Genomic DNA, 56,092 nt, shown 5'->3' on the forward strand with positions numbered 1-56,092 from the left:
TCGGCTTTGCGGTCACCGCCCTGATTGCCTGTATCATCATGGACCTGCTGGAGATTGAAAGCTTCGAACACTACTGACAGGGGCCCCGCACGGGCTTTGTCAGGCCGGGGATTTTGGAGTATCTTGGAACGCCCTCTCACCATCATCACGCTGCGATAAGGAGTCGTTAATGGCTGAACTCAGTACCCTCTGGATCACCGGTATCGGCGCGCTGCTGATCGGTGGGCTCATCGGGATGTGGATCGGGCGGCGCAGCCCGGCGGCCAAGCGCAGCGAGACCCTGCATCAGGAACTCAGCGAGACCCGTCGCGAACTCGAGAGTTACAAAGCGGAGGTGAACAGCCATTTCTCAGAGACAGCAGCGCTGGTGAACAAGCTCACGGAGAGCTACCGGGATGTGCACCAGCATCTGGCCCAGAGCGCCAACCGCCTCTGCGAGGAGGAGGGCCTGCTCAAGAGCCTGCAGGCCCCCGAGGTAAGCGCGGTGGAACGCCAGCCCGAGGTGCCGCAAAAACCCGAAGAAGACGCTTTCAACCCACCGCGGGATTACGCCCCCCCGCGTGATCCTGAACAGGCCGGCACCCTGTCAGAAAGCTACGGCCTGGACCGCAAGGCCGCGAACGCAGAACAACCGCCTCACGACCCCTCACGTACCGCGGATCACGCGCCCCGCTGATCGGTTATGGGCGCGCACCGCGCGCCTTCCCTTCGACCTCTTCTGCTGCTCACGCGCCCCTCGCCGGGCGCACCGGGCCGTGCAATCTTGACGTCAGCTACACTTCGGGCATCTTGGTCTCGCCCGGAGAGATGCCATGCCATCGCGCCCCCTGCCCTTCCTCCTGCTCGGCGGGCTGTTTAGCGGGCTGTTTAGCGCCCTGGCAAGCGCCCAGCCCTTGACCCTGCCCACCCAGAAAGTGCTGCCGCTGGAGGTGGCGACCGCGCTGGCCCAGCACGCCATCGCGGCCTGCGCCGAGGCAGGCTACGCTGTCAGCGCCACGGTGGTGGATACCTCCGGCGTCGTGCGGGCCCAACTGCGCGGTGACGGCGCAGGTCCCCACACCCTCGAGAGCAGCCGCAAAAAAGCCTACACCGCCGTCAGCCTCGGGGAGTCCACCGAGAACCTGAGCCAACTGGTGACCCGCATGCCCGCCGCGGCGGGGCTGCGGGACATGGGGACTGATATCCTGGTGCTCGGCGGCGGCCTGCCGCTGCGCGTCGCGCAAGACAAGGTGGGGGGCATCGGCGTCGGCGGCGCCCCCGGGGGCCACCTGGACCAGGGTTGCGCCCAGGCCGCCATCGACCAGGTATTAAGCGACTAAGCGGTTTTAAGGGATAAGACAGTGAAACATCAGCGCTGGGCCAGCAGCCCGGCCAGCAACTGGCGCACATCATCGGCGACGAACGGTTTGTCGCAGATGGCCGAAACCCCGGCCTGCTGTACCCCCGCCAGACGGCTCTGGTCCTCCTCGCTGGTCACCATCATGATCGGCACCGTGGGCTGAGCGCTGTGCTGGCGGATCTGCTCGGTCAGCCCCTGGCCGTCCAGGTGGGGCATGTTGAAGTCGGTCACCACCAGGTCGAAATACTCATCCTGCATGCGCTCCAGCGCCTCTGTGCCGTCTCCGGCCTCAACAAAGTGCTCTATGCCGAGCCCTGCCAGCACTTTGCAGATGAAGCGCCGCGCCAGCGGGCTGTCATCCACCACCAGCACCCGCAGCAACTCCGGGTCCCCGAGCGGAGTCGTACCTTCGGGCTCCAGGGTGTGCAGAGTTGTACGCAGGGCGGTCTCCAGCTGCCCGAGGCTGAAGGGCTTGGGAAGGATCGCAGTGGCGCCCGCCTGCTTCACCGGGTCCAGGTAGCGGAACTGGGTCTCGCTGGAGATCAGCACGAACGCGATATCCCGCAACTCAGTATCCGCGCGCATGCGGGCCAGGAGCTCGGCACCGGAGATATCCGGCAGGTGCAGTGCCGACAGCACCAGGTCCGGCGGATCCCGGCGCATGGCATCAAGCGCCGCCTCGGCACCGCTACAGACCTCGATCGCCTCGATACCGGCGGCACGCAGGTGATTTTCAATCAGGTTACGCTGCATGCGGGAAGGCTCCACCAGCAGTACAAACAATTCGGACGGACGCATGCCCCTGCTCCTTGTAGGAATTTGCCGTGAGCCTAACGGAGCGGCGACCACCGATACAATGACTTGGATCGATAAAATTGACCGCATGCTTTGAAAACGTTGAACGCCCCGGTACATTACAGCCTCAAATTCCAGGATCCTTTAGCATGCCCCCTGACGCCCATTTCCAGCCGGCTGACAGCAGCCCCCGCCAGGCGGCCTGGGCAGGGGCCCGCGCCACCCTGCCGCTGATCGTCGGCGCCATCCCCTTTGGCATTCTGTTCGGCACCCTCGCCGTGCCCAGCGGTCTCTCGGTGGGCGCCACCCTGGCCATGTCCCTGTTCGTCTTCGCCGGCTCCGCACAGTTTATCGCCCTGGGCCTGCTGGCCAGCGGCGTGGGAGTCGGCGTCATCATCGCCACCACCTTCGTGGTCAACCTGCGTCACCTGCTTTACGCCGCCGCCCTGGTGGAGCGGGTCAAGGACCTGCCGCAACGCTGGCGCATCCCCATGGCCTTCTGGCTGACCGACGAAACCTTCGCCGCGGTCTCCAGCCGACTGCTGCAGGAGAAAGCCGACCCGTATGCCCACTGGTTCTACCTGGGATCGGCCCTGGCCATGTACGGCAACTGGCAGCTCTGCACCTGGCTGGGGCTGGGACTGGGGGAACTGTTTCCCGATATGACCGGCTGGGGGCTGGATTTTGCCATGTCGGTCACGTTTATCGGCATGGTCACCCCTTACCTGCGCTCGCGCCCCATGTGGCTCTGCGTGGTAACCGCCGGCGCCATGGCCCTGGCCACCTGGGACCTGCCCCATAAACTGGGCCTGATCGTGGCGGCGCTCAGCGGCATCGCCCTGGGCTACGCCAGCCACCGGCTGCTGCAATACAAGGAGGTGGCATGAAGGAGGTCCTGCTGATCGGCGGCATGTTCGCGGTCACCTTCGGCATTCGCTACGCGCTCTGGGGAACCGCCGGGCGGTTTCGCTTTCCCCCCTGGCTTTCCGACGCCCTGGGTTTCGTGCCGCCAGCGGTGTTGACCGCCATTATCGTGCCGGCGGTGCTGATCCCCGACGGCCGGGCCATTCACGCGGGGCTGGACAATCCCTACCTGATCGCGGCCGTGGCCAGCCTCGCTATCGCCCTCTGGCGGCGCAACCTGCTGGTCACCATCGTCTTCGGCATGACCCTGTTCATGGTGCTGAAGTGGGGGATCGGCCTTTAACCCTGCCACGGCCGCCCTTGGCAGCGCCGCAATCAACCGCTAGGATGCCAGCGCATCAACCGTATTCAGGACTCCTTATGTTCACGCCCCTGCGCGAGGCCGCCTTTTTCAGCCGCCACCAGTTTGTCCCCCTGTTCCAGATCGCCCTGCTCTACACCCTGCCCTCCCTGGCGTTGGAGCTGACCCTCGGCGCGGGTGAGGGACGACCGGACGCCACCACCGGGGCAATGGTCAACGGGCTCTTTCTCTGCCTGGGGGTACTGCAGTTCGGCGCCGCCATCCTCTACATCGACGCCAAGGTCCAGGGGCGGCCGCTGTCGCCGGCTGAGGCGATCGGCCAGGCCCTGCAGCGCCTGGGGGGGCTGCTGATCACCAACCTGCTGATGGGGGTCGCCATCGGCGGCGGCCTGATGCTACTGATCGTCCCCGGCCTCTTTTTCGCCTACAAGCTGGTGTTCGCCGAGCTATTTCTGCTGCTGCGCCGGGAAAACCCCGTCGAAGCGCTCAAGTCCAGCTACCGGGCAACCGAGGGCCTGGCCGGTGACGTGCTGCCGCCCCTGCTGGTCTGGGCCGGGCTGGTGGCAACGGTCTCCATCATGAGTCTGGCCGGCAGCACCGAGGCCGCCTCCGGCCCACTGGCGGTGATCATCCAGCACCTGCTGATGGCCGGCCTCAACATCTGGGGCTGGGCGCTGATCTACCGCCTTTACCAGCAGTACGTGGTCGAACCCGCGACCCTGCCCGGGGAACCCCGGGAGTAACCCTGGCAGGCTATGGCTCCGTCCCGCCAATCTGCTAAAATCGCCGCTCTGTCAAAGAGCCCCGCGACCGCTCCCCGGAGCGGCGCAATGCAACCGCCGATTCACCATACAGGACCGCGCGTCATGAGTGTTGCCGATAAAGTACTGGCCGTTAACAACGATCTGCCGATCCGCACCCAGCGGCCCGTGCACAGCGGCAAAGTCCGTTCCGTCTACTGGCTGACCGAAGCCGACAGTCGCCGCCTGATCCAGGAAAAGGGCTACAACGTGGCGCCGGAAGCGCCCCTGGCGATCATGGTGATCAGCGACCGCCTCTCCGCCTTTGACTGCATCTGGCACGGCGAAGGCGGGCTCAACGGCGTACCCGGCAAGGGGGCGGCGCTGAACGCCATCTCCAACCACTGGTTCCAGCTGTTCCGGGAGCAGGGGTTGGCCGACAGCCATATTCTCGACATCCCCCACCCCTTTGTCTGGATCGTACAGAAAGCCCGCCCGGTGATGATCGAGGCGATCTGCCGGCAGTACATCACCGGCTCCATGTGGCGCGCCTACAGCCAGGGCGAGCGCGAATTCTGCGGCATCCAGTTGCCCGATGGCCTGCACAAAGATCAGAAGCTGCCGGAGCTGCTGATCACCCCCTCCACCAAGGGCATTCTCAAGGGCCTGCCCGGGGTCCCCGAGGCGGACGACGTCAACATCACCCGCCGGAACATTGAAGACAATTACGCCGCCTTCAACTTCCGCAGCCCTGACGACATCGCCCAGTACGAAACCCTGTTGCGCGAAGGGTTTGAGCTGATCAGCGCGGCGCTGGCCAAGCTGGACCAGGTCTTCGTCGACACCAAGTTCGAGTTCGGCTACGTCACCGACGCCCAGGGCGAAGAGAAGCTGATCTACATGGACGAGGTGGGCACCCCCGACTCGTCACGTATCTGGGACGGTGCCCAGTACCGGGCCGGCCAGGTGGTGGAGAACTCCAAGGAGGGCTTCCGCCAGCAGCTGCTCAGCCACTTCCCGGACCCGGACATTCTGCTCAACAAGGCGCGCATGGCCGAGCGCGAGGCCCTGGCCCGCGACAATGCGCTGCCCGCCTCGATGCTGATGGAGGTGTCCCGCACCTACGCCGATATCGCCGAAAAGATCACCGGCCGCCCGCTCGACCTGTCGGAGAACCCCAAGGCCGAAATTATCAGCGTGCTGCGCGAGCAGTACGGGCTCATCGACGGATAGGGGCCGGCGCCACATGCCCTACCAGGTCGAGCACTGGGCTGAATCCCGCATCCTTTACGTTCGCAGCTGGGGAGAGATAACCCCGGAGGACCGCCGGGCGCTTCTGGCCGAAGCCCTGGCGCTGGCCCCCGGGGTGCGACGGCTGCTGGTCGACGGCCGCGAAGTCACCTCGTTTCTCAATGCCGCGCAGACGCAGGACCTGGCGCAGGCCTACCACGCCAATAGCCGCTCCATCAACCGCATCGCCCTGCTCCACCGCCCCAGCTTCAATCCTTACCCGCTGCTGAGCAGCCAGGCAGTGATCGATGGGGTGACTCTCGAGGAATTCACCGACCTGGACGCCGCCAAGGCCTGGCTGCTGGGCACCCAGCCCTGAGGCGCCCCGCCGCTTAATCCCAGCGGGACTCTGCCTCCCGCCGCTCGAACTCCACCCGCCGCCCGTCGGCCAGCAGCTCGCTGATCCGCCAGGGCCGGCCCGCCTCATCCAGCTCCACCAGCCCCAGCCCTGGCTCATTGAGCAGGCGCCGCCCGCGGGGCGTACCCCGGGGCTTTCGGGGAATCACCCGCATCCAGCGACGACGGGTAAACCAGTTCAGCGGCGAGCGCGGTGAATAGAGACGGCGGTTGAGGCGGTCCAGCACCTCCAGCAGCCGGGCGGGAAAACGGTTGCGCACCCCACTGGAGCAGATCTGCCAGATGTGAGGGCCGGTGCCCCGGCGGCCGCGCAGCTCCACATCGTAGACGAAGGAGTAGTGGACATCGCCGGAGAGCACCACGAAATTTTGCGGCGTCTTGGGGTGGCGGAACACATTGAGGATGCCATGGGCCGTCCCCCTGTGCGCCATCCAGTTCTCGGCATCGACCATCAACGGAAAGCCGCACCAGGTAAAGATGCGCTGAATCACCTCGATCAGCTTGACCCCGAAAATGGGCGCTGGCGCCACCAGGATCACCGCGTCTTGCCCTCGCAGTCGCTGCTGAAGGTCAGTAAGCGCTTCCCAATCAAGCAGTCCGGAGGGTTTGGCGGCGGCGGACTCCGAACGCCAGCGCCGGGTACGGGTGTCCATGACGATCAAAGGCGGTACCGTGTCCCACTGGTAGTCCCACTGTTCAAACCGCAACAGGTTGTCGATCAGTTCGTCGTGGGACGCGCTGCCCGGCCTCCTCAGACTCGTAGCCACGGCATCCAGCAGCTCGCCGGAGAAGGCCTCGGGCGCATTGCCCCAGCCCTGGTTGACCAGGTAGGCGATCAGCCCGTTGCCGACCATGCGCCGGGAGAAGGGGTTGCCGTAAACCGCCTCCTCCCACTCGCGACTCAGGTTCCAGTCATCCGAGATGTCGTGGTCGTCGAACACCATGGCCACCGGCAGGTGGGCCATCAAGCGTCGGACGGCCTCCAGCTCATGCTGAAACCCCTGAAGAACCTGCCATTCATGCTCGTAGCGGGCACGCGCTTGCGGCTTAAGCCCGGACGGTGCGCGAAGGCTCACCAGCTTCCAGGGTTCGGGGGACCACACCAGCAGGTACATGGTCATGTACTCAGCCAGGGTGATGAGGTGGTTATGGGCGCTGTCGGAGGTGAACACCGGCTTTCTGACCCCGCCGAAGAGGATGTCGGTCAGCGCCCGCGCCCGGTCCACCTCCGGCAGCAGCTCTTCGCGGGCATAGTAGCTGGCATGGTGACGGTAGAGCGCTTCGGAGTTGGGCAGCTGGGTCAGGCCCAGCCCCTTCAGGTCCTCCGACGGCCACTGCAGGCGCTGAATCACCTGGTGAATGGCCTGCAGCATTGGCCCGGCGACGTCGTCGGCGTAGATCTGATCCCCCGACATCACCACCAGGTCCGGCCAAGCAGACTCAGGCTCCCCGCTCAAAGCCCGGGCCAGCAGCCGGTCGCCCTCTGCCAGGCCGTCGCCGCTGTCGTGGTGCGGCTTGCGACAGGACCCGTGCAGCACGCGGCTGAGCCTGCCGGGGATGCGAAACCCCGGGTGCTGGCGCCCGGGATAGACCAGCCCGGGCAACAGCGCGCTCAGGCTTTGCCAGCCGGCCGCCGGATCATCCTCCAGGCGCAACTCCAGCTGATAGTCGACCCAGGTGCCGGGGGACAGCGGCGGCTCCAGATCCAGCGCCAACAGCAGGTAATGCAGTCCGGGAGCGGCCTGGAGCTGGCGATACTGGGGTGTGCCGAACTCCGGCGAAAGACGGCGCTGCGGCCCGTTCTCGGGGGCCAGCAGAACACGCGGTTGCGCCGGCGAACGCGTTGCGAGCCAGAGGACGACCTGGGTCGCGCTGACCCGGCGCAGGATGGGGCCGGCCAGTACCGGCGGTATCGGGGCCTGTGACGGTGTGGTAATCGCGCTGCTCCTTTGCCGCCCGGAAACGAGCGTATCCGGCATCCGTTGCTGAAGGCGGGGCGCGGCTCGCGGCTCGCGGCTGAAAAGGTCGCATTTTCGGCCCGCTCAGCAAAATTTCCCGCCGCTGGCGACGCCCCCTGCGCAACCCGGCGCAACAACGAGGCTGTAAACAGTTTTGACCACTTCTGCAGGAAACCGCAAGGGCGGCGGCTGACGCCTTCGCTCCCGGCCCTCAGGCCGGGCGTCTCACCTGGGTTCTGCGCTCCGGGAAGCGCCGGCAACGCGGTCTAGAAAGCGCCGGCCGGAGAAGGCCGAGCCCCTTATCCACTATGAGTCGAAGGCAAGTTCGGTCTGCTGCCCCAACGACAGCAAGGCGGCATGCGGGTCCCGCTGGGAAAGCACCCCTTCAATGCGCACCGGTTTGCTGAGCAAAAAGCCCTGTGCCACGTCGCAACCGAGCGCCCGAAGATAGGCAAACTGGGCTTTGGTCTCGACCCCTTCGGCGACCACCCTGAGCCCTAGGCGGTGGGCAAGGTGAGTCACCGCTTCAACAATGGCGCCGTCTTTCTCGTTGCCCGGCAGCTCCGACACAAAAGCACGATCGATTTTCAGCACGTTAACCGGCAGTTTTTTCAGGTAGTTCATGGAGGAAAAACCGGTGCCAAAATCATCGATGGCAATGCGAATCCCCGCCTGCTGCAGTTTTTCCAGGCGCAGGATGCTCAGTTCGATGTCTTCGAGCAGCAGACTTTCTGTAACTTCAATTTCCAGCTGCCCGGGCACCAGGCCCGCCTCATCGCGGATCGCTATAACGGTGTTCACCAGGTTTTCATCATTGAACTGCTTGGCCGACAGGTTGACCGCGATGGCCAACTCATTCCCCGGCCTGCTATGGCGGCGGGCATCTTTACAGGCCTGGCGCAACGCCCATTCACCGAGTTCACCGATCAGCCCGGTTTCCTCGGCAAGGGGCACGAACTGGTCCGGATTAACAACGCCCTTCTCGGGATGATTCCAGCGGATCAGCGCCTCGACCCCGCATAGCCGCAGGCTTCGAGTCTCGAACTGGGGTTGGTAGACCAGGAAAAACTCGCCGTGGGCCAAACCGTCACGGATCTCGTTCGCCAACACGATTTTCTGCTGCACCCGCTTCTGCAGTCTCGAGGAGTAGTACTGAAAGTTATTGCGCCCCTTCTCCTTGGCCAGATAAAGCGCCATGTCCGCCCCTTTCATCAAGGCAGTGGCACTGTCACCGTCGTCCCCCAGTACGGCAATTCCGATGCTGGCGCTGCAGCGCAACTGATGGCCGTCAAAGATGAAGGGCATGGCGATCGCCTGCAAAAGCCGCCGGGCCAGCTCAGCGCCGGCCTCACGGCTGTGACGGGCCAGGATGGCAAACTCATCCCCCCCCAGGCGGGCGATATGATCGTCATGCCGCACCGAGTCACGTAACGCCTGGGCCACATGAACCAGCAGTTTGTCGCCAGCTTCATGACCCAAGGCGTCATTCACGTGTTTGAAGTTGTCCAGATCAAGCAGAAGCAGGGTATGCATCTCTGCGTAGCGATCGACCGCGAGCAGCCCCTTTTCCAGGTTGTCATAGAAAAGACGTCGATTCTCCAGCCCGGTCAAGGTGTCGTAATAGGCCAGGTTTTCCGCTTCAGAACGGGCTTCTCGCGCCTCCTTGAGGCTGAAGCGTATTTTCCGGGACATCAGCCCCAGCTGCACGGCCAGACGGCCCAACGCATCCCTGCTCGAAAATGGCGGCAGGAGCACCGCCTCCCCTCCGATGGATTGCGCATACCGCTCCAGCCCCTCAATACGCCGCCGCAACTCTCCAAAAAAACCGCGAAGCATAAACAAGGCCACCAACGGTGTACCGACCAGGATCAGCAGCAAATCCTGTTGCAGGCGGGTCATCAGGCCTGCCTGTTCATCCATACGGGTCCGGGCTTCGGAGACCACCCGGTCGACACGCGCCCTCATCTTCTCATTATCCTGTTCAAGCCAGTCATCCACCTGCTTGATGGTCGAGATAATCGATTCGAGCGGGTCGATCGAGTCCCGGTAGAGCTGCAGCCTGTGGTTGCTGCTGGGCGTGTCCAGCAACTCTTCTCCGATATCCGTCAGCATCCAGACATTTTCCAGCAGGGGGGCAAGGGACGTCTCCAGTGGGGTGCCGGACGAGCGTTCCCGCTGCAAGTCAAGGGTGTTGAGCGCTTGATGAAGGGTGATGAGTTCGCCGGTCAGGTGCGATATTCGTGCGTCGGACCGATCCGGGTCCAACGTCAAAAGTTCAAACTCTAAATTGAATTCGACGGCCAGGCTATGAAGGCGGGAGGCGAGGTGATGCCACTTCAGGTGTTGTGTCAACCGCTCCTTGGCGGTGACCAGCTCTCGCTGGAGCTCGGCTTGCTGCTGCCGGGAAAGCTCGGAAGCCTGCCTCCCCTTGTCCACCGACCAGACCACCGCGCCGCCGATCAGGGCGAGCAGTAGCACCAGCCGCAAGGTCAGCAGGCGGTGAAGGGATTTGACCCGTCGGCGTCTTGGTCTGGCTTGGCTGATCAAGGGAAGCATTCGCAACTGTCCACTGCCCTAGAACTGGAAATCCAGCGTAGCGGAAACCTTGTGATCCTCATTTTCGGACCGGTCGAACACCGAGATCGCACCCTTTACCCGCTGGCCCGTCTGAAATACCACGTCATCAGTATGCCCCGTGTCCATCTTGCGCAGCATCTCCAGGTGCCAGCGACCATCACGCCAGACCCCCTTGGCGGCAATGTCGGCGATCGATCCCTCGGCCTCGGAAAGCAGCACATACTTGGGCATGACCGCCTCCTCCCTGCTGCTGTAGCGCGCGGTGCGATACAGATCACTGCCCGCGTCATTTTGACGCAGAACATAAACCGCCGAGCCATCGGCAGCGGTCATCCGCGCGCCGCGCAGCAGCTTGGAGGTGCTGACCGTGGTCATTTTGTCATGGGCGAGCCCGAGCGGGTTGCTGCGACTGGATTTCCAGTGCCACATATCGGCTTTAAACGCATTTCCGGAAAGCCAATTGGCATCGAAGGTGCCACTGATGCCAAATTGAAGCGCCAGTCGATCTTCCCGCTGCGGCCCCTTCACATATTTTCCCCGCTGCTCACTCCAGACATAAGGTTTATGTAACAGGTCTGCCTCAGCGTCAGGCCACTCCATATAAAAAATCACCTGATCACCAAAATACCCGGCTTTGACTAATACCTCGGAGGCCTCGACCACCGATGAATCGACCAGGGGTTGAAGCGGCACGAGTTGCCCGGGATGGTCGGCCCATTCAGCTGGCTGAGCATCAAGTACCGGCGGGGCATGCAGCGGGATCACTTCGATGGTCTGGGCCTGCAGACCTGCGCTCCCGCAGAGAGAAAGGAGAGTTAAAGCGACACGGGAAACCGACTTCATCATAACGCCTCTTACAACCAGAATAGGAATCTGAATAGGCCGAAATGCAAAACGAAACGACGTCTAGCTATTATTTTTATGCGCGAACTTTTTAGCCGGGCGCACCTACATATACCCTATCAGGCCTGTTGAATCGACCGGTTTCGGCATAAATGAGGGGCGCGTGGCTAAATAGACGCCCCTGAAAGAGATACCGTGCCGCTATTTGTTTCTCGCTCGGCGCCCCCCATTGCAAGCAAGCGGAAGTGCGCCTTTCTAATTTCAGCCGCGCACTTTTTTGCCGTATGAGATTGACCGCACCCCTGTCGCTAGTCCCGCCCCTCCCCCGCGAGCAGCACCCGATCAACAAACTTTCTCAGCAAGTCATTGGATTCGGGGGTGTCCACCGCGCTATCAAGCACCTGCTGCAGATGTCCGTCCCCGTTGGTGTACTTGGCCTTGTAGAGGGTCAGGCGCTCCACCAGCACCCGCTTATCCACCTCCGGGTGGAACTGGGTGGTCCAGAACGGCGCGCCCTCGACTTTGAAGGCGTGGTTGCACGCTGCGGTATAGGCCAGCGATGTGCAGCCTTGCGGCGCCTCAAGCGCGCGCTCCCGATGCACCGCCACTGCATGAAACCCCGCCGGCGTATCGCGATACAGCGGGTCATTCTGCGCGGCCGCGGTCACCTGAATGGGCAGCGTCCCCATCTCGAAATCCTGCGCGTCATGCACGATCTCCCCCCCCAGGGCCATCACCGCCAACTGGTGGCCAAAACAGGAGGCAAATACCGGCTTTTTAATGGCGATGCAGTGGCGCAGCAACCCCTGGGCGTGAATGACAAAGGGGTAGGCGTCTGGCTCCAACACACTGGCTTCGCTGGAGCCCCCGACAAAAAGCGCGTCGTACCCCTCCACCACACGGTGGTCGAACCGGGGCGTATCAAACAGATTGAGAATATCGAACTGCCGCGCCTCCAGTTCACAGAACTGGGCGAAGCTCTGTAGCTCTTCTTGGCGGGTAAGGGGTTCATCGCGAATCTGCATCAGCAGAATACGCAGCTGCGAGCGGTGTTTATTCATGCAGGTTCCCTGTACAGCAAAGACCGAAAAGCCCCCGGCCCTGGTGCCTCCGGGTTTGCCTAGTTACTGCGGCGCGTGGCCCGGTAACGGCCGCCACTGAAAGCCTCGAAATATTGGCCAAGTTCGGGGTGATTGACGGGTTCGCCACCGGGATCGGCCTCCAGGTTACGCTCGGCCACGTAAGTTTCATGCACCGCGTTATGCACCAACACGCGGTACCAAGGGGCCTCCTTGGGGGGGCGACTCTTCGCCACCTGCTGGTACCAGGCCTCGCTCAGCATAAAGCGCGGATCCACGTCCACCACCACCCCACGGTAGTTGAAAAGCCGGTGCCGCACCAACTGGCCGATTCCGAAGCGGGCGTTGCGCATGTTATCGCAACCGGTTACCGGCCCGGCAGGATGCCGTGGGCCATCAGGACGTCGCGCACGGTGCCGCGCGCCTCCAGCTGCTGGTAGGCGCGGCTGAAAGCCAGGTTAAACTCCCGGCTCAGGGTCTGGCGGGAAAATCCGACGTAGTAGTCGAGCTTGCGCACCGGTCCTGCGTAGCGGATATCGGTCAGCCCCAGCCGACGCATCACCGCCAGCCCGACCTCCCGGTTGCTGAACACGGCATCCAAGCGTCCCACCGACAGTTGGCGGAACCCGGTCTCGTTATTCGGTGACATTTCAACGGTAAACAGCGGCTCCTCGCCCCGCAACAGGCTCAGCGTACGGGAGGTGTTGGAAGGGCCGTACACACCGACTTGGTAGCCCTGCAGATCCCCCGGCGCGGCGTAAAGCAGGTGATTGTCCCCCGCCACGAAGATTCCGTACTCGGTCTCCAGCAAGGGGGTACTGAAATACAGCCAGCGGCTGCGGGCCTCGCTGAAACCGATCACGTACATGCCGTCGAATTCACCACTGCGGGTCAGGGCCTGGGCGCGCCCCCAGGGCAACAGACTGTGCTCGCAGGTCACCTTGATCAACTCGCAGGCGCGGTCGATCAGAACCCGTGCAGGGCCGGCGACTTCGCCATCCTCCAGGTAAGAGAAGGGAGGAAACTCCTGGGTGACCAGTCTGATCCGCTCCGGCAGGGGTGCTTCGTCGCCGGCTGCACTGGCACGCGCCTGGGAGGACTCATCCGGGGGCGGCAGGGCCTGCGTCTGAGCGGTGGCAGCGACGCTGATGAGCGCGCCCAACAGAAAAGCCCCAAGCGAGAATAAACGATTTACAGCCATGGTATGTGCTCAATCACCCCGTTGATAACCGGTTAACTCGACAAACCCCTGCCCCCGATGAGAGCCCCGCACCCGCACCGCCCCTTCCCAGTAGCGCACCGAGAGCGCCATCTCCTGGTCCTGCAGGAGTGCCTCAACCTCAAGATCCAGCCCTGCCTCAGGTACTTTTAGCCGCCAACGCACCGGGTAGCGGATTCCCTCATCGCTGCGCCAATAAGCCAACGGCTCAATCAGCAGCTGCTGGGGATCCAGAGACGTTATGCGCCCGGCGCGATCGACCAGGCTCAGTTGGCGCCAGCCGGTCTCGCCCTCCCGGGTACGAAACCGAAACGCCATCAGCTCGCGGCCATCGTCCAGCTGCAGGCTGAACCAGTCCCAGCCGGCCTGGTCAGGGGCGAGAACATTGCTGCTCCATTCGTGATCATACCAGGCGGCTCCCTGCACCGGCGCCTGGCGCCCCGACCAGCTCAGGCTACCGCGGGCCTTGAGCCGAGTATAACTGTAATAGAAGGAGCCGCCACCCTCGCGGCTTTTGCGGCTGAAGCCCGCCTCACCCTGCAGCACTCGCGGCTTGAGGGGCTCAAGCACAAGGCTGAGGCCGATCTCCGCGCCCCGGTCTACCGCCTCCAGGTGCAGGGGAAACAGGGTGCCCGCCTCCCGGGCCTGCAACTGCCAGTCTCCCACCCAGATCCTGAGCGGTGTGCCCCCGGCGCCGGCAAGCCCTGCGCCGGGACGACCGAAACGCTCAACGGCGCGGTGGCTCCCCCCACCCAGGTCGCTGACGGCAAAATGCCCCATGTAGAGCTGTCGGTCGACCCAGGAGTTGGTCGATGCCAGCCCCCCCGGCGGGTCCAGCGCAAAGCGAAACAGGGTGAGCTGAAAGCCGTAGCGGTTACCACTGACCGGATCCTGAAGATGACCGGTGAGGTACCACCACTCGTTGCGAAAATCCGGGTGCGAACGGTGATCAGCAGGGAAACTCAACGCCACCTGTGAGGACGCCATGGCGTAGTCCCCCTCCGGGGCCTCACCCAGCAACTCGCCCAGAGCAAGGCGGGGCTCGGCGGGTGGCTGCGGCCACAGCAAGTGAACGCCGGACACCAGCAACACCAGCAGACAGGCCACCCACCCCAGTCGGCGCCCCACGCTCACGCCTCTGCCCGCATCAATCGGGCCCGGCTGTAACCGCCGCGCACCAGGCGCCAGGCCGGATACGCGAAGGCCAGCAGGCTCGCCAGCAACGCCAGCGCGGGTGCCTGCAACAGCAGCCCCGGCTGCACGCTCCAGGCCAGCGACCAGCCAAAGGCCCGTAGCTGAATCCAGTGAATCAGCCCCCAGGCCAGCACCAGCCCTGTCGGGATCGCCAGCAGCCCCGCGATCAGCCCGATCAGCAGCGCTTGGTAGAGAAGCAGCCGCAAGCGTTCACCCGGACTGAAGCCCAGGGCATGGTAGAGCCGCAGCTCGGCCTGGCGTTCCAGCTGCAACGCCAGAACCGCCGCCAGCATGCCGGCAAAGGCCACCATTACCGCCAACAGCCGCAATACGTCGGTAACGGCAAAGGTGCGCTCAAAGATCGCCATGGAGCGCTCCAGCGCCCCTTGAGTCGGGGTGATTCGCAGCGGCGGTTCGGGGTAGGCCAGCCGCAAGGCATCGATAAACGCGGTGATGTCGGCCCCGGCCTGCAGGTAGACACCGGCCACCCGCCCAGCCTGATCCGAACCTTCGCCCTCCCAGTGCCGTCGGTTGATCAGCACCCGCCCGTTGTCGCTGCCGTAGTCGTAATAGATGCCCGCGACTTCAAAGACCCGTGTCCCTCGAGGCGTCGTCAGCGTCACCGGCTCCCCCACGGCCAGCCCCTGGTGAATGGCCAAAGGTTCGCTGATCAGCACTTGACCGGGCCGGTCAAACCCCTCCCAGGCGGCTACCGCATCGCCGGCGACAAAGCGGTAGCCGGCCCGGGCGGGCGGGGGCAGCCGGGCACTGATCAGCTCCACGTGGCGCCCCGCAAGTCGGGTTTGAAAGCCGCGAAAGGAAGCGAGGGCCTGAACCCGGGGCTCGGCGGCCAGCCATTGCCAGAGTTCGGGAGGCAGAACCTTATCCGCCCCCGGCACCGCGCTCAGGGGGGCTACGTAAAGGTCGGCGTTGAGCCGCTGCTGCAACCAGCCTTCAAGGGTCAAGCGAAAACTGCCGATCATGGTGCCCATGCCCAAGGTGGTGGCGATCGCCAGCACCAATGCCGCCAGCGCTACCCCGCTGCGCCCGGTGCCGCGGTCGCCGTCTCGCAACGCCATCTGCAGCATCAACGCTGGCCGCTGGCGCTGGCCTAGGCTGCGCCCCAGGATCCGACAGCAGGCCGCGGTCAGCGGCGGCACCAAGGCGGCGCTGGCCAGCAGCACCAGAGTAACCGCCAGGTAGCCTCCGGCCAGGCCGCTGCCCGGCCAGCTTCCCAGCGCAACCGCGCCGGCCACCATCAACGCCGCCATCCAACCCCGCCGGGTCGCCTTGCGGTTGGTGTCACGGGCGAGACTGACCTGGCTACCCGCCTCCCGAACCGGCTGGCCCAACAACCAGCGAAGCGGCCCCCAGCCCACCAACAACAGGCCGCCAAGGGTAACCACGGCGCACTTAGTGATCACCGCCGCCCCCAGTTGCAGGCGTTCAATCGGGCTGGTGCCATAGAGATCATTCAGGGTACGGGTGACCAGCACCAACAATTTCTCGGCCAGCACACTGCCCAGCAGCCCCCCAAGCAGAGCCCCCAGGATACCCAGCAGCGTCAGCTCCAGCACGAGGTAGCCGGCCAGCTCACGGCGAGTCAGGCCGATGGTGCGCAGCTGGGCAAAGAGGCTTTGGCGTTGCAACAGGGAAAAGCTGAGGCAGTTGTAGGCGAGAAACAGCCCCACGACCATCGCCAGCAGGCTCAGGGCACTCAGGTTGAGGTGCAGGGCATCGCTCAATCCCTGGCTGGCCGCGCGTTGCTCGTCGGCAGTTTCCAGGCGGGTGCCGGCCGGCAGCCATGCCTGCACCCGCCGGGCCTCGGCCTTGCTCAGGTACAGTTCGATGGCATCCAGCCGACCGGGCAGGTCCAGCAGCACCTGGGCCTGCCCGATATCCATCAGCACCAGGCGCGCATAACGGGCATCTCCGCGCTCCCCCAGGGGCGCGATCACCCGCAACTGCCGCGCTCCGGACTCGCTTACGACCGGCAGAGGCGAACCCGCTTCTGTGCCGCTCTCGTCCAGGGTATCAACGCCCACCAGCGCCGCCCCCGGGGTGAGAATCAGGTCGCCCAGCCCCCATTCCCGGCGGTCGCCGGATACAGCATCGGGACGAAATCGCGAGGCCTGCAGGCTGTCGAACGCCAACAACTGCAGCACCGGGCCCTCGGCATCGCCAAGCCGCAGATACCGGTTGATCAGGGGCGCGGCGCTGACGCCAAGCTCGGTCACCAGACTCGTCAACAGGCTTTCCGGGATCGTCCCTTCTGCCTCGATGCGGTGGGTGGCGCTACCCAGCAAGCGCTCGTTGGCAAGGCGGAAGTTGTCACGGGCGCTCTGATTGGTCACCTCAACGCCCATCACCACGGCCACCCCCAGCACCATCCCCAGCAGCGCCAGGGCCGGCAGCCAGGGGTGACGGCGGAAATGGCGCCCGCTGGCACGCAAGACCAGGCTCAGCATCAGCTAAGCTTCCGCTCCGGGGCGCCCTTTAAGCGCCCCTCCTCCAAAATCAGGGTACGGTCGCCCAGAGCGGCCAGTTCGGCGTTGTGGGTCACCAGCAATAGACCATGTCCGCCTACGCGCACCTGTTCGATCAGCAGTTTGACAACCTGTTCGGCACTGCTGGCGTCCAGGCTGCCGGTGGGTTCGTCCGCCAGCAGCAGCGGCGGCGAATGAATCAGCGCCCGCCCGATGGCAACCCGCTGCTGTTCGCCCCCGGAGAGCTGCTCGGGAAAGCGCTGACCGAGCCCGACAAGGCCCAGCGCCTCAAGCATCGCATCCACCCGGCCGCCAAGGGGCTGCCGGTTGAGCTGCAGCGGCAGCTGCAGGTTTTCCGCCACGGTCAGAGTCGGCACCAGGTTGAAAAACTGAAAAATCACCCCGATCCGGCGCCGACGAATCAGGGTTCGCCCCCGATCATCGAGCTCAGCAAAGGGTTCACCCTGAAAACGGATGTCCCCCGAGTCAGGGGTCTCGATACCGGCCATCAGGTTGAGCAGGGTACTTTTGCCGCCACCGCTGCGCCCCAGCAGCACCACGACCTCCCCCGCCGCCAGGGTCATGTCGACGCCGCGAATGACGGGGACCTGCTGCTCAGCCTGGACAAAGCTTTTGTGCAGCGCGTTGACTTCAAGCAGCTCCACGGTCAGGGCTTCGCTGTCACGGCAGCACCAGGGGATCGGCGACCTGCCGAGCCTTCTCCGCGCCAAACAGAAGCTCGACCAGCACCAGGGCAAACTCCAGCGCCGTGCCCGGCCCCCGGCTGGTGACGCAGTGGCCATCCACCACCACCCGGTTTGCCGCCGCCGAGGGGTCGCTAAGGCGCTCGACAAAGGCGGGATGGGCCGTCGCCCGACAACCCTCCAGTAACCCATGCGGCTCTAACACCACCGCCGGTGCAGCGCACAGGGCGGCAAAATAACGTTGCTGCCTCTTCTGACGCTGCAGCAGGCTCAGCAGGGGGGCGCACTGAGCAAGCCGCTCGGCGCCGGGCATGCCCCCGGGCAAGGCAATAAGGTCGAACGACTGCCCCAGGCACGCCTCGATCAGGGAATCGGCCACCAGATTGACGCCTCGGGATGCCGTGATCTGCAGCCGTGGCTCCACCGAGGCCACCACCACCCGGGCCCCGGCCCGACGCAATATGTCGATGAGGCAGACAGTTTCAATCTCTTCGCTGCCATCCGCCACCGGCACCAATACCGCCCGTTCCATTGTTTTTTCCCTGGTTTCATTAACCTGCAACCTGCGTTAGGTACAGTAGAAGAGCCCTTTAGGGTTCGCCAACCGGGGCGGCTCCCGGAGCCCGTCAGGCTAATAAAACTTGATTTCTATCAAACGACATTAAACAGGCCGTTTGATATAGTGAACTGATGAGATTGAATGGACGCTATCGATGACGTTAACCCCCCGCCCCTGGATGAAGCCCGCGGACCTGGGCCTCTTCGACCTGCCGCAACTCCCTTGGCCCGTGTTTGTGCACTTGGTGGATCACTACTTTCGGGTGCAGAATTTTCGCACTGAGCTCAAGGCACTAGGCCCCAACGAAGCGGAAATTCTGCTGTACCGGGACGGTGCGAAAGACGCCTTCGCCCTGCTTAAATGCTACCCGGGCCAGCGCATGGTGGATGTGGATCAGGTGGTGCGACTGCAACGCCACATGAACGAGCAGTCGGTTAATCTGGGCTTTCTGGTAACCCCCGGAAAGCTGAGCGACCATGCCTACAGCCTCTCGGTGGGACGGCCCATTCAACTGTTCAGTGGTAATCGGCTGCGGGCGAAGATCGAGAACTTGCATCCCGAACTCCGCCGCCGCGTGCTCGACAGCATTGCCGGTGTCCAGAAGTGACCCGGCGGCCTCACCCCGTTTTTTGATGAGGGGCTGGGCAACCCTCCTCTGAGCGCCGCAGCCCACTCGGAAGCGAGCGCGGCCCAGTCCTCCTGCTGCACGCCCACCTGCGACGCGGCGTCAGCCGCTCACCGCTCCAGCGGCGCTTTCAAGCAGGCTCGTCGTAGTCGAACCAGTCATCCAAGCGATCCAAGGCCTTGCGCTCGAAGTAGTCTTCAATGCCGCGACGGATCTGGTGACGCTTGAGCTGGCGCCCCTCCTCGCCGGGACGCAAAGCCGGGTTGAACTCTTGGTCATCGTCAAACTGGGAATCGTCGTACTGCAGGGTCTCCATCACAACACTCCGTCTATCTGGGTGGTGCGATAGCATCGCGCCGGAGGCGAATCGAGAAAAGCGAATTATTTTTCTCGTGATCAACAAATTTCCTTTTAAATCCGCGGGGTCCGCAGCCCTGACCTGACCTTTGACTATGCTTACCTCCATTCCCTCAACCTGCGGAGAAGCGGCCCATGACCACCCCCGAAAACCTGCGCAATATCGCCCTGCTGGGGCAGGCTGGCGCCGGCAAGACCACCTTGGCTGAAGCCCTGCTCCACCAGGCGGGGGCTATCCACCAGCGGGGATCGGTGGAAAAGGGGTCCGCGCTCTGCGACTTTCTACCCCAGGAGCAGGCCCTGCAGCACTCGCTGGATATCGCCCTGTGCCACTTCAGTTATGACGACAGCCGGGTCAACCTGCTGGACACACCGGGCTACCCCGACTTATTCCCCCGTGCGCTTGGCGCCCTGGCTGCGGTCGAAGCCGCGGTCGTGGTGGTCAATGCCTGCAACGGCGTTGAACAGATGACCCTTCAGGCCATGGAGGCGGCAAAAGCACGAAAACTTTGCCGAATGCTGGTCGTCAACCGCATCGACAGCCCCGACGCGGATCCTGAAAAAGTGCTGCTTGAATTGCAGGCGCGCTTCGGCGCCGAATGTCTTCCCCTGAACCTGCCAGCCCCGGGCGGCGTCGAGGTGACCGACTGTTTCTTTGCCCATGGCGAACACCCGTGCGCCTTTTCCTCGGTAGCCGAAGCCCATACCGCCTTGGTGGATCAGGTGGTGGAAGTGGACGAGGAGCTGATGGCGCTCTACCTCGAGCAAGGCGAGGAATTGAGCCCCGATCAACTGCACGCGCCGTTCGAACAAGCGCTGCGGGAAGGGCACCTGATTCCGGTCTGTTTCGTCTCGGCATTGAACGGGGCCGGCATCGAGCTGTTGCTGAGGGCCCTTTCGCAGCTGATGCCCACTCCTGCCGAGGGCAACCCCCCCCTGTTTTTAAAAGGCGAAGGCGATGAGGCCCAGCCCGTACAGGTGGTACCCGCACCTGATCGTCACCTGATTGCCCACCTGTTCAAACTGCAGATTGACCCCTATCTCGGCAAGCTGGGCCTGCTTCGAGTCCACCAGGGTACCCTGATAAGCGGACGTCCGCTGCTGCTGGGGGAGGCCCGCAAGCCGATCAAAGTTGCCCACTTACTGCAACTGCAAGGCAAAGAGCACCGGGAAATCGGCCGGGCCGTGGCCGGTGAAATCTGCGCACTGGCCAAAATCGACGAGCTTTACGTGGACGCGGTGCTGCACGACTCCCACGATGAAGACCATTACCACCTCAAGCCCACGCCTCTGCCCCCGCCCATGAGCGGTCTGGCCATTGCGCCGGTGCGCCACGGTGACGAGCAGAAACTCTCGGACGCTCTGCACAAGCTTGCCGCAGAAGACCCGAGCCTGCGCGTGGAGCACCGCAAAAGCCTCAACGAAACGGTTCTTTACGGCCACGGCGAACTGCACCTGAAGGTTGTGCTCGAGCGGATGCGCCAGCAGTTCAATGTTGAGGTCAGCACCCAGCCGCCGCAAATCGCCTACCGGGAAACCATCACCCAACCGGCTGAAGGTCATTACCGCCATAAGAAGCAGACAGGAGGTGCCGGTCAGTTCGGCGAGGTTCACCTGCGCGTGGCCCCGGGTGAGCCCGGTGCTGGCCTTACCTTCAGCAGTCAGGTGGTAGGCGGGGCGATCCCCGGCCAATTTATCCCCGCTGTGCGCAAAGGCGTTGAGCAGGCCATGGCCGAAGGCGTGCTGGGGGGCTTTCCCATGCAGGACATCGAGGTGGTAGTGCTGGATGGCAAGCATCACCCGGTTGACTCCAAGGAGGTGGCCTTTGTCGCGGCGGGCAAGAAGGCGTTTCTGGAAGCCGTACACCAAGGCCACCCGCGAATCCTTGAGCCGGTGGTGGCGGCCTCCATCGAGGTGCCCAGCCAAAGCCTGGGGGACGTAACCGGAGACTTGGCCGGACGCCGGGCGATCATCAACGGCACCAGCGCCCTGGCCGACGGACGTACCGACGTCGCCGCGCAAGTGCCCCTGGCGGAACTGGAAAGCTACCCCACCCAGCTCAAATCCATGACCGGGGGAGAGGGTCGCTTCAACATGCAGTTCAGCCATTACGCACCGGTGCCCGAGAACATACAGGCGCGCCTGGCCTCAGCGTACCAAGAGGCACATCAGGCGAAGAGCGTTTAAGACAGGTCTCAAAGGAACGTTGGTTTTTTTTACACTCGGCACCCAACCATCAGAATTTAGCGCTGTGAATCAGTACCTTAAAAAAGAGGACCATTTCTTGCTAACTTGCTAATAGTGTTTAGCACGAAGAAATAATCGGCACGCCACGGCCCTGGAGACGACGATGCTGCCCAAGCCCCTCTACGAAGCCCTGCCCTACGGCATTTTTGCCCTCGGCAGCCTCTGCTGGCTGCTGTCCGAGCGCCCGCTGGTGGTCGTGCTGGGCATTGTACTCTACTGCCTGGGGGCACTGCTCTGGGTCTGGCGCACCCACTACCGGCGCCGCGACCGGGTACGGGCGAACTTGGTTGATAAGGTCCGCTCGCAACGCCTGAAGCCCCGGTTCCGACACTGGGTCTGGCCCCGGGCCCTCTACGAAGCCATGCCCTTCGCCTACATTGCCGCCGGTTTCGTCCTGGCAACACTGCTCAGTCGAGATGCCACTTCCGGAAGCGCCACGCTCAGCAGCAGCCTGTTGCTAATGGCGACCCTGCTTCTGCTGCTTAGCGGCGTAACCGTGCTGGTGCTTCGCGGTCGCCACCGGCTCGCGATGGCCTCGAGTTAGCGCCGGCGCCGCCGATGTCCGGGCGCCCCGCCGAAAGGCCGCCCAACCATGCTCCCCAAGACCTTTTACGAAGCCCTCCCCTACCTTTACCTGGCGGTGGGGAGTTACCTGCTGCTATCGATGCAGACTGCCCTGCTGTGGGGTTGCGGGCTGCTCCTCTACTTCGCCGGGGCGCTTATTTGGATCAGGCGCGCCAACCACCGGCGCCCAATCCAAGCAACGCAGCCTCCCCCCACAGGAGCGGGCCCTGGCAGGCTCGGCCAAGCAACTTCTCAAGCGGCCGCACACCCCATCCCACCGCGCATTTACGAGCTCCTGCCCTTTGTCTATATTTTGACCGGATACCTGTGCTACGGCTATTATCGCCTGATGGTCCACTCCTATCCCGCCTTGGTGGCCATCGCCCTTTTCATCACCGCCGGCGCCTGTGCATGGGGTATGCGCGGCTACCATCGGGGCTATCACCGTACCCGGGCGGCCACACACTGAGCACATGACTGAAAAAGCGTTCTACCTGGCCTACGGATCCAACCTGCACCCCCTGCGGCTGGGTCTGCGGGTGCCCGGTTGCCGGCTTGTAGGGCGTGTGCACCTTCCCGACTGCCAACTTAGCTTTCACAAACGGGGCCAGGACGACTCCGGAAAGTGCAATCTGACCCTGGGACGAATCGGGGCCCGCAGTTACGCCGCTCTTTACCAGTTTGATGCCGACCAACAAGATGCCTTGGATCGCTGGGAGCGGGGATACACACGCCAACGGCTGACGGTTGTACTCGAAGAGGAGAAGCTCGAAGCATTCACCTACCTGGCCCATGCGGACCGGGTAAACGAATGGCTGCGGCCTTTTGACTGGTACCGGGCGCTGGTGCGCGCCGGGCTGCGCTATTTGGGCTGCCCCCCGGACTACCTTAGCGAACTGGAAGGAACCGCAGTCGCCTTTGATAACCACCCGGAGCGGGCGGCGATACACCAGCAGCTGCTAAAGCAGCTGCTTGATTACAACCGCGTGAACCCCGCCCCGGTGTTAAGCGAAGGTCGGTTGCTGGCCTGGCATCAGGACGCCTCGACCAACGCGTAGCTGTGAGTCACCTCCACGCCGCCCCGTTCCAGCATGATGGAGGCGGAGCAGTACTGCTCCGCCGAAAGGGCCACCGCACGCTTGACGTGAGACTCTTTGAGGTTGCGGCCGGTGACCACAAAGTGCACATGAATCCGGGTAAAGACAGCGGGAACGCTGTCGGCACGCTCAGCCTCGATCTGCGCCCGGCAATCAACCACATCCTGCCGGGCTTTCTTCAAAATGCTCATCACATCGAAGCTGGTGCAGCCCCCGAGCCCCAGAAGCAGCATCTCCATCGGCCGCGGCCCCTTGTTCTGCCCGCCATGATCCGGGGGGCCGTCCATGGTGAGTGTGTGCCCTGAACCGGTCTGCCCGTTAAACTGGGCGTCGCCGCCCCATGTGATCTCTACTTTCATTACCTTCTCTCTACTTGAACAGCGCCCGTAGTTGGGCCCCGGGGTCGTCCGCACGCATGAAGGCCTCGCCGACCAGGAAACAGTTGACGCCCCGCTCCCGCATGGCGGCCACATCGGCCGCGCTGTGAATACCGCTTTCCGTCACCACGATCCGGTTGTCGGGAATGTCGGCGAGCAGTTGATAGGTGTTTTCCAGGCTGACCTCAAAACTATGCAGGTTGCGGTTGTTGATGCCCACCAGGCGGGTCTCCAGCGCCAGCGCCCGTTGCAGCTCACGGGCATCGTGCACTTCGATCAGCACATCCATGCCCAGTTCCCGCGCCAGATCATGAAGGTCCCGCAGCTGGGCATCATCCAGGGCAGCGGCGATCAGCAGCACGCAGTCGGCGCCCATGGCCCGGGCCGCATAAACCTGGTAAGGGTCGATCAGGAAATCCTTGCGAATCACCGGTAGTCCGCAGGCCTGGCGGGCTTCGCGCAGGTAGCGGTCGCACCCCTGGAAGAAGTCCACGTCGGTGAGCACCGACAGGCAGCAGGCGCCCCCCTGCTCGTAGCTGGCAGCAATCGCCGCCGGATCAAAGTCGGCACGGATCACCCCTTTACTGGGGGACGCTTTTTTCACTTCGGCAATCACCGCCGACCGCCCCGCTGCCAGCGCAGTTTCGATGGACTGGATAAACCCCCGCGGTGCCCACTCACCAACGCGGTTGGCCTCGATCTGCGCCTGCAGGCTTTGCAACGGCTCAACCTCGCGGGCCGCCGCCACTTCTTCCACTTTGCGGTCGAGAATCTTGCGCAGGATAGTCGGTGTATTCATGCGTTATCCGCCCCTTCCAGCGCCTGGGACAAGCGCGCTAACGCCTCCAGTTTTTCCAGCGCGGCGCCACTGGCGATCACTTCCGCGGCCCGGGTGACCCCCTCTTTAAGGCTGTCGCTGAGCCCGGCCACGTAGATGGCGGCCCCCGCGTTCAGGGCAATCATGTCGGCCGCCTTGCGGGCCTGCAGGCTCTCGTCCCCGGCAAACGCACCCCGAATCAACGCCAGGGAAGCCTCGGCCCCGTCCACCTCCAGCCCGATCAGGCTCTGGCTGGCAATGCCCACCGCCTCGGGAGTCAGGCTGTATTCGCGCACCTCGCCATCCTTGAGTTCGGCAACGTGGGTCGCCGTCGCCAGGCTGATCTCATCCAGGCCATCGTCGGCGTGCACCACCAGAATATGCTCAGCCCCAAGCTTGTTGAGCACTTCCGCCATGGGCCGGCACAGGGCTTTGGCGAACACGCCGATCACCTGACGCTTTACCCCGGCGGGGTTGGTCATGGGCCCCAGAATATTGAACAGGGTGCGCAGCCCCAGCTCCTTGCGCGGGCCGATGGCATGCTTCATGGCGCTGTGGTGGGACGGGGCGAACATAAAGCCGACCCCCACCTGCTCGATGCAGTGCGCCACCTGCTCGGGGGTGAGCATCAGGTTGATCCCGGCCTTCTCCAGCAAATCGGCGCTGCCGCTGCTGGAAGAGACCGCGCGGTTGCCATGTTTGGCCACGTGGGCACCGGCGGCCGCTGCGACAAAGGAGGCGGCGCTGGAGACGTTGAACAGGTTGGCGCCATCGCCACCGGTGCCGACGATGTCGACTAGAGGCTCGCAGGCCACCTGCACCGGGGTCGCCAGTTCACGCATCACCTGGGCCGCGCCGGTAATCTCGTCAATGGATTCACTTTTCATGCGCAGCGCCACCAGGAACCCCGCCACCTGGGCATCGGTGCACTGGCCCGTCATGATCTGGCGCATCACCTCGATCATCTGCTCGCGGCTCAGGTCCAGGTGGTCCACCGCATTCGCGATCGCTTGCTGAATATTCATTGTTCTCCTCAGCGCTTGAGAAAATTGGCCAAGAGCGCGTGCCCCTGCTGCGTCAGTATGGATTCGGGATGAAACTGGACCCCCTCGACATCCAGGGTCTTGTGGCGCACCCCCATGATCTCTTCGATACCGCCATCGTCGGTCTCGGTCCAGGCAGTGACCTCGAGACAGTCCGGCAGGCTCTTCTGATCGATCACCAGCGAGTGGTAACGGGTCGCCTGGAAGGGGTTGTCGAGCCCGGCGAAGACCCCCTGGTCACGGTGAAACACCGGGGAGATCTTGCCGTGCATCACCCGGCCGGCGCGGACAACAGTGCCGCCAAAGGCCTCCCCGATACTCTGGTGCCCCAGGCAGATGCCGAGGATCGGCAGCTTGCCCGCAAAGTGCTTGATGGCGGCCACCGAGACTCCCGCCTCCCGCGGGGTGCAGGGGCCCGGGGAGATCACTAGGTGGCGCGGGGCCAGCCGTTCGATCTCCTCGAGGGTGATTTCATCGTTGCGAACGACCCGAACCTCGGCGCCCAGCTCACCGAAATACTGCACCACGTTGTAGGTGAAGGAGTCGTAGTTGTCGATCATCAACAGCATCAGCGGGCCCTTATGCGCAAAAAGACTATTGTCTATGCTGTGCGGGCAAAGTCCACTGATGCAAGGAAAAACTTGTTTTCCGGTAGCATTTATCCCCTGAACGCGGGCGAGATCGCCCCAGAAGAAGGAAGAAGGAAGAAGGAAGAAGGGGGAGTTTAAACAAGGAGGGAGCTAAACGCCCCCATCACCTGTGAGCACGACATTAAGTCAGCCGCAGCGGGCAAAGCCGATCTCCTGCCAGTTCTCGCCGCCGCTCTCCTGCAGCTTGATCACATCCACCACGGCCACGGATTCGGGCTGGGCATTCAGCTCCGCACCCTTCTGGCAGAGGCTTTTTGCGAAGGCCTGCGCCTCCACCGCTTGCGGCACTACCCCCACCGCCAGCCGGTTGAAATTCCAGACGTGAGATTTAATCGGCGCCTGGCTGACCAGCCACTCGTCCATGCGTTGTTTTTGCGCCACGGTCAAATCCGGACTCACCTGGGTATTGATATACCAGGTTACCGCCACCGAGAGGGCGATCAGAATAAAAACGAGGGGTTTCAGGTATTTTTTAAGCCACATAAATTTTTCGCCTTATCCCAGGCTCAAATAAGCCCGAGAGATCGTAAGCTAAAAACCGGCTCGGCAAAATAGCAAAAGGCCAAGAATATTTCTATTCTTGGCCTTTAAAAGGGTGCTTGGTTACTTAAATAAGCAAGCCTAGCCCTTAGTCTTTACACCAACCCAAAGCTTTACAACTACCACTTTGATCCCAAGTGATACTGCTGCCATTCAGGCTTGGCGTTACGATGAAGTCCTCATTGGTGCCATTGGCATCGCCATCAATCGTAGAGGTGATAGTCAGCGCACCGGCGGAGGTAGCGGACATGTCGCTGATATACTGAGGCGTCGTATCCTTTACAGGAACGCCACCGTTCCCCAGGGAGCAGTCAGTCTCGCCCTCAGTCAAGCACAGCGAGATCGCTTGCTTGTAGGCATTACCCACAGAGATAACCTCTGAGAACTGCGCTTTCCTAGTGTAATCCTGATACGCCGGCAGTGCGATGGCGGCCAGAATACCGATGATCGCGACAACGATCATCAATTCAATCAGGGTGAAACCCATCTGTTGCTTTTTCATAACATCTTCTCCTGGAAGTTTTTTAATGCAGGCCAATCCTGGCCAAAAATTCCTGATAGCGATCGCCTAATGGCGTACAATCAACGGTTGGTTAAGCCCTGGCGCTCCGGTTAGGAAGCCCCCCCTGTTATTGCTTGGTTTCGAGTATAGGGCGCGTTTTCTGACAAGTACACACGTGCTAAGGTTTACCGAACGACTGTTTGACTTACCTCAAAGTTCTCGGATTATGGGCGTGCAACCAATACAACCTCTGACCGGACTGGCCAAACGGCTGGTCAACGACAGCATTCTCTCTGCAGATAATGCGACCCAGGCCCTGCTGGAAGCCAACAAGCAGAAAACCTCCTTCATTATCTATGCGGTGCAGGAGAAGCTGGTCAGCGCCTACAAGGCGGCCACCGCTGCTTCGGACGAGTTCGGCATTCCCCTGCTGGACTTGGACGAGTTCGAGCTGAGCAACGCCCCCTCGGACCTGGTATCTGAAGAGCTGGTGCGCAAGCACCACGCCTTTCCGCTGATCAAGCAGAGCAGCCGCATCTACGTGGCGGTCTCCGACCCCACCAACACCGCCGCCCTGGACGAGATCAAGTTCCACACCGGGATCAACACCGAACCCGTGATCGTGGAGGAGGACAAATTGTCGGTCGCTATCGACAAATTCCTCTCCGCCCAGGAAGGCTCAGCCCTGGACGGGCTGGAAGATGCGGACCTTGACAACCTCGATATTGACGATGGCATCGACCCCAACGCCGACAAAAGCACCGATCCGGAAGACGCCGCCAACGACGCTCCCATCGTCCGCTTCGTCAACAAGATCCTGCTGGATGCGATCCGCCTCGGTTCCTCGGACATCCACTTCGAGCCTTATGAAAAGGCCTACCGGATCCGCCTGCGCACCGACGGCATGCTGCATGAGGTGGCCCGCCCGCCGGTGAACCTGACCCCGCGCCTAGCGGCTCGGCTGAAGGTGATGTCGCAGATGGACATCTCCGAGCGCCGCATTCCCCAGGACGGGCGCATCAAGATGAAGATCTCCAAGACCAAGTCGATCGACTTCCGGGTCAACACCCTGCCCACCATCTGGGGGGAGAAGATCGTGCTGCGGATCCTGGATTCGGCCAGCGCCCAGATGGGAATTGACGCCCTGGGCTACGAGGACAAGCAGAAGCAGCTCTACCTCAAGACCCTGGAGCAACCCCAGGGCATGATCCTGGTCACCGGACCCACCGGTAGCGGTAAGACGGTCTCACTCTATACCGGCCTGAACATCCTCAACACCCCAGAGCGCAACATCTCCACCGCGGAGGACCCGGTGGAGATCAACCTCGAGGGGATCAACCAGGTGCACGTCAATAACAAGGTGGGACTGACTTTCGCCTCGGCGCTGCGCTCCTTCCTGCGTCAGGACCCGGACGTGGTCATGGTGGGGGAGATCCGGGACCTGGAAACCGCCGAAATCGCCATCAAGGCGGCCCAGACCGGCCACATGGTGCTCTCCACCCTGCACACCAACAGCGCTCCGGAGACTCTGACCCGTCTTCGCAACATGGGTGTACCGGCGTTCAACATCGCCACTTCCGTTTCCCTGATCATCGCCCAGCGCCTGGCGCGGCGCCTCTGCCCACAGTGCAAGCAGCCCCGGGAGATTCCCGAGGCCGCACTGCTCGAGGAAGGTTTTACCGAGGCGGACATTCAGGCGGGCCTGACCCTGTACGAGCCGGTGGGCTGCAACGCCTGCAACGGCGGTTACAAGGGGCGGGTCGGCATCTACGAGGTGATGCCCATGACCTCCGAGATCGCCGAGCTGATCATGAACAACGGCAACTCCCTGGAGATCGGCGAGCTGGCCGCCCGCCAGGGGGTCAACAACCTGCGCACCTCAGGCCTGCTCAAGGCCGCCCAGGGGGTGACCAGTCTGGCCGAGGTCAACCGGGTCACCAAGCTATAAATCTTGCGCTCGGTCAAGGCTGCGGCTCGGGGCCGCAGCCGGCCCCAGGCTTTCTTGATATACTGCAACTCCTTTCGATCGGAGCGGATTGTTGTCGATGGCAGCCAAAGAAGCAAAACCCGTCACCTTTGTCTGGGAAGGCAAGGATAAAAGTGGAAACCTGAGCAAAGGCAAGATCGACGCGGAGAACGTGACCTTCGCCAAGGCCCTGCTGCGCAAACAGGGCATCATCCCCAAGAAGATCGCCAAGGAGCGGGTTTCGGCCTTCGGCAAGGCCAACAAGAAAATCACCCCGCTGGACGTGGCCGTCTTCACCCGCCAGCTGGCCACCATGATGAAGGCGGGGGTACCCATGATCCAGGCCTTCGATATCGTCGCCGGCGGTGTCGAGAAGACCCAGCTCAAGAACATGATCTTCGAGATCAAGAACGATGTCGCCAGTGGCGGCAACCTGGCCACGGCCCTGTCCAAGCACCCCAAGTATTTCGACGACCTGTTCTGCAACCTGGTACACGCCGGTGAGCAGTCCGGCGCCCTGGAGACCATGCTGGACAGGATTGCCACCTACAAGGAGAAGACCGAGGCGCTCAAGGCCAAGATCAAGAAGGCGATGACCTACCCCATCGCCGTTATTATCGTCGGAATCGTGGTCTCGGCGATCCTGCTGATCAAGGTGGTGCCCCAGTTCGAGTCCATCTTCCAGGGGTTCGGCGCCGACCTGCCCGCCTTCACCAAGATGGTGATCGGCCTCTCGGAGCTGGCGCAGAAATACTGGTACGTTGCTCTGCTCGCGATCATCGGCACAGGGTTCGTCTTCAAGGCCGTGCACCAGCGTTCAGAGGCCTTTCGTGACGCAATGGACAAGTTTTCGCTGAAAATTCCGGTCATTGGCGATATTCTGGACAAGGCGGCCATCGCCCGCTTTGCCCGCACCCTCTCCACCACCTTCGCCGCCGGCGTACCCTTGGTCAATGCGCTGGACTCGGCGGCCGGAGCGGCCGGCAACGTGATCTACCGCCGGGCCATCGTGCAGATCCGCAACGGGGTCTCCACCGGCCAGTCGCTGCAGAACGCCACCCGCATGACCGGCGTCTTTCCCAATATGGCGGTACAGATGATCGCCATCGGCGAAGAGTCCGGCGCCCTGGACGAGATGCTGGACAAGGTGGCCTCCTTTTACGAGGCGGAAGTGGACAACGCCGTGGACAACCTCACCAGCCTGATGGAGCCCTTTATCATGGCGGTGCTGGGGGTCCTGGTGGGCGGTCTGGTGGTCGCCATGTACCTGCCCATCTTCAAGCTCGGCTCGGTGGTCTGATTCTCGATGACCGCGTTTGATTACCTGCAGGCCCACCCGGGCCTGCTGATCGTTCTGGCCTCGATTCTCGGACTGCTCGTAGGCAGCTTTCTCAACGTAGTGATCCACCGCCTGCCGGTGATGATGGAGCGCGAGTGGACCGCCCAGTGCCGGGAGCTAATGGCCGGCGAGGGAGGCGATGCTGCCCAGGACCTCAAGCCGCATCTGGCGGAGGAGACCTTCAACCTGGCGGTGCCGCGCTCGCGCTGCCCCAAGTGTGGGCATGCCATCTCCGCCCTGGAGAATATCCCGCTGCTCAGTTATCTCTGGCTACGCGGTCGCTGCGCCGGCTGCGGTGTCCGCATCTCGCCCCGTTATCCCCTGGTGGAACTGACCAGCGGCCTGCTCTGCGCCGTTCTGGCCTGGCTCTGGGGCGCCACCCCGGCGCTGGGTCTGCTGATGCTCTTCACCTGGACGCTGATCGTGCTGACCCTGATCGATTACGATCACCAGCTGCTGCCCGACAGCCTCACCCTGCCCCTGCTCTGGCTGGGCCTGATCGCCAACGCCTTTGGGCTGATCACCGACCTGCAGAGCGCCCTCTGGGGGGCCGTGTTCGGCTACTTGACGCTCTGGAGCGTTTACTGGCTGTTCAAACTGGCCACCGGCAAAGAGGGCATGGGCTACGGCGACTTCAAGCTGCTGGCGGCACTGGGTGCCTGGATGGGCTGGCAGTCACTGCCGTTGATCGTCATCCTCTCCTCGCTGGTGGGGGCGCTGATCGGTGCTACGGCCCTGGCCCTGCAGGGGCGCGACCGCTCCCACCCGATTCCCTTCGGCCCTTTTCTCGCCATCGCCGGCTGGATCGCGCTGGTCTGGGGGGATCAGCTGATCGCCCTTTACTGGCAGTGGATCGGCGGTTACTGAGCCATGTTCGTGGTGGGCCTGACCGGCGGCATCGGCAGCGGCAAGAGCACGGTCGCGCAATGCTTTGCCCGCCGAGGTATCGCGATGGTCGACGCCGATATCGTGGCCCGTGAGGTGGTGATGCCGGGCGAGCCCGCCCTGCAGAATATTTTCGACCATTTCGGGCTGCACCTTCGACGTGCCGACGGCAGTCTGGATCGGGCCGCGCTACGAGAAGCCGTCTTCAGCGATGAGAACGCTCGACACTGGCTTGAGCAACTGCTCCATCCGCTGATCCGCGAGCGCACGCTGATCCAGCTGCAATCGGCCCCTTCGCCTTACGTGATGCTGGTTTCCCCCCTGCTGCTGGAGACCGACCAGCATGAGCTGGCCGATCATATATTGGTGGTGGATGTGGAGGAAGCAACCCAGATTGCCCGCACCATGACCCGGGACCATAATAGCGAAGCTCAGGTCAGGGCGATTCTGGATGCCCAGCTAGGACGGCAGGCACGGCTTTCCCATGCCGACTCGGTAATCGACAACGAGGGCAACCCCGCACAACTCGAGGCTGCCGTGGAAAAGCTGCACAGAGCGTTCCTGGACCTGGCCCAATCTAAAACAACAGGAGCCTGAGCCCCATGAGCCAATCAGCCAAGCGCATCCCCTGCCCGCAATGCAAGAAACCCAGCGAATGGTCCAGCCGCAACCCCTGGCGCCCGTTCTGCAGCGAGCGTTGCAAGCTGATCGACCTGGGCGCCTGGGCCAACGAAGAGTACCAGATCGAGGGGCAGCGCCACCCGGATTTCAGCGACCCGGACAGCGCCGGTGAAGAGGATGGTCCGCTGCATTGACCGGTCGCCCTGCGCCGCTGAAGCTATTCCCAGAAAGCCCGGATCGCCGCGACCCCCTGCCCTCCAAGCGCCTGCACTCGACCGATATCTTCACCATCCACACCGCCCAGCGCGTACACCGGCAGGGCCGCCCGCTCGACCAACGCTTCAAACTGCGACCAACCCAGTGCCGCTGCGCCGGGATGGCTGGCGGTGGCATTCACCGGTGACAGGGAAACAAAGCTCAGGGCCAGCTCGGACGCACGCATCAGCTCTTGCAAGTCGTGACAGGAGGCGCTGATCAGCTTCCCACGCCAGGGTTCAAGCTCATCACGGGACACGGCCATCAGGCGCCGACTGTTGAGATGCAGTCCCACATCTGGGACGCAGGATGCCAGCGCCGGATCGGCGTTGAGCAGCAGTTGAGCCCCCACACCCTGGCATAGCTGCCGTGCCCGCTGCGCATAATGGAGATAGTCACCAGGATCCAGATCCGGCGCCCGCAACTGAACCAGCCTTACCCCTTTTTCCAACGCACGGCCCAGGCGCTGCTCAAACGCCTTCAGCCCCGCCGCCGCACCGGTCACCAGGTAGCGGTCAGGCAATTGCAAGGCGTTGATGATGGGGCGGTTGGCGGCCGGGAACTGGCCAGGCTCCAACGCCTCGCACTCAACCCAGCGCAGCGGCTGACCTTCGAGCCCCCGGGGCTCGCCCCGAAAACGGGTGACCCGCCAGACATCCAGCAGCACGCACTTGTCCGGATAGGAATAGGGAATACGGATCAGAGGATGATAGGCCAGCGCCTCGATACCCAGCTCTTCACGCAGCTCACGACACAGGGCGGCCTGTACTGACTCGCCGGGCTCCAACTTGCCCCCGGGAAACTCCCACAAGCCCCCCTGGTGCGCATCGGGAGCACGCTGGGTAATCAGCAGGCGACCGTCCGGACCTTCGATGGCCGCGGCCGCCACATGCACCAGGCTACTCAAGGTCAGGAGCGGTAATCGGCGTTGATCGACACGTAATCCTTGGAAAGATCCGTGGTCCAGACCCGCTCACAGGCGCTGCCGCGGGCCAGCACAACGCGAATCAGGATCTCCTCCTGGCTCATCACCCGCTGGCCCTGCTCTTCGGTATACGCGGGAGCACGACCGCCGTTCTCAACGATACAGACGTCATCCAGGTAGATGCGCAGGGCTTCCAGATCCAGCCCCGGTATCTCCGCCCGCCCCACGGCCGCGAGAATCCGCCCCCAGTTGGGGTCGCTGGCAAAGAGCGCGGTTTTGACCAGCGGCGAGTGGGCGATGGTGTAGGCGGTGTCCAGAGCTTCCCGACTGCTCGCCGCCTCATCCACCTCGATGGTGACGAACTTGGTGGCCCCCTCGCCGTCACGGACGATGGCGTGGGCCAGCTCCATCAACACCGCCTCCACCGCCTCGGCAAAGGCATGCCAGCCTTCGCTTTGTGGCTTCAAGGCGACATCAGCCCCGCCGGTTGCCACCAGCATGCAGGCATCGTTGGTGGAGGTATCGCCATCGACGGTGACCCGGTTGAAAGAACGATCAGCCGCAGTGCTTAGCAGCGCCTGCAATGCCGGCTGGCTAACCTTTGCGTCGGTAGCGATAAACGCCAGCATGGTGGCCATATTGGGCTTGATCATGCCCGCCCCCTTGGAGATGCCGCTGATCCGCACCTCGCCTTCGGGCAGGGCTACCCGACGGGTAGCCCCCTTGGGGCGCGTATCGGTGGTCATGATCCCGGCAGCCGCTTCCGCCCAGCCCGCCTCGCTCAACGCCCCACAGGCTTCGGGTAGCCCCGCGATCAGCGGCTGCACGGGCAGGGGCTCGCCGATCACCCCCGTGGAGAACGGCAACACCGCCTCGGGCTCAACCCCTTGCAACTCAGCCAGGGCCCGGCAGCTGGCCTGGGCATCCTTCAACCCCTGGGCGCCGGTGCCGGCGTTGGCGTTACCGGTATTGACCAGCAGGTAGCGGGGCGCGCACACCTCGAGGTGCTCTTTGCTGAGCGTCACCGGTGCGGCGCAGAAGGCGTTGCGGGTAAAAACCCCGGCCACGCTGCTGCCCTTAGCAATCTCCATCACCACCAAATCTGTGCGGTCAGGGTACTTGATCCCGGCTTGGGCGGTGCCGAGACGAAAACCGCGGATCGTTTCGAACTCCGGAAGAGTTCCTGGACCTACAGCCATGACGTTTTCTCCTGCAGCGGGCACCCCGGCGCCCCGCTTAACCTTGATTCAGCGCTAGGCCAGCCGGCCGTGACACTGCTTGTATTTCTTGCCGGACCCGCAAGGGCAGGGCTCGTTGCGGCCCACCTTCTTGGTCTCGCGCACGTAGGGAGCATGCCCCTCCTCGTCCTCGGGGGCGGCCTGCTGCTCGCCTTCCATCGCCGAGGATTCCGCGTGCTGGAACTCCATTTTCTGCCGCTCCAGGGCTTCGCGGCGCTGCTGCTCCAGGGCCTCCACCTCTTCGGGCTGGCGTACCTGAACGTGGCAGATAATCCTCACCACGTCCTGCTTGATGTTCTCCAGCAGTGCCTGGAAAAGCTCGAAGGACTCGCGCTTGTACTCCTGCTTCGGGTTTTTCTGAGCGTAGCCGCGCAGGTGAATGCCCTGGCGCAGGTGATCCATGGTAGCCAGGTGCTCCTTCCACAGGGTATCGAGCACCTGCAGCATGACCTGCTTTTCAAACAGACGCATGGACTTCTCGCCCACCACGGCCTCTTTCTCCCGGTAGGCCTCCACCACCGCCTGCTGAATTTTCTCGCGCAGGGTCTCTTCGTGCAGATGATCGTCTTCATCCAGCCACTGCTGGATGGGTAGCTGAAGGTTCAGGTCGCTGGCGAGCTGCTTCTCAAGACCCGGGACATCCCACTGTTCTTCCAGGCTCTGGGGCGGTATATAGCCGCTGATCAGCTCATCGACCACCTCGGTGCGCACCGCCTCGATCACGTCGGAGATATCGTCGGTCGCCATCAGCTCATTGCGCTGGGCGTAAATGTTACGCCGCTGATCGTTGGCGACATCGTCGTATTCCAGCAGCTGTTTACGAATATCGAAGTTGCGACCTTCGACCTTGCGCTGGGCCTTCTCGATGGCGTTGGTCACCATCTTGTGCTCGATCGCCTCGCCTTTCTCCATGCCCAGGCGCTGCATGAACATCTTCACCCGCTCAGAGGCGAAGATACGCATCAGGTTGTCATCCAGGGAGAGGAAGAAGCGGGAGGAGCCCGGATCCCCCTGGCGCCCCGCACGCCCGCGGAGCTGGTTGTCGATGCGGCGGGACTCGTGGCGCTCTGTACCGACGATGTGCAGCCCGCCGGCCTCCAGCACGATCTCGTGCCGTTTTGCCCACTCGGCCTTGATTGCCTCGATTTGCTCGGGCGCGGGGCTGTCCAGCTTGGCCACTTCCGACTCCCAGTTACCGCCGAGCACGATGTCGGTACCCCGGCCGGCCATGTTGGTGGCGATGGTAACCGCCCCCGGGCGTCCGGCGTCGGCAATGATCTGCGCCTCACTCTCGTGGTGCTTGGCGTTGAGCACGTTGTGCTGAATCTTGGCGTTGGTCAGCAGCTGGGAGATCACCTCGGACATTTCGATCGAGGCCGTCCCCACCAGCACCGGTTGCTGGCGCTCCCGGCAGCTTTTGATCTCCTCGACGATGGCGTCAAACTTTTCCTGCAGGGTAAGGTAAACCAGATCGTTGTAATCTTTACGCTGCACCGGCTTGTTGGTGGGGATCACCACCACGTCCAGGCTGTAGATCTGACGCAGCTCGAACGCCTCGGTGTCGGCGGTACCGGTCATTCCCGACAGTTTGCTGTAGAGGCGGAAGTAGTTCTGGAAGGTGGTGGAAGCCAGGGTCTGGCTTTCGTTCTGAATCGCTACCCCCTCCTTGGCCTCCACCGCCTGGTGCAGCCCCTCGGACCAGCGCCGCCCGGGCATGGTGCGCCCGGTATGCTCATCGACGATCACCACCTGGTTGTTCTGGACGATGTAGTCCACATCCTTGGTGAACATCACGTGGGCCCGTAGGCCCGCGTGGACGTGATGCAGCAGGTTTAGATTCTTGGGCGCGTAGAGGGACTCCTCTTCCGGCAGCAATCCCATCTCCCGCAGCAGCCCCTCGACGTAGCTGTGACCTTCCTCGGTGAGCTCGACCGCCTTTTGCTTCTCATCCACCGTATAGTGACCGATCTCGCTGGGCTCTTCTTCCCCTTCGGCAAGCTCGGGCTGGCGCTCAAGCTTGGGGATCAGGCCGTTAATCTTGCGGTACAGCTCCGAGCTGTCCTCGGCGGGACCGGAGATGATCAGCGGCGTACGGGCCTCGTCGATCAGAATGGAGTCCACTTCGTCGACGATGGCGTAACTCAGCGAGCGCTGGACCTTGTCCTCGGTGCTGAACGCCATGTTGTCGCGCAGGTAATCGAAGCCGAATTCGTTATTGGTACCGTAGGTGATATCCGCCTCGTAGGCGGCCTTCTTGCCAACAGGATCCTGTCCCGAGTAGATGACGCCGACGGTCAGGCCCAGGGCGTTGTAGAGTTTGCCCATCCAGTCCGAGTCGCGCTTGGCCAGGTAGTCGTTGACGGTAACCACGTGCATGCCTTCGCCGGGGATGGCGTTGAGGTAGGCCGCCAGGGTGGCCACCAGGGTTTTACCCTCACCGGTGCGCATCTCGGCAATGGCCCCCTCGTGCAGGGTGATACCGCCGATCAGCTGCACGTCAAAGTGACGCATGCCCAGCACCCGCCGCGACATTTCGCGACAGACGGCGAACGCTTCCGGAAGCAGCGCATCCAGGCCCTCGCCGTTCTTATAACGCTCGCGGAACTCCTGGGTTTTGGCCCGCAGCTGCGCATCGTCCAGCGCCTCCATGTCGGGTTCCAGGGCATTGATGGTCTTGACCACCTTGCCCATGCGTTTCAGTTCTCGCTCGTTCTTGCTTCCAAATAGCTTTCTTATTAGCGGGGCAATCATATTATGAGACTATTCCGTTTCGTTGCAGGGCCCGACAATCCGGGCGAAGACTAAGATTTGGGGGCATTTTACCCTTATTTCAAGGGGGGGTCGAAGACCGCTGCGCGACGGACCACAGACCACGCCCCCTTCACCCCAGGGCCACACGCCCAGATACAAAAAAGCCGGGAACGAGGCCTCGTTCCCGGCTTGTGAACGCTTGCGAATCCGGCAGGCGGATCAGCCTGCCAGGATCGGCTGCATGTAAGAGATAGGCGCCTTCTCCGCCCCCTCGAAAGTCACCACTTCCCAGGCACTCTCCTGGCGCAGCAGCTCACGGAGCAGCAGGTTATTGAGGTAGTGACCGGACTTGTAGCCTTTGAACTCGCCAATCAGGCTCTTGCCCAGCAGGTAGAGGTCACCCACGGCATCCAGCACCTTGTGCTTGACGAACTCGTCGTCGTAGCGCAAGCCGTCCTCGTTCAGCACGCGGTAATCATCCACCACGATGGCGTTGTCCATGCTACCGCCCAGGGCCAGGTTCTGGGCACGCAGGTGCTCGATGTCGCGCATGAAACCGAAGGTGCGCGCCCGGCTTACCTCCTTGACGAAGGAGGTGCTGGAAAAGTCGAGACAGCACTGCTTGTTGCGGTCCCGGAACACCGGGTGATCGAATTCGATGGTGAAGCTCACCTTGAAGCCGTCAAAGGGCTCGAAGCTCGCCTTCTTGCCTTCGTGCTCGATCTCCACCTTGCGCTTGATCCGGATAAACTGCTTGGCAGCCTCCTGCTCACGGATGCCGGCAGACTGGATCAGGAACACGAAAGGCGCGGCGCTGCCATCCATGATGGGCACCTCTTCGGCGTTCAGCTCCACGTAGGCGTTGTCGATGCCCAGGCCCGCCATAGCCGACAGCAGGTGCTCGACCGTCGCGATCCGCACCTCGCCGTTACTGAGGTTGGTGGACATGGTGGTGTCACCGACGTTCTCCGCCCAGGCGGGAATCTCCACCACCGGATCCAGGTCCACCCGCCGAAAGACGATGCCCGTGTCCACCGGCGCGGGCTTGAGCGTAAGATAGACCTTTTCACCGGTGTGGAGACCCACACCGGTGGCCTTGATGGCATTTTTAAGCGTGCGCTGTTTGATCATGCTACCGACAACTTATTGATGTGCAAAATATCGACGGATCATAGCAAAACTCGCGGTCAAAGGACAGCGTGATCAGTCGGCCTGGCGTCGCAGAAACGCCGGAATATCGAGAAACTCCATCTCGTCATCGGTACCCGTTCGAAGCCCCGTGGCGGCGTGCTCAGCACCGCTCTGGGCCTCGGTTTCGGTCCGCGCGGAAGTCCCGGCTCGGCCTTGCCGACGCAGCACCGCGGGCAGCTCCAGCTGGTCGAAATCCAAGGTGCCGTCGGCCTTGCGCTGATTGTCGTTACGGCTGGCGAGCTTTACCTTCGGCATCTCCCGGTCACCCAGGCCGGTCGCCACCACCGTGACCTTGAGCTCGTCGCTCATTTCCGGGTCGATCACCGTTCCCACCACCACGGTGGCGTTATCCGAGGCAAACTCCTCGATGGTGTCGCCCACCTCGGAGAACTCACCCAGGCTCAGGTCCAGCCCGGCGGTGATGTTGACCAAAATCCCGCGGGCGCCCTGCAGGTCGATATCTTCCAGCAAAGGACAGCGGATCGCCATCTCGGCGGCCTCGCGGGCCCGGCTGTCGCCGCGTCCCACGCCGGTCCCCATCATCGCCATGCCCATCTCGGACATCACCGTCTTCACGTCGGCAAAGTCGACGTTGATCATCCCCGGGCGAATGATCAGGTCGGCAATCCCCCGCACCGCGCCCTGCAAGACGCTGTTCGCCTCCTTGAAGGCCTCCAGCAAGGAGGCGTTCTTGCCCATCACCTGCAGCAGCTTCTCGTTAGGGATGGTGATCAGCGAGTCCACGTTCTCCTGCAGCCCCTTGATCCCCTCCTCGGCCACCTTAAGCCGGCGCCGCCCTTCGAACGGGAAGGGTTTGGTCACCACCGCCACGGTGAGAATACCCAGCTCCTTGGCCACTTCCGCGACAACCGGGGCGGCACCGGTACCGGTGCCGCCGCCCATGCCGGCGGTGATAAACACCATGTCGGCCCCTTTGAGCATGTCGGCGATACGCTCACGGTCCTCCATGGCCGCCTGCCGGCCAATCTCCGGATTGGCGCCGGCACCGAGCCCCTTGGTCAGGTCGCCACCCAACTGCAGCACGCTGGTGGCGCCTAGCCCTTGTAACGCCTGAGCGTCGGTGTTGGCGCAGATGAAATCAACTCCGTCGATCTCGCTGGTGAGCATGTGCTGAACGGCGTTGCCGCCGCCACCGCCGACACCGATCACTTTGATCACCGCACTCTGGGGTACGTTGTCGACCAGTTCAAACATGTCCCTCTCCCCTCACTTGAGTCATTTAACGCTGTATCAGTTAATAATTACTGCTTTACTTTCTTCTAGTTAGCGAGCCTCAGAAGTTACTCTGAAACCAGCCTCGCATTCTTTCCAGCATGCTTGAGCCCCGGCCGACCCATTGCGACCCGCGGGCCATCAGCCCGGGGCCCGGTTTCGGCAGGGCTCTGCCACGGCCTGTCTGGCCCTGGTGTTTGCCGGCATGCAGCAGCAGCCCCACGCCGGTGGCGTAGATCGGGCTGTGCAAAATCTCGTTCAGGCCGTTAACGCCAGTAGGTTTGGCCAGGCGCACCGGCATATGAAAAATCTCCTCGGCCAGCTCCACCGCCCCTTCCATCTTCGCGGTGCCCCCGGTCAGCACGATGCCGGCGGCTACCAAATCCTCGAACCCGGAGCGGCGCAATTCCGCCTGAACCAGGGTGAAGAGCTCGTCGTAGCGGGGCTCCACCACCTCGGCCAGGGCCTGACAGCTGAGATCCCGGGGCGGGCGGTCGCCTACGCTGGGTACCTTGATAATCTCCTCGCTGCTCGCCAGCTGGGCCAGGGCGCAGGCGTACTTGACCTTAATCTCCTCGGCGTGGGGCGTGGGCGTACGCAGGGCCATGGCGATATCGTTGGTGACCTGATCCCCGGCAATGGGAATCACCGCTGTGTGACGGATGGCGCCGCCGGTGAAGATGGCGATATCGGTGGTGCCGCCACCGATGTCCACCATGCAGACCCCCAGCTCCTTCTCGTCCTCGGTGAGCACCGCGTAGCTTGAGGCCAACTGCTCCAGCACCACCCCGTCTACTTCGAGGCCGCAGCGGCGGACGCACTTTTCGATGTTCTGGGCCGCGTTCAGCGCACCGGTAACTAGGTGCACCTTGGCTTCCAGCCGCACCCCGGACATTCCCAGGGGTTCCTTGATCCCCTCCTGGTTATCGATCACGTACTCCTGGGGCAGAATGTGCAGAATCTTCTGGTCGGCGGGAATGGCCACCGCCCGGGCGGCGTCGATCACCCGGTCCAGGTCCTGCTCCAGCACCTCGCGGTCCCGAATGGCGACGATGCCGTGGGAGTTCATGGAGTTGATGTGGCTGCCCGCGATACCGGCGGTCACCGAGTGAATCTTGCAGCCGGCCATCAGCTCGGCCTCTTCCACCGCGCGTTGAATGGAAGTCACCGTGGATTCGATGTTAACCACCACTCCGCGCTTGAGGCCGCGGGAGGGGTGTGCGCCCATCCCCACCACCTCGATCGTGCCGTCGGGCCCCACCTCGCCCACCAGCGCCACCACCTTGGAGGTGCCGATGTCGAGACCGACGATCATGTTGCTGTATTCATTGTTCCCTGAGCTTGTCATGCTATGCCTTGCCGTCGTTATTCGGCGTTGAATTGGATGGTTGCTGCCAGGTCACGGTCAGGCCATTGGTGTAACGCAGGTCGACCTGCTTGATCTTGTCCGCATAGGGCATCAGCTGGTTGCCGTAAACCCGGGCAAAACGGCTGATCTTGTCGATCACCTCCCCGCGCCCCACCAGCAGCTCGATGCCGTTATCCAAGGTGGCGCTCCAGGCCCCCCTGGGCTCCAGTTTCAGGGCCGCCACCCGCAGGTTGAGGGGGCGAATCAGCTGGTTCAACGCCCGGTACTGCGCCATCATCTGAAGCGGCTTATCCTTCGGCCCTTCCAGGGCCGGCAGGCGGCTGTAGGCGGCGTTTTCTTCGGGCCAGAACAGCTCGCCACGCTCGTTCACCAGCCCGCCGCCGCCCCAGCGAGCGACCGGCTGCTGCTCACGCACCAGCACCTGCACGCCGGCCGGCCACTGGCGCCGCGGGTTCACCCGTTCCACCCAGGGCTCGGCTTCAAGGGCCGCCTGAATCGCCTTGAGGTCCAGCGCCAGGTAACGGTTTCCTGCCGCCGCCCACACTTTCTCCGTCAGACCCTCGGCATCGGTTTCCAGCAGCGGTCCCTGCACCTTGACCTGGGCCAGGGGGCGCTCAAGCCAGGCTACTAACCAGTAGCCGCCGACCCAGAGCAAGGCAATAAACAGCAGCACCTGGGAGGCGACCAGCAGCTGGTAGCCACTGATGGCCCCCACCCGCTGTCCCGCCGCCGTAGCCATGGCCTGCACCCGTTCCATACTCAGCCCACCGTCTCCAGAATCCGCAAGACCAGGGCGTCAAACTCAAGCCCTGCCTCGCGCGCCGCCATGGGCACCAGACTGTGATCGGTCATACCGGGAATGGTGTTGACCTCCAGCAGCCAGAAATCGCCAGCAGCATCCTGCATGATATCGACCCGTCCCCAACCCTGACAGCCCACGGCCGCGAAGGCGTCCAGCGCCAATTGCTGAATCGCCTGCTCCTGCGCCGCGGTTAACCCGGTATCGAAGTGGTAATGGGTGTCGTCGGAGAGGTACTTGGCCTCGTAATCGTAAAAGGCGTGATCGGTCTCCAGGCGAATCACCGGCAGGGCCCGCCCGTCGAGAATGGCCACGGTAAACTCGCGCCCCTGGATCCAGCGCTCGGCGAACACCGAGTCGTCCAGCTGGGAGGCGCTCTGGTAGGCCTGCTGCAGCTGGGCGGCGTTATCGACCCGCACCATGCCGATGCTGGAGCCTTCGCGGGCGGGCTTGACCATGGCCGGCAGGGGCAGTTCGCTGGCGATCGCCGCCCAGTCACTGTCGGCACGCAGCACGCGGTGGCCCGGGGACGGCAGTCCGAGTGCACCCCAGATCAGTTTGCAGCGCAGCTTGTCCATCGCCAGCGCCGAGGCGAGCACCCCGCTGCCGGTGTAGGGCACGCCCAGCATTTCCAGCGCCCCCTGGACCACGCCGTCCTCGCCCCCGGGCCCGTGGAGGGCGATAAAGGCCACGTCCATCTTCTGCTCAAGCAGCTGGGCCATGGGATCGGCATCGCCCTTGGACCCGTACAGGTCGATGGGAAACGCATCCACCCCGGCACTCACCAGGGCCTCGAGCACCGCCTGCCCACTCTTGAGGGAAACGGCCCTTTCGCTGGAGTTACCGCCAAAAAGCACCCCCACCCGCCCGAAGCTGGCAGGATCACGGCTGGGCTTGGCAAAATTCGCAGCCATCGTTGTCACTCCTGAGGTTGCAGTTGGCGCTGGGCCAGGCCGTTTGAGAGGGCGCCGATATCACCGGCCCCCTGGGTCAACAGCAGATCCCCCGGCTGCAGAATGTTCTGCAGCACCCGGGCCACGTCCTCGCCCCGCTCAACAAACACCGGATCCACCTGCCCCCGCTGGCGGATGCTGCGGCACAGGCTGCGGCCGTCTGCACCGGGAATCGGCTCCTCCCCGGCGGGATAGACATCCATCAGCAGCAGCACGTCCACTTCGGAGAGCACCTGGACAAAATCTTCATAGAGGTCCCGGGTGCGGCTGTAACGGTGGGGCTGGTAGATGGCGACCAGGCGCTTGTCCGGCCAGCCGCGGCGGATCGCCTGGATCGTTGCCGCCACCTCACGCGGGTGGTGCCCGTAATCATCCACCAGCAGCACCGGTTCGCCCTCGGCGCCGCCAGGAGCCGGGAAACGCCCCTGTATCTGAAAACGCCGGCCCACCCCCTGGAACTGGGCCAGCCCTGCGACGATGGCGGCATCGTCCAGCCCCTCGTCGGTGGCGATGGCGATACAGGCCAGAGCGTTGAGCACGTTATGCAACCCCGGCATATTCAGCTCCACCGCCAGCGGCGGGTGCCCTTCGGGGCGCTGCACCGTAAAGCGGGTGCGCATGCCCTCCTGGGTAATCGCCTCCGCCCGAAAATCAGCGTCCTCGTTGAGCCCGTAGGTGAGAATAGGGCGGCTGACCTCCGGCAGGATCTCCTGCACCACGGGGTCGTCGGTGCAGAGCACCGCCAGTCCGTAAAAGGGCAGGTTGTGAAGAAACTCGACGAAGGTCTTCTTCAGGACACCGAAATCACCGCCGTAGGTGGACATATGGTCGGCATCGATGTTGGTGACGATGGCCACCATCGGCTGCAGGTGCAGGAAGGAAGCGTCGCTCTCGTCCGCCTCGGCCACCAGGTAGCGGCTGTCCCCCAGCTTGGCGTTGCTCCCGGCGCTGGTCAGGCGACCGCCGATCACGAAAGTGGGGTCGAGCCCTGCCTGCGCCAGAATGGAGGCCATCAGGCTGGTGGTGGTGGTTTTGCCGTGGGTCCCGGCAACGGCGATGCCGTGACGGTAACGCATCAGCTCGGCCAGCATCTCGGCACGGCGCACCACCGGTATGCGCCCTTCCCGCGCCGCCTTCACCTCGGGGTTGTCCTCACCGACAGCGCTGGAGACCACCACCGCGTCCACACCGCGCACATTGCTTTCGCGATGGCCGATATGGATCTGTGCGCCCAGCTTTTCCAGCCGCTCGGTCACCGGCGACACCCGCAGGTCGGAGCCCGCGATCAGGTAGCCCTGGTTCAGCAGCACTTCGGCGATGCCGCACATGCCGACGCCGCCGATACCGACGAAATGGATGCGACGGATCCGACGCATCTCGGGTACATCATGGGGGGGCAGTTTATTTGCCTTCACGCATACACTCCTGAATTTGCTCGACGACCTTGGCGGTGGCTTCGGGGCGGGCCAGGGCCTTGGCCTTGCTCGCCATGGCCTGCAGGCGCGCCCGGTCGTTCAGATCGCGCAGGACCGCGGCCAGGCTGCCCGCGTCCAGTTGTACTTGGGGCAGCAGCACCCCGGCGCCAGCATCGGCCAAAAAACGGGCGTTGGCGGTCTGGTGATCATCCACCGCGTGGGGCAGCGGGACCAGCACGGCCGGAACCCCGGCCGCGGCCAGTTCGCTCACCGTAAGGGCCCCTGCCCGACAGAGGACCAGGTCAGCCCAGCTGTAGGCGGCGTTCATATCCTCGATAAAGGTTTCCGTGCGCGCTTCAACGTCCAGCGCCCGGTAGCGCTCCTCGGTCCCCTGCAGCTTACCCCGCCCGGCCTGATGCCAGATCTGGGGCCGCTGGCCCGGTTCAAGGGTCGCGACCACCGCGGGCAGCACCTCATTGAATACCTGGGCGCCGAGGCTGCCGCCCACCACCAGCAGGCGCAGCGGCCCTTGGCGGTTGGCGTAGCGGGCCTCGGGGGCAAGCACTCGATTAATGTCCTCGCGCACCGGATTACCGGTACAACGTACCCCGTCGACGGTTTTAAAGGCGCCGGGAAACGCTTCCAGCACCCGCTTGGCCAGGCGCGCCAACAGGCGGTTGGTAAGGCCAGGAATCGCATTCTGTTCGTGGATCACCAGTGGCTTGCGCAGCAGCCAGGCCGCGAGGCCGCCGGGGCCGCTGGCGAAGCCACCCATTCCCAGCACACAATCGGGCTGCACCCGGCGCAGTACGCCCAGCGCCTGCCAAAGCGCGCGGGAAAGGCGCCAGGGCGCCAGCAACAGGCTCAGTTTGCCCTTGCCCCGCAAACCCTGGACACCGATGCAGTGCAGCTGGATGCCAGCCCGGGGTACCTGCTCGCTCTCGATCCCCCGCGCGGTCCCCAGCCATTCGATGCTGTAGCCCTCTGCCTGCAGCGCGCGCGCCGCGGCCAGCCCGGGAAACACATGACCGCCGGTACCGCCGGCCATGACCAGAACGCGAGGCGCCGTGTTCGCACTCATGACGCCCCCTCCCGCTGCGCCTTGTGCTGGCGGTGGGACTCGTAGTGAATCCGCGAAACCAGCGCCAGCATCACCAGCGCCATCACCAGGCTGCTGCCGCCGTAACTGACCAGGGGCAGGGTCAGCCCCTTGGTGGGCAGCACACCCACGTTCACCCCCATGTTGATCAACGCCTGTCCGGCGATCAGGATACCCACGCCGTAGGCAACGTAGGCACCGTAGAAACGCCCCAGCCGCTCTGCCCGCCGACCGACATAAAACACCCGCACCACCAGCAGGGCAAACAGGGCCACCATGATCAGAGCCCCCACCAGCCCAAGCTCCTCGGCCAGCACCGAGAAGACAAAGTCGGTATGGGCCTCGGGCAGGTAAAACAGTTTCTGCACGCTGTTACCCAGCCCCAGTCCGAAAATCTCACCGCGACCAAAGGCGATCTGGGCCTGGGACAGCTGGTACCCGCTGCCGAAAGGATCCGCCCAGGGGTCGAGAAACGTCACCAACCGCTGCATACGGTAGGGCTGGGAGACGGCCATCAGCGCCACCATGGCCAGGCTTCCCAGGATCACCACCAGGAACTGCCCGAGGCGCATGCCGCTGAGAAAAATCATCCCCAGCACGGTACCGGTCAGCACCACCACGGCGCCGAAATCGGGCTCAAAGATCAACAGACCGATAAAGAGGCCGACCACCACCATGGGCTTGATAAAGCCGCTCCACTGGGTGCGTACCTCGTCGATGCGCCGCACCAGGTAGGCGGCGATGTAGAGAATCATGCAGACCTTGGCGATCTCCGACGGCTGAATGTTGACCGGTCCCACGCGAATCCAGCGAATACTGCCGTTCACCTCGCGGCCGATACCGGGAATCAGCACCGCTACCAGCAACACCAGGGCGGCCATCAGCCACCAATGCCCGGTCCGCTGCCAGAAGACCATGGGGAAGCGACAGGTCAACAGCGCCGCTGCCATGCCGATCCCGATAAAGGCCAAGTGGCGCTGGGTAAAATGGAAAGGCGAGCCGTTACGCACCCCCGCCACCTCCATCGAGGCCGAGGTGATCATCAGAAAGCCGGTGACCAGCAGCGTCACCGCCGCCAGCAGCAACCAGGGGTCAAACGGGCGTGCCAGCGGGTCCGGCCGTTGCCATTGTGGTAAGGCGACCCGGGGCAGTTGAGGCAAGGCGATGGGCAGCTTCATGACACAGCCTCCACGGACAACCCCTCCACCGCCTCGATAAAGGCGTCACCGCGGGCTTCAAAGCCGCTGAACATGTCAAAGCTGGCGCAGGCCGGAGAGAGCAACACCAGGTCACCGGGCTGTGCCAATGCACGGGCCTTCTGTACTGCCTGGGCCATGGAGTCGGCCTGTTCCAGCGCGAGGCGGCCCTGAAGGCAGTCCCGCAACCGTCCGGCATCGGTTCCGATCAGCACCGCGGCCCGGCCGTGACGGGCCAGCGGGTCGCGCAGGTCAGAAAAGTCCGCCCCTTTACCCTCGCCGCCGGCGATCAGCACGACCTGCCCCTCGACGGTGGCCGACAGGCCCTCGATCGCCGCCAGGGTGGCGCCCACATTGGTGCCCTTGGAGTCGTTGACGTAGGCCACCCCGTCCAGGTCACGCACCCACTGGCAGCGGTGCTTGAGCCCGCGAAAACGGGTCAACGTGGCGAGCATCGACGCCATCGGCAGTCCGCAGGCACGACCAAGCGCCAGCGCCGCCAGGGCATTGGCCAGGTTGTGCTCGCCTTTAATCGCCACCTTGGCGACGGGAAGAAGCCGGTCCAAACCCTGGGCGAGGTAACGGGTTCCCGCTTCCTCAATGATCCCGAACTGCCCGAGGTCCGGTCGGCCGAGGCGAAAGCCGGTGCGGGCCACGCCATCCGGTATCAGCGGCTGGGTCAGCGGGTCATCAAGGTTAAACACCGCGTGCTCGCAACCCTGGTAAATCCGCTGCTTGGCCCGGTGGTAGGCCGGCAGGTCGGGGTAGCGATCCATGTGGTCGGGGCTCACGTTCAGCACCGTGGCCGCTTTGGCCCGGAGCCGTGAACAGGTCTCAAGCTGAAAGCTGGAGAGTTCAAGAATGTACAGATCGTGAGGTTCTTCGCGCAGCAGTTCCAGCACCGGGGTCCCCAGGTTGCCGCCCACGGCCACGTCCCAGCCGACATCCCGTGCCATTTCCCCCAGCAGCGTGGTCACGGTGCTTTTCGCGTTGGAGCCGGTGATGGCCACGATAGGGGCCTCGACCTCCTCGCAGAACAGGTCGATATCCCCGATCACCTCCACCCCCGCCGCCTCGGCGGCGGCAATGGCCGGCTCCTGCCGGGAGACGCCGGGGCTGACCAGCAGGCGGCTGGCCCGCAGCAGCGTCTGTTCGCTAAGCGGCCCACACTCCAGCGGCGCGCCGGGAAACTCCCGGCGCACGGTTTCGAGCCCCGGGGGCTGCTCGCGGGTGTCCACCATGCCGAACAGGGCCCCGCGCGACTCCAGGTAGCGGGCGCAGGAGACCCCGGTCTTGCCCAGACCGACGATAATGGTGAATTGGTCGCTACCGATCAGTTGCATCGCCTTCCTAACGCACCTTCAATGACGCCAGCCCGATCAGAACCAGGATGACGGTGACAATCCAGAATCGAACGATGACCCGGGGTTCGGGCCAGCCTTGCAGCTCAAAGTGGTGGTGCAGCGGCGCCATACGGAAGATGCGCCGACCGGTGAGTTTGTAGGACCCCACCTGCAGGATCACCGACACGGTCTCCATCACAAAAACACCGCCCATGATCACCAGCACCAGCTCCTGGCGCACCACCACGGCAATGGTCCCCAGGGCGGCCCCCAGCGCCAGCGCCCCCACATCCCCCATGAAGACCTGGGCGGGGTAAGTGTTGAACCAGAGAAAGCCGAGGCCCGCACCGACGATAGCACCGCAGAACACGATCAGCTCCCCGGCACCGGCCACGTAGGGAATCTGCAGGTAATCGGAAAAGACCGCGTTGCCCCCCAGGTAACAGAAAATGGCCAGCGCCCCGGCCACCAGCACCGTGGGCATGATCGCCAGACCGTCGAGCCCGTCCGTGAGATTGACGGCGTTGCTGCTGCCCACGATCACGAAGTAGGTAAAAACGACGAAAAACGGTCCCAGCTCCAGGGAAACTTCCTTGATAAAGGGCACGATCAGCTGGGTTTCCACCGGCGTCGAAGCGGTAAAGTAGAGCAGCAGGGCCGCGCCCAGCCCCCCCAGGGACTGCCAGAAATACTTCCAGCGGGCCGGCAGGCCGCGGGGGTTCTTTTCCACCACCTTGCGGTAATCGTCCACCCAACCCACGGCGCCAAACAGCAGCGTGACCAGCAGCACCACCCACACATAACGGTTGCTCAGATCGCCCCACAGCAGGGTGCTCAGGGCAATCGCCACCAAAATCAACGCCCCGCCCATGGTGGGCGTGCCCGCTTTGCTCAGGTGAGACTCCGGCCCGTCACTGCGCACGGCCTGACCGATCTGGTAGTGGGTCAGCTTGCGGATCATCACCGGCCCCAGCAGCACGGAGATGGCCAGCGCGGTGAGCACCCCGAGGATGCCCCGCAGGGTCAGGTACTGAAACACAGCAAAACCGCTGTCAAAGCGGGTCAGGTATTCAGCGATCAGTAACAACATTCAGCGGTTTTCCTTCAGCCTCAGGGCCTCGACTACTGTTTCCATTCCGGCACTGCGAGACCCCTTGACCAGAATGACACTTTCCTCGCTCAGACGCGGTGACAGCCATGCCAGCAGCGCGGCCTTGTCGGCAAAGGCGTGCCCCTGAGCACCCCCTTCCGCGGCGAACGCGCGCACGCTTTCGGCGCCCAGCGGCCCCGTGGCTAGCAATCCATCAATCCCCGCCTCTGCTGCTCGGCGGCCGACCTCGGCATGCAAGGCCGCACGCTCGGCGCCGAGCTCTGCCATATCACCCAGCACCAGAAAACGCTGTCCGGGCTGGGCAGCCAGAACCTCCAGCGCCGCACGAACCGAATCCGGATTGGCGTTGTAGCTGTCGTCGATCACCCGCGCGCCCTGTTGCGCCCGGTAACTGGCCAGCCGCCCGGAGACACCGGTAAAAGACTCCAGTCCCTCGCGAATCGCGTCGAGTTCAACCCCCAGTGCCTGGGCGGCGGCGGCCGCCGCCAGCGCGTTGGCCACGGCATGATGACCGAGCACCTGGAGTTGCACGCCAACCTGTCCGCGGTGGGTATTGAGCACGAACTCAAAGGCCCCACCGGGGCGCTGTTCCAGGTGACTGGCAAAAAGATCGGCGTGGGCAGACACCAGGCTAAAAGTCAGGTGGGGCCGGCCCTTGAGCTGGCGCAGCCATACCTCGGCATTGGCATCGTCCAGATTGACCACGCCGGTGCCGCCGGGTTTCACCCCGTCAAAAATTTCCCCCTTGGCCCGCACCACCCCCTCCAGGCTGCCGAAGCCTTCTAGGTGGGCGCCGCCGGCGTTGTTCAGCACCGCCACCTCGGGTCGGGCCAGCCCCACCGTGTAGGCAATCTCGCCGGCGCCACTGGCGCCCAGCTCAATCACGGCGTAGCGGTGGGCCGGCGTCAGTTCAAGCAGCGTCAGGGGGGCGCCGATGGCATTGTTCAGATTGCCCCGGGTAGCCAGGGTCTCTCCCTGGGTGCGCAGGATGGCCGCCAGCATCTCCTTGACGCTGGTCTTGCCGCTGCTGCCGGTGATCGCCACCACCGGGCCGTTGAACGCCTCGCGCCGCAACGCCCCCAGCTGGCCGAGCGCCTGCAGAGTATCGGCCACCACCAGCTGCGGCAGGGCCACCGGCTGCAGCCGGCTGACAATCGCCCCGACGGCGCCCTTCTCGGCCGCTTTCGCGACAAACTGGTTGCCGTCGAAGCTGGGTCCGCTGAGGGCGACAAAGAGCTCCCCCGCCTGCAGGCTGCGGGTATCGGTGGAGACGCGGGAAAAACGGGCATCCCCCTGCTGCAGCTCCCCGCCCAGGGGCGTGACCAGGCTGCTCAACTGCATAAACTCAAGCACGGCCTCCTCCTCGGGCAGTCAACGCAGCTTCAACCACCTCCACATCGCTGAAGGGGTGACGCACGCCTTCGATTTCCTGATAATTTTCATGCCCCTTGCCCGCGACCAGCACGATATCCCCGGGGGCTGCATGGGTCACCGCCAGGGTAATCGCCGCCTCTCGCTCGACCAGGGTGCGGACCTTTTTCTCCCCGGATAGGCCAGCGTGCATCTCCTCGAGAATCCGCTCCGGCGCTTCACCGCGCGGATTGTCACTGGTCAGCACCAGGTGATCGGCAAGCTGCTCGGCCATTGCCGCCATCAGGGGCCGCTTGCCACGATCCCGGTCGCCGCCGCAGCCCACCACACACCAGAGCGCCCCGGGCTGGTGCTCACGCAGGGCGCGCAGGGCTTTCTCCAGGGCATCGGGGGTGTGGGCGTAATCCACCACCACCAGCGGCGCGCCGGCGCGCTGCAACGGCTGCATTCGCCCCGGCACCCCTTCAAGCTGCGACAGTGCGGCACCTATGGTTTCCAGCGAATGCCCGCGCCCGGCGAGCACTCCCAGCGTCGCCAGCAGGTTATACAGGTTGAAGCGCCCCAGCAGGGACGTCTGCAAGTTCAGCTCCCCCCAGGGCGTGGCGATGCGGGCCCGCAGCCCCTGCGCAGACGCTTCGCAGTCCAATGCCCGCAGGGCAGCTTTGGCGCTGAAGCCATAGCCCAGCACGGGGTAACGCCCTTCCAGCCTTTCAGCCAGCCTGGCACCGAAGGGGTCGTCCAGGTTAATCACCGCCTGGTCAAGGTCGGAGTCCAGGAACAGGCGCGCCTTGGCCGCCCCGTACTCCTCCATGGTGCCGTGGTAATCCAGGTGATCGCGAGTCAGGTTGGTAAACACGCCCTGGTCGAATTCAAGGCCCGCGACCCGTCCCTGCTCCAGGGCGTGGGAAGAGACCTCCAGGGTCACCGAGCGCGCTCCCTCGCTACCGAGGGTCGCCAGCATCTGCTGCAGGCGCAGGCTGTCGGGGGTGGTATGGGTGGTGTCCGCCAGCGCACCGGGAAAGCCGTAACCGTTGGTACCGACCAGGGCAGCCGAGCCTTCCAGCGCCGTCAATGCGCGGGCGATAAAGTGACTGACCGAGGTCTTGCCATTGGTCCCGGTTACGCCGGTGCAGTAAAGCTGCCGCGAAGGCGCGCCGTAGAAGCGACTGGCCAGCTCGGCGGTCCGCTCGGCGAGGTCCGGCACCACCAGCAGGGGCAGCACCGGATCAGCCAGCTTGCGATCACAAAGCACGGCTACGGCCCCGGCCGCAGCGGCCTGGTTAACAAAGGCAGCGCCGTCGTGCCGGGCGCCCTGGCACGCCAGAAAGAGATCGCCGGGTTGAACCCGGCGACTGTCATTGCTCATCCCCTGTACGGCCAGGGATGCAAGGGGCGCCGACAAATGCAGTTCGGGCAGCAGTTCAGACAGCGGCATTGGAGACGGACAGGGTCGCATGTCAGTTCCTCGCCAGTTGCTGTTCGAGGGGCTGGGGCAGCTTGTCAGGCGCCACGTTCATCAACCGCAACGTTCCGGCCATGACCCGGGAAAAAACCGGTGCCGCCACCTCTCCACCATAATATTCCTGTCCCTGCGGTTCGTCGATCATTACGACGGCCACGTAACGGGGATCCGCCACCGGCGCCACGCCGGCAAACACGGCGATATACTGGTCGTCTTCGTAGCCCTCGCTGCCGACCTTATGCACCGTTCCGGTCTTGCCGGCAACCCGGAAGGCCGGCACCTGGGCGCGCCGGCCGGTGCCGCCCTGGTGCGTCACCGTCTCCATCATGGTCAAAACCTGTCGCGCCACGTGCTCGGGCATGATGCGCTCGGCCGGCTCTGGCTCGTCAAGGCGCAGCAGGCTCAACGGACGCTTGAGCCCACCGGAGGCGATGCTCAGGTAAGCCTGTGCAAGCTGCAGGGGCGTAACAGCCAGGCCATAGCCGTAGGACATGGCGGCGCGTTCCACCACCCGACGCGCGGAGTAGTGGGGCAAGGTGCCGACCCGTTCCCCCGGGAAGCCAATGCCCGTGGCCTGGCCGAGCCCGGCGTTATAGAACATGTTGCGCACGGCGCCGGCATCGATACTGAGCGCCAGCTTGGTGGCCCCCACGTTGCTTGATTTGGTGATGATGTGGGTCACATCCAGCACCCCGTAGTTACGGTGATCCCGGATGGTGCGGTTTTTCACCCGGATATAACCCGGCCGCGTGTCCACCTGGCTGGCGGGGTTGTATTTGCCACTGGCCAGCGCCGCGGCCACGGTGAGCGGTTTAACTGTCGAGCCCGGCTCGAAGGTATCGGTGGTGGCGCGGTTGCGGAGGTGTGCCACCTTGAGCCGGGAGCGGTCATTGGGGTTGTAGGAGGGCTGGTTAACCATCGCCAGCACCTCGCCGGTCTGCACATCCAGCACCACCGCCGAGCCCGACTTGGCTTTGTGCTGCTGCACCGCCGCCTTCAGCTCCCGGTAGGCCAGGTACTGAACCCGCAGATCGATGCTCAGGTGCAGTTCCTGGCCCGGGCGCGCTTCGCTGAGCAGCTGAATATCCTTGATGGTGCGCCCCAGGCGGTCGCGCAGTACGCGCTTACGCCCCGGCTCGCCGCGCAGCCAGTCGTTAAAGGCCAGTTCCAGCCCTTCCTGGCCTTCACCGTCGATGTTGGTAAAGCCCACCAGGTGGGTCGCCACTTCGGCGGCGGGGTAATAGCGTTTGTAGTCGCTCTCGCTGTAGAGCCCCTCCAGGTCCAGCGAAAGCACCCGGCGCGCCTCCTGGGGCGTCAGGTGGCGCTGCAGATAAAGGAAGCGCTTGCCGCGGTTGGCTTCAACCAGACGGCGGATTTTAGCGTAAGGCATCTCGAGCAGGGCAGCCAGCTTGTCGACACCCGGCTGCGCGGGGTCAAAATCCCGGGGGTCCACCCAGATGCTCTCCACCGGCGCACTGACCGCCAGGGGCTCGCCGTTGCGGTCCAGAATCATGCCGCGATGGGCCGGGATACTGCTTACCCGCAGACTGCGGGCGTCGCCCTGCCCCTGCAGGAATTCATCGTCCAGCAGGTGCAGATAGAGGATGCGCGCCACCACCACACCGGTCAGTGCCACCAGCACCAACAGGACCAGACGGAAGCGCCATGTGTAGACCGGCATTTCGCTCACGGATTAACCACCACGATCGATTCAGGCGACGGCACGTGCATGTCCAGCTTTTCACTCACGACTTGTTCAATTCGACTGTGGGAAGCCAGGGCGCTTTGCTCCAGCAAAAGCTGCCCCCACTCCACCTGCAACTGGTTGCGAACCTGAAACAACTGCTGCTGCTCGTTGAACAGCTGGCGGTAAAGATAAGCGCTGTAGATCACACCCAATGCACTCAACACAACAAAAACAGCGAGCAGGGCAGACGCCCCGGCCATCCAGGAACGCCCCCCTTCAATGCCCTGCTCCGCTGTTGAACTGGTTGACTGCTTGGCCATCATCCACTCCGATCAGGCAATCTTCTCAGCGACCCGCATAATGGCGCTGCGCGAGCGCACGTTGCCCGCCACTTCGCCTTCAGTCGCTTTAACCGGCTTGCCCAGCGACTTAAGCCGCTGGTTCAGCATGGATTGAGGAACCGGCAAACCCGGGGGTACTTCTTCACCGCGCACGTGCTTGCGTATAAAGCGCTTGACGATCCGATCCTCCAACGAGTGAAAGCTGATGACCACCAGGCGCCCTCCCACCTTGAGCACCTCCAACGCCTGATCCAGGCAGGCCGTCAGATCATCAAGTTCCCGGTTGATATGGATACGAATTGCCTGAAACGCCCGAGTTGCCGGGTGTTTACCCTTTTCCCACTTAGGATTCGCCTTGGCCACGATCTCGGCCAGCTGGCGTGTGGTTTCAATCGGCGCCTGCTGGCGCTCGCTGACGATGGCGCGAGCCATACGCCGGCTAAAGCGCTCTTCCCCCAACGTGAACAGCACGTCAGCGATCTCCTTTTCACCGGCACGGGCCAGCCACTCGGCGGCGCTCTCCCCCACCTCGGGGTTCATGCGCATATCCAGAGGGCCGTCATTGAGAAAGCTGAAACCGCGCTCGGGATTGTCCAGCTGCGGCGAGGAAACCCCCAAGTCCAGCATGACCCCGTCGACCTGGCCCAGCAGGCCGCGTGCGGCCACCAGCTGTTCCATTTCGGCAAAAGAGCCGTGAGCGATGCTGAAGCGAGCATCCTCGCCGGCGAGCTTACGCCCCTCGAGCACCGCATCAGGATCCTTGTCGATCCCCAGCAGTGCCCCCTCTCGCCCCAGTTGCGACAGGAGCAGGCGCGAGTGACCACCACGACCAAAAGTGCCGTCGATATAGAAACCGTCCGGGTCCACCAGGACCTGCTCGACCGCCTCCTGCAACAGCACCGTGATGTGATTGAACGCCTCGCTCATCGGGACCGTCCTAAAGTGACAATGTCTGAAGCTCTTCCGGCATCGCCCCCGCTTCCGCCTCGTCCAGGTAGGCATCGCGGGTCTCGATCCACAGAGCTTCACTCCAGATCTCAAACTTGCGCCCCTGCCCGAGGAGCACCACTTTTTTGTCCAGCTCCGCGTATTCGCGCAGCGGCGCCGGCAGCAGCAGCCGCCCGTTGCCGTCCATCTCCAGGTCCGTCGCGTGGCCGATCAGCAAGCGTTGAATCCGGCGCGTAGTGGCGTTGAAACTGGACAGGGCCTCGATTTTTTCCTGAATCACCTCCCACTCGGGGAGGGTATAAAGCAGCAGGCACTTGGCCTCGGTGTCAATGGTCGCAACCATCTGGCCGGCACAACTGCTGCTGATTCGCTCACGGTAGCGGGTGGGCATCGCCATGCGCCCCTTGGCATCGAGATTGATGGGATTGACCCCTCGAAACATTGCCGCCGCTTCCCCAAAAAACCACTTTTACCCACTTTTGCCCACTATAGCACACCTGAAAACCAAGACTACCACTTTTACCCACCCTCAGCGGGCGCGCAAAGCCACAGGCCACGGGGTTATTAGCCACATGCATGAGGTTCAAAAAGAAAACGACTGCAGCGCTGATCCATGTCATAAAAATCAACGATATGAGCACAAGGGCGAGAAAACGGCCGCCGAGATGAGCGGACCTGAACGTGAAAACAACTTAAGTAGCGCGCAACAAACTGGGCACACCAAAGAAAAGTGGGAATGGGAGGTGAGAGTCCGCCTGTAAGCCGGGTTCTGTCGTGGACAGCCATTCATCTAGGACCTGCGTCACCACAGGCCTCAAGCAACCTACCCGGATCCAGCGTGGGCCACGCCAATGGATCCCTATTTGGTCTTGCTCCAGGTGGGGTTTACCGTGCCGTGGCGTGTTACCACCCACGCGGTGCGCTCTTACCGCACCCTTTCACCCTTACCGGCGGTCCGGTCCGAAAACCGGTCCGCTTAGGCGGTCTACTCTCTGCTGCACTTTCCGTAGGCTCGCGCCCCCCAGGCGTTACCTGGCACCCTGCCCTGCGGAGCCCGGACTTTCCTCCCTTTCAGCGAAGCTGAAACGGCGACTGTCCGGCGGACTCTCGGCGCGAATGTTACGCCCAAGCCTCACCCGTTACAAGCCGTACCTAGCCCTGCTCCTTCCAGGCCAGCGCCTGTTGATACAGCGGCTTCTTGCGCGCTCCGGTGATGGACGCAGTCAGGGCGGCGGCCTGCTTCAGGGGCAGCTCGGCCAGCAGTATCTTCAGAACCCGAAGCGACTCGTCATCAAGGGCACCGCGTTCGGCTTCGGGCGCCCCCTCCACCACCAGCACGAACTCGCCGCGCCGCTGGTTGGCGTCCTCATCCATCCAGGCCAGCAGCTCGCCCACCGGCGCCCCCCGAAT

At 63.5% G+C, this 56,092-nt stretch carries 56 protein-coding genes and 1 other RNA gene (2 of these 57 cut by a window edge); 18 read left to right on the forward strand and 39 right to left on the reverse strand.

Features of this window, described 5'->3' with window-relative positions; genetic code table 11:
* From JGZ97_RS10680 to JGZ97_RS10690, 3 genes are all read left to right on the forward strand, one after another.
* Positions 1–77, forward strand: the 3' portion of a protein-coding gene (locus JGZ97_RS10680; protein ID WP_207062608.1) for a TIGR02808 family protein. It extends 67 nt beyond the left edge of the window; the window shows 77 of its 144 coding nt (coding positions 68–144); the start codon falls outside the window, past its left edge; the stop codon is at positions 75–77.
* 92 nt (positions 78–169) lie between these two features.
* A complete protein-coding gene (locus JGZ97_RS10685; RefSeq protein ID WP_207062609.1) occupies positions 170–676 on the forward strand; it encodes a YhcB family protein in 507 nt (168 codons plus the stop codon).
* Positions 677–812: 136 nt separating this feature from the next.
* A complete protein-coding gene (locus JGZ97_RS10690; RefSeq protein ID WP_207062610.1) occupies positions 813–1,319 on the forward strand; it encodes a heme-binding protein in 507 nt (168 codons plus the stop codon).
* A 29-nt stretch (positions 1,320–1,348) separates the two neighbouring features.
* On the opposite strand, the gene JGZ97_RS10695 is transcribed toward JGZ97_RS10690, so the two are convergent.
* Positions 1,349–2,137: a response regulator gene (locus JGZ97_RS10695; RefSeq protein ID WP_207062611.1), complete on the reverse strand. Its 789-nt coding sequence runs from the start codon at positions 2,135–2,137 to the stop codon at positions 1,349–1,351.
* Positions 2,138–2,283: 146 nt separating this feature from the next.
* Between JGZ97_RS10695 and JGZ97_RS10700 the strand changes: the two genes are divergently transcribed.
* From JGZ97_RS10700 to JGZ97_RS10720, 5 genes are all read left to right on the forward strand, one after another.
* On the forward strand, positions 2,284–3,021 hold the full coding sequence (locus tag JGZ97_RS10700; RefSeq protein WP_207062612.1) for an AzlC family ABC transporter permease: 738 nt from the start codon (positions 2,284–2,286) through the stop codon (positions 3,019–3,021).
* Positions 3,018–3,341 carry an AzlD domain-containing protein gene (locus JGZ97_RS10705; RefSeq protein WP_207062613.1) on the forward strand — a complete coding sequence of 108 codons (324 nt, stop codon included), beginning with the start codon at positions 3,018–3,020 and terminating at the stop codon, positions 3,339–3,341. Before JGZ97_RS10700 ends, JGZ97_RS10705 begins: the two co-directional genes overlap by 4 nt.
* A 77-nt stretch (positions 3,342–3,418) precedes the next feature.
* On the forward strand, positions 3,419–4,102 hold the full coding sequence (locus JGZ97_RS10710) for a YciC family protein (protein ID WP_207062614.1): 684 nt from the start codon (positions 3,419–3,421) through the stop codon (positions 4,100–4,102).
* A gap of 123 nt (positions 4,103–4,225) precedes the next feature.
* A complete protein-coding gene (locus JGZ97_RS10715; protein ID WP_207062615.1) occupies positions 4,226–5,332 on the forward strand; it encodes a phosphoribosylaminoimidazolesuccinocarboxamide synthase in 1,107 nt (368 codons plus the stop codon).
* A gap of 13 nt (positions 5,333–5,345) precedes the next feature.
* Positions 5,346–5,708, forward strand: a complete 363-nt coding sequence (locus tag JGZ97_RS10720) for a hypothetical protein (protein WP_207062616.1) — start codon at positions 5,346–5,348, stop codon at positions 5,706–5,708.
* A 13-nt stretch (positions 5,709–5,721) separates the two neighbouring features.
* Here the strand turns inward: JGZ97_RS10720 and JGZ97_RS10725 are convergent, their stop codons facing one another.
* The 10 genes from JGZ97_RS10725 to JGZ97_RS10770 all read right to left on the reverse strand — a co-directional run bounded on the left by JGZ97_RS10725 (position 5,722) and on the right by JGZ97_RS10770 (position 18,338).
* A complete protein-coding gene (locus tag JGZ97_RS10725; RefSeq protein ID WP_242521682.1) occupies positions 5,722–7,725 on the reverse strand; it encodes an alkaline phosphatase family protein in 2,004 nt (667 codons plus the stop codon).
* 285 nt (positions 7,726–8,010) lie between these two features.
* Entirely contained in the window at positions 8,011–10,260 is a 2,250-nt protein-coding gene (locus JGZ97_RS10730; RefSeq protein WP_207062617.1) for a bifunctional diguanylate cyclase/phosphodiesterase, read from the reverse strand.
* Positions 10,261–10,278: 18 nt separating this feature from the next.
* Entirely contained in the window at positions 10,279–11,127 is an 849-nt protein-coding gene (locus JGZ97_RS10735; protein WP_207062618.1) for an ethylbenzene dehydrogenase-related protein, read from the reverse strand.
* 305 nt (positions 11,128–11,432) lie between these two features.
* Entirely contained in the window at positions 11,433–12,185 is a 753-nt protein-coding gene (locus tag JGZ97_RS10740) for a type 1 glutamine amidotransferase (RefSeq protein WP_207062619.1), read from the reverse strand.
* Positions 12,186–12,244: 59 nt separating this feature from the next.
* A complete protein-coding gene (gene hspQ / locus JGZ97_RS10745) occupies positions 12,245–12,556 on the reverse strand; it encodes a heat shock protein HspQ (RefSeq protein ID WP_207062620.1) in 312 nt (103 codons plus the stop codon).
* A 14-nt stretch (positions 12,557–12,570) separates the two neighbouring features.
* Positions 12,571–13,365 carry an ABC transporter substrate-binding protein gene (locus JGZ97_RS10750; RefSeq protein ID WP_207062621.1) on the reverse strand — a complete coding sequence of 265 codons (795 nt, stop codon included), beginning with the start codon at positions 13,363–13,365 and terminating at the stop codon, positions 12,571–12,573.
* Positions 13,366–13,413: 48 nt separating this feature from the next.
* Positions 13,414–14,550, reverse strand: a complete 1,137-nt coding sequence (locus JGZ97_RS10755; RefSeq protein ID WP_207062622.1) for a lipocalin-like domain-containing protein — start codon at positions 14,548–14,550, stop codon at positions 13,414–13,416.
* Between the two features lie 2 nt (positions 14,551–14,552).
* On the reverse strand, positions 14,553–17,084 hold the full coding sequence (locus tag JGZ97_RS10760) for an FtsX-like permease family protein (RefSeq protein WP_207062623.1): 2,532 nt from the start codon (positions 17,082–17,084) through the stop codon (positions 14,553–14,555).
* Positions 17,084–17,767: an ABC transporter ATP-binding protein gene (locus tag JGZ97_RS10765; protein ID WP_370584040.1), complete on the reverse strand. Its 684-nt coding sequence runs from the start codon at positions 17,765–17,767 to the stop codon at positions 17,084–17,086. The genes JGZ97_RS10760 and JGZ97_RS10765 overlap by 1 nt, the downstream gene beginning before the upstream one ends.
* A 16-nt stretch (positions 17,768–17,783) precedes the next feature.
* Positions 17,784–18,338: a DJ-1 family glyoxalase III gene (locus JGZ97_RS10770; RefSeq protein WP_207062624.1), complete on the reverse strand. Its 555-nt coding sequence runs from the start codon at positions 18,336–18,338 to the stop codon at positions 17,784–17,786.
* Between the two features lie 181 nt (positions 18,339–18,519).
* Here JGZ97_RS10770 and JGZ97_RS10775 point away from each other — a divergent pair, with 181 nt between their 5' ends.
* Positions 18,520–18,972 (forward strand): restriction endonuclease, encoded by a 453-nt coding sequence (locus tag JGZ97_RS10775; RefSeq protein WP_207062625.1) that lies wholly within the window; start codon positions 18,520–18,522, stop codon positions 18,970–18,972.
* 148 nt (positions 18,973–19,120) lie between these two features.
* Here JGZ97_RS10775 and JGZ97_RS10780 read toward each other — a convergent pair whose 3' ends face one another.
* Positions 19,121–19,306, reverse strand: coding sequence for a PA3496 family putative envelope integrity protein (locus JGZ97_RS10780; RefSeq protein WP_207062626.1), 186 nt, complete (start codon positions 19,304–19,306; stop codon positions 19,121–19,123).
* A 176-nt stretch (positions 19,307–19,482) separates the two neighbouring features.
* On the opposite strand from JGZ97_RS10780, the gene fusA reads away from it, so the two are divergent.
* The 4 genes from fusA to JGZ97_RS10800 all read left to right on the forward strand — a co-directional run bounded on the left by fusA (position 19,483) and on the right by JGZ97_RS10800 (position 23,216).
* Entirely contained in the window at positions 19,483–21,534 is a 2,052-nt protein-coding gene (fusA, locus tag JGZ97_RS10785; protein WP_207062627.1) for an elongation factor G, read from the forward strand.
* A 163-nt stretch (positions 21,535–21,697) separates the two neighbouring features.
* A complete protein-coding gene (locus JGZ97_RS10790) occupies positions 21,698–22,138 on the forward strand; it encodes a hypothetical protein (RefSeq protein WP_207062628.1) in 441 nt (146 codons plus the stop codon).
* 48 nt (positions 22,139–22,186) lie between these two features.
* Positions 22,187–22,627, forward strand: coding sequence for a hypothetical protein (locus JGZ97_RS10795; protein ID WP_207062629.1), 441 nt, complete (start codon positions 22,187–22,189; stop codon positions 22,625–22,627).
* A 4-nt stretch (positions 22,628–22,631) separates the two neighbouring features.
* On the forward strand, positions 22,632–23,216 hold the full coding sequence (locus tag JGZ97_RS10800; protein WP_207062630.1) for a gamma-glutamylcyclotransferase family protein: 585 nt from the start codon (positions 22,632–22,634) through the stop codon (positions 23,214–23,216).
* On the opposite strand, the gene JGZ97_RS10805 is transcribed toward JGZ97_RS10800, so the two are convergent.
* The 6 genes from JGZ97_RS10805 to JGZ97_RS18180 all read right to left on the reverse strand — a co-directional run bounded on the left by JGZ97_RS10805 (position 23,192) and on the right by JGZ97_RS18180 (position 27,184).
* Positions 23,192–23,614 (reverse strand): OsmC family protein, encoded by a 423-nt coding sequence (locus tag JGZ97_RS10805; RefSeq protein ID WP_207062631.1) that lies wholly within the window; start codon positions 23,612–23,614, stop codon positions 23,192–23,194. The two genes, JGZ97_RS10800 and JGZ97_RS10805, sit on opposite strands and share 25 nt — an antisense overlap.
* Positions 23,615–23,624: 10 nt before the next feature.
* Positions 23,625–24,431, reverse strand: a complete 807-nt coding sequence (trpC, locus tag JGZ97_RS10810; protein ID WP_207062632.1) for an indole-3-glycerol phosphate synthase TrpC — start codon at positions 24,429–24,431, stop codon at positions 23,625–23,627.
* Positions 24,428–25,474 carry an anthranilate phosphoribosyltransferase gene (gene trpD / locus JGZ97_RS10815; RefSeq protein WP_207062633.1) on the reverse strand — a complete coding sequence of 349 codons (1,047 nt, stop codon included), beginning with the start codon at positions 25,472–25,474 and terminating at the stop codon, positions 24,428–24,430. Before trpD ends, trpC begins: the two co-directional genes overlap by 4 nt.
* An 8-nt stretch (positions 25,475–25,482) precedes the next feature.
* Entirely contained in the window at positions 25,483–26,061 is a 579-nt protein-coding gene (locus tag JGZ97_RS10820) for an aminodeoxychorismate/anthranilate synthase component II (RefSeq protein ID WP_207062634.1), read from the reverse strand.
* A 207-nt stretch (positions 26,062–26,268) separates the two neighbouring features.
* Positions 26,269–26,625: a hypothetical protein gene (locus JGZ97_RS10825; RefSeq protein ID WP_207062635.1), complete on the reverse strand. Its 357-nt coding sequence runs from the start codon at positions 26,623–26,625 to the stop codon at positions 26,269–26,271.
* A gap of 145 nt (positions 26,626–26,770) precedes the next feature.
* The gene (locus JGZ97_RS18180; RefSeq protein WP_207062636.1) at positions 26,771–27,184 is read right to left on the reverse strand and encodes a prepilin-type N-terminal cleavage/methylation domain-containing protein; all 414 of its coding nucleotides are present in this window, start codon (positions 27,182–27,184) and stop codon (positions 26,771–26,773) included.
* A 226-nt stretch (positions 27,185–27,410) separates the two neighbouring features.
* Here JGZ97_RS18180 and pilB point away from each other — a divergent pair, with 226 nt between their 5' ends.
* The 5 genes from pilB (at position 27,411) to JGZ97_RS10855 (ending at position 32,189) form a co-directional block, all read left to right on the forward strand.
* Positions 27,411–29,132: a type IV-A pilus assembly ATPase PilB gene (gene pilB / locus JGZ97_RS10835; protein WP_207062637.1), complete on the forward strand. Its 1,722-nt coding sequence runs from the start codon at positions 27,411–27,413 to the stop codon at positions 29,130–29,132.
* A 97-nt stretch (positions 29,133–29,229) separates the two neighbouring features.
* A complete protein-coding gene (locus JGZ97_RS10840) occupies positions 29,230–30,450 on the forward strand; it encodes a type II secretion system F family protein (protein WP_207062638.1) in 1,221 nt (406 codons plus the stop codon).
* Positions 30,451–30,456: 6 nt separating this feature from the next.
* Positions 30,457–31,356, forward strand: coding sequence for an A24 family peptidase (locus JGZ97_RS10845; protein WP_207062639.1), 900 nt, complete (start codon positions 30,457–30,459; stop codon positions 31,354–31,356).
* Positions 31,357–31,359: 3 nt separating this feature from the next.
* On the forward strand, positions 31,360–31,971 hold the full coding sequence (gene coaE / locus JGZ97_RS10850) for a dephospho-CoA kinase (RefSeq protein ID WP_207062640.1): 612 nt from the start codon (positions 31,360–31,362) through the stop codon (positions 31,969–31,971).
* 5 nt (positions 31,972–31,976) lie between these two features.
* Positions 31,977–32,189 (forward strand): DNA gyrase inhibitor YacG, encoded by a 213-nt coding sequence (locus JGZ97_RS10855; RefSeq protein ID WP_207062641.1) that lies wholly within the window; start codon positions 31,977–31,979, stop codon positions 32,187–32,189.
* Between the two features lie 23 nt (positions 32,190–32,212).
* On the opposite strand, the gene JGZ97_RS10860 is transcribed toward JGZ97_RS10855, so the two are convergent.
* The 21 genes from JGZ97_RS10860 to rsmI form a co-directional block, all read right to left on the reverse strand.
* Positions 32,213–33,157 carry a Nudix family hydrolase gene (locus JGZ97_RS10860; RefSeq protein WP_207062642.1) on the reverse strand — a complete coding sequence of 315 codons (945 nt, stop codon included), beginning with the start codon at positions 33,155–33,157 and terminating at the stop codon, positions 32,213–32,215.
* A 2-nt stretch (positions 33,158–33,159) separates the two neighbouring features.
* The gene (argJ, locus tag JGZ97_RS10865; RefSeq protein WP_207062643.1) at positions 33,160–34,374 is read right to left on the reverse strand and encodes a bifunctional glutamate N-acetyltransferase/amino-acid acetyltransferase ArgJ; all 1,215 of its coding nucleotides are present in this window, start codon (positions 34,372–34,374) and stop codon (positions 33,160–33,162) included.
* 54 nt (positions 34,375–34,428) lie between these two features.
* Positions 34,429–37,164 carry a preprotein translocase subunit SecA gene (secA, locus tag JGZ97_RS10870; RefSeq protein WP_207062644.1) on the reverse strand — a complete coding sequence of 912 codons (2,736 nt, stop codon included), beginning with the start codon at positions 37,162–37,164 and terminating at the stop codon, positions 34,429–34,431.
* A 219-nt stretch (positions 37,165–37,383) separates the two neighbouring features.
* A complete protein-coding gene (gene lpxC, locus JGZ97_RS10875; protein ID WP_207062645.1) occupies positions 37,384–38,295 on the reverse strand; it encodes a UDP-3-O-acyl-N-acetylglucosamine deacetylase in 912 nt (303 codons plus the stop codon).
* Positions 38,296–38,367: 72 nt separating this feature from the next.
* The gene (ftsZ, locus tag JGZ97_RS10880; RefSeq protein ID WP_207062646.1) at positions 38,368–39,570 is read right to left on the reverse strand and encodes a cell division protein FtsZ; all 1,203 of its coding nucleotides are present in this window, start codon (positions 39,568–39,570) and stop codon (positions 38,368–38,370) included.
* A gap of 79 nt (positions 39,571–39,649) precedes the next feature.
* Positions 39,650–40,936, reverse strand: coding sequence for a cell division protein FtsA (gene ftsA, locus JGZ97_RS10885; protein WP_242521683.1), 1,287 nt, complete (start codon positions 40,934–40,936; stop codon positions 39,650–39,652).
* Between the two features lies 1 nt (position 40,937).
* Entirely contained in the window at positions 40,938–41,714 is a 777-nt protein-coding gene (locus tag JGZ97_RS10890) for a cell division protein FtsQ/DivIB (RefSeq protein WP_207062647.1), read from the reverse strand.
* A 2-nt stretch (positions 41,715–41,716) separates the two neighbouring features.
* Complete coding sequence (locus JGZ97_RS10895; protein WP_207062648.1) at positions 41,717–42,670, reverse strand: D-alanine--D-alanine ligase; 954 nt, start codon at positions 42,668–42,670, stop codon at positions 41,717–41,719.
* 5 nt (positions 42,671–42,675) lie between these two features.
* A complete protein-coding gene (murC, locus tag JGZ97_RS10900; protein ID WP_207062713.1) occupies positions 42,676–44,085 on the reverse strand; it encodes a UDP-N-acetylmuramate--L-alanine ligase in 1,410 nt (469 codons plus the stop codon).
* Between the two features lie 25 nt (positions 44,086–44,110).
* Positions 44,111–45,205: an undecaprenyldiphospho-muramoylpentapeptide beta-N-acetylglucosaminyltransferase gene (gene murG, locus JGZ97_RS10905; RefSeq protein ID WP_207062649.1), complete on the reverse strand. Its 1,095-nt coding sequence runs from the start codon at positions 45,203–45,205 to the stop codon at positions 44,111–44,113.
* Positions 45,202–46,401, reverse strand: coding sequence for a putative lipid II flippase FtsW (gene ftsW, locus JGZ97_RS10910; RefSeq protein ID WP_207062650.1), 1,200 nt, complete (start codon positions 46,399–46,401; stop codon positions 45,202–45,204). Before ftsW ends, murG begins: the two co-directional genes overlap by 4 nt.
* Complete coding sequence (gene murD / locus JGZ97_RS10915) at positions 46,398–47,762, reverse strand: UDP-N-acetylmuramoyl-L-alanine--D-glutamate ligase (RefSeq protein WP_207062651.1); 1,365 nt, start codon at positions 47,760–47,762, stop codon at positions 46,398–46,400. Before murD ends, ftsW begins: the two co-directional genes overlap by 4 nt.
* 7 nt (positions 47,763–47,769) lie before the next feature.
* Positions 47,770–48,852 (reverse strand): phospho-N-acetylmuramoyl-pentapeptide-transferase, encoded by a 1,083-nt coding sequence (gene mraY, locus JGZ97_RS10920; RefSeq protein WP_207062652.1) that lies wholly within the window; start codon positions 48,850–48,852, stop codon positions 47,770–47,772.
* The gene (gene murF, locus JGZ97_RS10925) at positions 48,853–50,226 is read right to left on the reverse strand and encodes a UDP-N-acetylmuramoyl-tripeptide--D-alanyl-D-alanine ligase (RefSeq protein WP_370584042.1); all 1,374 of its coding nucleotides are present in this window, start codon (positions 50,224–50,226) and stop codon (positions 48,853–48,855) included.
* Positions 50,219–51,700, reverse strand: a complete 1,482-nt coding sequence (locus JGZ97_RS10930; RefSeq protein ID WP_242521684.1) for a UDP-N-acetylmuramoyl-L-alanyl-D-glutamate--2,6-diaminopimelate ligase — start codon at positions 51,698–51,700, stop codon at positions 50,219–50,221. Before JGZ97_RS10930 ends, murF begins: the two co-directional genes overlap by 8 nt.
* A gap of 1 nt (position 51,701) precedes the next feature.
* Positions 51,702–53,387, reverse strand: coding sequence for a penicillin-binding protein 2 (locus JGZ97_RS10935; RefSeq protein WP_207062716.1), 1,686 nt, complete (start codon positions 53,385–53,387; stop codon positions 51,702–51,704).
* A 5-nt stretch (positions 53,388–53,392) separates the two neighbouring features.
* A complete protein-coding gene (gene ftsL / locus JGZ97_RS10940) occupies positions 53,393–53,713 on the reverse strand; it encodes a cell division protein FtsL (protein ID WP_242521685.1) in 321 nt (106 codons plus the stop codon).
* A gap of 12 nt (positions 53,714–53,725) precedes the next feature.
* Complete coding sequence (rsmH, locus tag JGZ97_RS10945) at positions 53,726–54,661, reverse strand: 16S rRNA (cytosine(1402)-N(4))-methyltransferase RsmH (RefSeq protein ID WP_207062653.1); 936 nt, start codon at positions 54,659–54,661, stop codon at positions 53,726–53,728.
* Positions 54,662–54,671: 10 nt separating this feature from the next.
* Positions 54,672–55,124, reverse strand: a complete 453-nt coding sequence (gene mraZ / locus JGZ97_RS10950) for a division/cell wall cluster transcriptional repressor MraZ (protein ID WP_207062654.1) — start codon at positions 55,122–55,124, stop codon at positions 54,672–54,674.
* A gap of 300 nt (positions 55,125–55,424) precedes the next feature.
* Positions 55,425–55,790: RNase P RNA component class A (gene rnpB / locus JGZ97_RS10955), an RNA gene on the reverse strand.
* Between the two features lie 44 nt (positions 55,791–55,834).
* A protein-coding gene (gene rsmI / locus JGZ97_RS10960; protein WP_207062655.1) for a 16S rRNA (cytidine(1402)-2'-O)-methyltransferase crosses the window boundary here: on the reverse strand, positions 55,835–56,092 show its final stretch. It continues 579 nt past the right edge of the window; the window shows 258 of its 837 coding nt (coding positions 580–837); its start codon lies beyond the right edge, outside the window; the stop codon is at positions 55,835–55,837.

It is taken from the genome of Motiliproteus sp. SC1-56 (assembly GCF_017309075.1).
Lineage (GTDB): Bacteria > Pseudomonadota > Gammaproteobacteria > Pseudomonadales > Balneatricaceae > Motiliproteus.

Coding starts and splice junctions, on each gene's coding strand:
- JGZ97_RS10685 (WP_207062609.1), top strand. CDS start 170: ATGGCTGAACTCAGTACCCTCTGGATCACCGGTATCGGCGCGCTGCTG.
- JGZ97_RS10690 (WP_207062610.1), top strand. CDS start 813: ATGCCATCGCGCCCCCTGCCCTTCCTCCTGCTCGGCGGGCTGTTTAGC.
- JGZ97_RS10695 (WP_207062611.1), bottom strand. CDS start 2,137: ATGCGTCCGTCCGAATTGTTTGTACTGCTGGTGGAGCCTTCCCGCATG.
- JGZ97_RS10700 (WP_207062612.1), top strand. CDS start 2,284: ATGCCCCCTGACGCCCATTTCCAGCCGGCTGACAGCAGCCCCCGCCAG.
- JGZ97_RS10705 (WP_207062613.1), top strand. CDS start 3,018: ATGAAGGAGGTCCTGCTGATCGGCGGCATGTTCGCGGTCACCTTCGGC.
- JGZ97_RS10710 (WP_207062614.1), top strand. CDS start 3,419: ATGTTCACGCCCCTGCGCGAGGCCGCCTTTTTCAGCCGCCACCAGTTT.
- JGZ97_RS10715 (WP_207062615.1), top strand. CDS start 4,226: ATGAGTGTTGCCGATAAAGTACTGGCCGTTAACAACGATCTGCCGATC.
- JGZ97_RS10720 (WP_207062616.1), top strand. CDS start 5,346: ATGCCCTACCAGGTCGAGCACTGGGCTGAATCCCGCATCCTTTACGTT.
- JGZ97_RS10725 (WP_242521682.1), bottom strand. CDS start 7,725: ATGCCGGATACGCTCGTTTCCGGGCGGCAAAGGAGCAGCGCGATTACC.
- JGZ97_RS10730 (WP_207062617.1), bottom strand. CDS start 10,260: ATGCTTCCCTTGATCAGCCAAGCCAGACCAAGACGCCGACGGGTCAAA.
- JGZ97_RS10735 (WP_207062618.1), bottom strand. CDS start 11,127: ATGATGAAGTCGGTTTCCCGTGTCGCTTTAACTCTCCTTTCTCTCTGC.
- JGZ97_RS10740 (WP_207062619.1), bottom strand. CDS start 12,185: ATGAATAAACACCGCTCGCAGCTGCGTATTCTGCTGATGCAGATTCGC.
- hspQ (WP_207062620.1), bottom strand. CDS start 12,556: ATGCGCAACGCCCGCTTCGGAATCGGCCAGTTGGTGCGGCACCGGCTT.
- JGZ97_RS10760 (WP_207062623.1), bottom strand. CDS start 17,084: ATGCTGAGCCTGGTCTTGCGTGCCAGCGGGCGCCATTTCCGCCGTCAC.
- JGZ97_RS10770 (WP_207062624.1), bottom strand. CDS start 18,338: ATGGAACGGGCGGTATTGGTGCCGGTGGCGGATGGCAGCGAAGAGATT.
- JGZ97_RS10775 (WP_207062625.1), top strand. CDS start 18,520: ATGACGTTAACCCCCCGCCCCTGGATGAAGCCCGCGGACCTGGGCCTC.
- JGZ97_RS10780 (WP_207062626.1), bottom strand. CDS start 19,306: ATGGAGACCCTGCAGTACGACGATTCCCAGTTTGACGATGACCAAGAG.
- fusA (WP_207062627.1), top strand. CDS start 19,483: ATGACCACCCCCGAAAACCTGCGCAATATCGCCCTGCTGGGGCAGGCT.
- JGZ97_RS10790 (WP_207062628.1), top strand. CDS start 21,698: ATGCTGCCCAAGCCCCTCTACGAAGCCCTGCCCTACGGCATTTTTGCC.
- JGZ97_RS10795 (WP_207062629.1), top strand. CDS start 22,187: ATGCTCCCCAAGACCTTTTACGAAGCCCTCCCCTACCTTTACCTGGCG.
- JGZ97_RS10800 (WP_207062630.1), top strand. CDS start 22,632: ATGACTGAAAAAGCGTTCTACCTGGCCTACGGATCCAACCTGCACCCC.
- JGZ97_RS10805 (WP_207062631.1), bottom strand. CDS start 23,614: ATGAAAGTAGAGATCACATGGGGCGGCGACGCCCAGTTTAACGGGCAG.
- trpC (WP_207062632.1), bottom strand. CDS start 24,431: ATGAATACACCGACTATCCTGCGCAAGATTCTCGACCGCAAAGTGGAA.
- trpD (WP_207062633.1), bottom strand. CDS start 25,474: ATGAATATTCAGCAAGCGATCGCGAATGCGGTGGACCACCTGGACCTG.
- JGZ97_RS10820 (WP_207062634.1), bottom strand. CDS start 26,061: ATGCTGTTGATGATCGACAACTACGACTCCTTCACCTACAACGTGGTG.
- JGZ97_RS10825 (WP_207062635.1), bottom strand. CDS start 26,625: ATGTGGCTTAAAAAATACCTGAAACCCCTCGTTTTTATTCTGATCGCC.
- JGZ97_RS18180 (WP_207062636.1), bottom strand. CDS start 27,184: ATGAAAAAGCAACAGATGGGTTTCACCCTGATTGAATTGATGATCGTT.
- pilB (WP_207062637.1), top strand. CDS start 27,411: ATGGGCGTGCAACCAATACAACCTCTGACCGGACTGGCCAAACGGCTG.
- JGZ97_RS10840 (WP_207062638.1), top strand. CDS start 29,230: ATGGCAGCCAAAGAAGCAAAACCCGTCACCTTTGTCTGGGAAGGCAAG.
- JGZ97_RS10845 (WP_207062639.1), top strand. CDS start 30,457: ATGACCGCGTTTGATTACCTGCAGGCCCACCCGGGCCTGCTGATCGTT.
- coaE (WP_207062640.1), top strand. CDS start 31,360: ATGTTCGTGGTGGGCCTGACCGGCGGCATCGGCAGCGGCAAGAGCACG.
- JGZ97_RS10855 (WP_207062641.1), top strand. CDS start 31,977: ATGAGCCAATCAGCCAAGCGCATCCCCTGCCCGCAATGCAAGAAACCC.
- argJ (WP_207062643.1), bottom strand. CDS start 34,374: ATGGCTGTAGGTCCAGGAACTCTTCCGGAGTTCGAAACGATCCGCGGT.
- secA (WP_207062644.1), bottom strand. CDS start 37,164: ATGATTGCCCCGCTAATAAGAAAGCTATTTGGAAGCAAGAACGAGCGA.
- lpxC (WP_207062645.1), bottom strand. CDS start 38,295: ATGATCAAACAGCGCACGCTTAAAAATGCCATCAAGGCCACCGGTGTG.
- ftsZ (WP_207062646.1), bottom strand. CDS start 39,570: ATGTTTGAACTGGTCGACAACGTACCCCAGAGTGCGGTGATCAAAGTG.
- ftsA (WP_242521683.1), bottom strand. CDS start 40,936: ATGACAAGCTCAGGGAACAATGAATACAGCAACATGATCGTCGGTCTC.
- JGZ97_RS10890 (WP_207062647.1), bottom strand. CDS start 41,714: ATGGAACGGGTGCAGGCCATGGCTACGGCGGCGGGACAGCGGGTGGGG.
- JGZ97_RS10895 (WP_207062648.1), bottom strand. CDS start 42,670: ATGGCTGCGAATTTTGCCAAGCCCAGCCGTGATCCTGCCAGCTTCGGG.
- murC (WP_207062713.1), bottom strand. CDS start 44,085: ATGCGTCGGATCCGTCGCATCCATTTCGTCGGTATCGGCGGCGTCGGC.
- murG (WP_207062649.1), bottom strand. CDS start 45,205: ATGAGTGCGAACACGGCGCCTCGCGTTCTGGTCATGGCCGGCGGTACC.
- ftsW (WP_207062650.1), bottom strand. CDS start 46,401: ATGAAGCTGCCCATCGCCTTGCCTCAACTGCCCCGGGTCGCCTTACCA.
- murD (WP_207062651.1), bottom strand. CDS start 47,762: ATGCAACTGATCGGTAGCGACCAATTCACCATTATCGTCGGTCTGGGC.
- mraY (WP_207062652.1), bottom strand. CDS start 48,852: ATGTTGTTACTGATCGCTGAATACCTGACCCGCTTTGACAGCGGTTTT.
- JGZ97_RS10930 (WP_242521684.1), bottom strand. CDS start 51,700: ATGCGACCCTGTCCGTCTCCAATGCCGCTGTCTGAACTGCTGCCCGAA.
- JGZ97_RS10935 (WP_207062716.1), bottom strand. CDS start 53,387: ATGCCGGTCTACACATGGCGCTTCCGTCTGGTCCTGTTGGTGCTGGTG.
- ftsL (WP_242521685.1), bottom strand. CDS start 53,713: ATGGCCAAGCAGTCAACCAGTTCAACAGCGGAGCAGGGCATTGAAGGG.
- rsmH (WP_207062653.1), bottom strand. CDS start 54,661: ATGAGCGAGGCGTTCAATCACATCACGGTGCTGTTGCAGGAGGCGGTC.
- mraZ (WP_207062654.1), bottom strand. CDS start 55,124: ATGTTTCGAGGGGTCAATCCCATCAATCTCGATGCCAAGGGGCGCATG.